Here is a 53,742-nt window from a genome sequence, read left to right as displayed (position 1 = left end):
ACCTCGACGTCCCTGATCCGGACGACGAGCGCGTCGCCGGGTTCGGCGTTCTCGACCCGGATGGGACGGGTCACTTCGTGGCCCCCGCGGAACTCGGGGGTGATCATCGGCCCCCAACACGCCGGCGGGGTGTGGGTGCGTACCGTCCCGCCGTCGGCGACCGTCCCCGCCCACTCCTGGTCCGGGCCGACGAGGCCGAGCGTGAATCGGTCCACGTCGAGTTCTTGCTGAATCTGCTGGGACATACGGTGAACCGTTGTCGTGAGTATCAATAACAGTTGTCACGAAACGGGGTGACACGGGGGGTCCGGGATTGACCTCCTCCCGCGCCTGAAGACGCGGGAATCCCGCCACGGGATTTCAGGCCGAGCGCAACGGCCCTGTGGTTTCAAGACGCATCTGTTCCAAGCGTCGACTGCTGGGTTTCAGCATCGGCTTGACTGTCTTGTGGCGCGGTCAAACGCGCCCCATCCTCAGCCGAGTCATCGTCGTTCGGGTGTTCTCTGGAACGACTCTCTCCGCTGAGGTAGCGGTCTGCGATGTTTATTGCCCCGTTCACGTCTGCTTGGTACTCGCCCATCCAGCAGTCGTCGTTCGTACACCTGAACGTCGCCTGCTTCGGGCGATACCCGACTTCACCGCACGCGTGGCACTCCTTCGACGTGTTGCGTGGGTTCACCGTCTCGACGGGAATCCCCTTCTCGACGGCCTTGTACCGTATCTGCGCGTGGAGTTTGGCGAATCCCCATCCGTGGAGACGGCGGTTCATGTACTCGCCGTAGTCCATCGACTCCCGAATGTACGTCAGGTCTTCCAGAACCAGAACGGGATTCTCGACGGATTCGGCGTATTCTACGACTTCGCGGGTGACACGGTGCAACACGTCGTCTATTTGATTCCACAGGTCGTCACCGAACGACTCAACGAGACGGTCGCTTCCGCGTTCCTGAAGCCGTCGCGTAGCGCTGAAGTAGGTCTTGCGGAGCCGACGAACGGTCTTCCCTTCATCGGCCCACAGTTCGGGGCGGATCGGAGACCCGTGGTCGTCGCGGTGACACACCGTGACGAGTGACGCTTCCCCGATGTCCACTCCGACAGGCGTCCGTTCGTCGTCGGACGCCTCGGAACTGTCCTCCACGTCGCGGGTGGCGGTGACGTGGAGATACCACGTCCCGTCCCGCTGGAACAGCCGACTCTCACCCATCTCCGCGTCACCGGCGTTCAACGCTTCCAACCAGTCCCGTTGGTCGGGGTTCGGCTGTGCTGGCATCCAGAGGTGGTAGTCCTCGTGGTGCGGGATTTTGACGTACCACTCGATAGCGTTCTCGGGCTGGTGGTCGAGGCGTAGCCCCTCGGTGGTGAACCGAACGGGGTGGTCATCGTGAAGGTCGCCCGCGTTGTACGTCGTCGTCAACTGCGGGACGTACTTCTTGAGGGCGTTCTTCGCGTACCCCGACAGGTCGTAGGTGACTACCACGTCGTTCGCTTCGGTCTGGGTTGTGCAACCAGCGTCGAACGCATCTCGAAGGGCCTGCTGGTAGACCTCCCGCGTCTCGCAGAGTTTCCGCCGTTTGTGTGCGTTCGGGTCTACCAGTTTCAGTTCCAGCGTCTTGGTGAGTTCGGTCATGGGTCACCTTCCTCGTGACGTCCCGAGAAATGCGGTGCGTTTCTCTTGTGCCAAACAGAACTCATGAGTTCTGTTGACGCTGAATGTAGTCTTGCACCGTTTCGCTGGAAACGTGGCCCGCCGTTCCTGCGTAGTAGCCCCGTGCCCATCGAATCTTCTCGCCCTCGTTGTCGGCGTAGCGGTGGTTGTATTTCCGCGAGGAGATACCCTTGAACCAGTTAGCGAGAAGGGAGGGGGCGTGTTTCGGAGGGCTACTGACGAACAGGTGGATGTGGTCGGGTTGAACGGTCAGGTCGATTATCTCTAATCCCTTGTCGTCGGCGATTTCCTGGAGGATGGTTCGCACACGGTCGGCGACCTCGTTGACGAGTACCGACTGGCGGTACTTCGGCAACCACACTATGTGGTAGTTGAGGTTGTAGGTCGCGTGCCGTGTGGTCTTCATCCGTGTTACACACTATATTCGTCAGCGTCTTAATTCCCTCGGTGAAGCGTGGGAAATCCAGTAAGAGCGGGGGCTCGTGGATTGACGCACTATGCCTATCGCTTGACCTCCGCCTGAAGACGGAGGTATGCGCTATCGGCCTGTGTCACCGAACTGCTCGAACACCAGCGGCGGGTCGACGTGTACAACCGGGTGATGCGGCACAACCTCCGCAACAAACTCACCATCATCGACGGCCTGACGAGTGAAATCCGGCGACTCGCGACCGACGACCGGATCGAGGAGTTCGCCGACGGCGTGTTGGCGGCGAGCGAACGCATCGACGACATCGTCGAACGGGTTCGTGAGTTCGACCACCTGCGGGAGCAAGATCGGACGGAGACGGTCGCGGTCGCCGAGCTTCTCGAACGGATCGCACGCGAGGTGGCCGAGGCCGACGACGCGCCAGAAGTTCGGACGGCGCTCGATCCGGTGACTGTCGACACCAACCGGGCGCTGCTCCGGTTGGTGATCGAGCAGTTGGTCGAGAACGCACTCGAACACGGCGCCTCGCCGGTGTGTCTGACGACGACGGAGACTGCGGACGGGGGCGTCGACATCGCGGTTCACGACGCCGGCCCCGGCATCCCGCGCGACGAGTTCGAGCCGGTGATCGAGGGGACCGCGACACAGCTCGAACACACGACTGGCATCGGGCTGCTGATCGCCAAGTGGGGCGTGGACGAACTCGGCGGCGAGATAGCGTTCGAGAGCGACGACGAAGGGACGACGGTCACCGTCCGGATTCCGGTCGGGCTCTGACGGCTCGGATTACCCCGTCACGGCGCTCCGGAACCCCCGCTGTATCGTCATCGCGTGGGCGTAGTCGGCCTCCGAGAGCACGCCGAGGAGTTCGCCGTCCCGCTGGACGATGGCGTCGAGGCCGCCCGCACCCTGTAACTCCACGAGCGTGTCGAAGGCGTCGGCGTCCGGATCGACCCGCGGCACGTCCCGGACGATGTCGCCGACGGTCGCGTCGCGGTCCGCACGCCGTGCCCGCTTCAGGTCGTCGAGCGTCACGACGCCGACGGGTGTCCCCGATTCGTCGACGACGAGATGGATCGGCTGGCGGTCCCGGAGCATCTGCGAACCGAACGCGTCGACGGTCGTCGACGCGGCGACGGTCGCCGGCTCCCGCGTCATGATGTCGTTCACCGTGATCCCTTCGAGGAGTTCGTCCAGCAGGACCGCCTTCGACTCGGTCGTCGCGGCGCCGTAGATGAAGAAGGCGAGCAGGAGGAGGATAATCTGGAAGTTGAGCACGGCGACGATGGCAAAGAGGAAAGCGAAGAGAACGCCCACGCGGGCGGCGAGACGTGTCGCGACCCCGTATGGGCGGGTGCGCGCGAGGAGCGCACGCAGGATGCGGCCGCCGTCCATCGGGAAGGCGGGGAGGAGGTTGAAGCCCGCGAGGACGAGATTCGTGATCGCGAGCCAGCCGAGGACGAACCGCGGCACCTGCAGCGAGTTCGGGGCGACGAGAACGGCGCCGTAACAGCCGACCGCGACGAGGACGCTCGTGATCGGCCCGGCGATGGCGATCCAGAACTCCCGGTTCCACTCCTTCGGGAACGTCTTCAGCGCCGCCAGCCCACCGAGGATCCAGAGCGTGATCGACTCGATTTCGAGGCCGTAGCGCATCGCCACCCACGAGTGGCCGAGTTCGTGGATCGTGACGCTGACGAACAGGCCGACCGCCGCCAGCAACCCGACGAGCCACGGCGTCGATCCGGCCCGGAGCACGGCGAGATCGAAGTCGGCGCCCGTCAGGCCGCCGATGAGTCCCGCGTACAGTTCGATCTGCTGACCGCTGCCGATCAGCCACGCGAGAATCGGGAGGAAGATCAGAAGAGAGGTGTTGACTCGAATGGGGATGTCCCAGATCTCGGTGATCGTGTAGCTTCGCATACCAGACAGTCCGCCGGGAGACCCTTAATTCATCGCGAAGGCGCCGTCGCGGCGGCAGGACTACCTCGATCCGACCCCACAGCACCGGTATGGACCGACACGAGATTCGGCGGGCGTGGGACGCCATCTCGGAGACGTACGCCCGCCGGCGCGACCCGACCGGCTCCGACGCCGCACTGATCGACGACCTGCTCGCCGAGCTACCGGCCGAGCCGACGGTCCTCGACGCCGGCTGTGGCGACGGGGCGCGGACGCTCGCGAACCTGCCGGCGGGGAGCGTCGGCCTCGACGTGTCGCGGCGCGGGCTGGAACTCGCCCGGGAGACGGTGCCGGACGCGCGGCTGGTACAGGCCGACATGACCGCCATCCCGCTGGCCGACGGGAGCGTCGACGCCGTGACCGCCTACCACGCCGTCTTTCACGTCCCCCGCGAGTCCCACCCCGAGGTGTACCGGGAGTTCGCCCGCGTCCTCCGGCCGGACGGCCGGCTCCTGATGACCCTGCCGGGCGGGCGGTTCGAAACCGTCCGCGAGGGGTGGATGGGTGGGCGGATGTTCTTCTCGGCGCCGGGACGGGAGCGGACGCTGGCCCAGCTCCGCGAGGCGGGCTTTACCGGCCTCCGGACGGAGACGGCGAGCGATCCTCTCGGCAGCAGCACGGAGTTCGTGTTCGCGACGCGCTAAGCTCGCGCCATCGGCGCCGAACACCGCAGACAGAGCGTCCGCCCGGCGATCCAGTTCACGTCAGTCGAATCACAGTCCGGACACCGGAAACTGTCGTTGCCGTACTCGGTGGTGCCGCGGGGGGCCGCGAGGCGACCGGCGTCGACGACGCGGTCGAGCAGCGACGGGAACCGCTGGCGTTTGTACGTCGCCCGTCGGGCGAGGAAGGCGCCGGGATCGGACGGGTCGGAACCGTGGAGGTCGTCCCACTCGACCGCGATCTCGCCGTTTGCCGGGCCCCGCGCGACCTGCTCGATCGGCGCGGCCGCGGCGCGGAACAGGGGGCTCGTCGCCAGTCGGTGCGGGTCGTCGACCGCGTCGCCGGCCTCGCGGTAGGCGTCCGCGGCGGTGCGGTAGGCCGCGTCGGCGTCGTCCATCCCGGCCGCGACGCGGAAGTCGGCGACGAACTCGTCGAGGCAGGCCCGCTGTGCGGGGTGGGAGCGCGTCGTTTGCAGGTCGCGCGCGACGGCGATGCCCTCGACGCCCCGTCGCGAGGCGCGGGCCTCGCGGCCGGCGACGCGGTAGGAAACGGCGGCGACGACGAGCCACCGGAGCCCCTCGCCGACCCAGCCCCGGTCCTCGTCGGCGAACGGCGACAGCTCCTCGTCGGAGCGCGGGTCGGCGAGCGACAGCCAGGCCGCCCGCGTGAACTCGTCGCCCGCACGCTCCGTGCTCCGCTCCGACAGGGCGGTGACGCCCGCCGCGACGCGGGCGTCGGCGTCGGTGTCCATACCACGCCACAGGACCGGATCGACACAAGCCCGTCGCCCCCGGGGAACGGTTATCCGGGCGGCCGTGCTACGTGTCGGCGATACAGTATGTCCGGGATCGTCCCCGAGCGCGTCACCGCACGGGTCGACGGCGAGTTCGTCGTCTTCCTGATCGGGATGCGCATCAACTCGTGGTGGAAGGTGCACAAGTGGCTCCCCGTCTTCCTCGCCATGCCGCGGATGCTCCGCGAACTCGACGCTGACTCCGAGCGCGGTCTGCTCGAAACCCGGACGTGGCTCGGCCTCCGTGCGCCCCTGCTGGTCCAGTATTGGGAGTCCTTCGAGGCGCTGGAGTCGTACGCCCGCGACACGGAGGGCGAACACCTGCCGGCGTGGAAGGCGTTCAACCGCCGGGTCGGCGAGGGCGGCGACGTGGGCATCTGGCACGAGACGTTCCTCGTCAGGGACGGCGAGTACGAGGCCGTCTACAACAACATGCCGCCGACGGGACTGGGGGAGGTCGGCGAGGTGGTCCCCGCGTCCGGGCGGGCCGAGACGGCAGGGGGACGGCTGGGCCGGAGCGCGGGCGACGACGCGCCCGTCGACGCGGACGGCTGACCGGCCGCGGCGTTTTTGAGCCGCGACACGTAGCCGTGGTCGATGTGGCACCGACGGACGCTACTGGCGGCGGCCGCGTCGGCAGCCGGACTCGGTGGATGCGCCGGCTCGCCGGCGTCGACGACCACCGAGGGACCGACTGGGACGCCGGCGCCGCCCCCACGGGGAGCGCGATACGCGTTCACGCACCTCCAATCCGGCGGGAACCGCGTCGTCGGCGGTGCCGGCGCCGTCGACGACGCGCGCCCGGTTGACCTCGGCGTCGACGGCCGACCGGCGTGGGTCCTCGCGTTCCGTGGCCCGGGTGCGACGAGTTACTGGACGGTCGTGACGGCGGCGGAGCGGGCGACGACCCACCGGGTCGGCGACGGGACCAGCGAGACGGTCGCGACCCACGGTCGCGTCTCGACGCCGCCGCTGGCGTACGCGGCCGACGGGGCGTTCGGCGTCGTCGACGCGCCGACCGACTGCGCCGCTCACACGCATCCGGTCGTGGTCGACGGGGGCGTGCTGTACGTGGCCACGAACGGCGACATCGTCGTCCGGCGGGACGGGACGCCGACCCGACTCGACGCCGACGCCCCGACGGACGGTCGTCTTGTGCGGGTCGCGGACGGTCGCTACGCCCTCTACGGCGGGCGGACGACCCGCTACGCCCACGGCGCGCTGGGGGACACCGTCGAGGGGAGTCGGTTGCTCCTGATCGACGCCGTGGACGGTCGGATCGAGGCGGCGGTGACGCTCGACGCGCCGACGGTCTTCGAGGGGCTGTCGCCGCTGGTGGCCGACCTCGACGGCGACGGCGACGACGAGATCGTGACCACCGTCGCGGATTCGGCCGACGGCGCGCGCATCAGGGTGTACGACGCCGAGGGCACCGAACTCGCGACCGGTCCCGTCTACGGTCCCGGCTGGCGCCATCAGCTCTGTGTCGCGCCGTTCGGGCCGGACGGACGGCCGGAACTGGCCGTCGTCAGGAAGCCACACGTCGACCGGACGGTGGAGTTCTACCGCCTCGACGACGGCCTGAGCGTGACGGCGACCCACGAGGGGTACGCCAGCCACACGTACGGCTCGCGGAACGTGGACGGGGGGTTGGCCGCGGATCTGGACGGGGACGGGCGGCCGGAACTGCTGGTGCCGACGGCCGACCGCCGGACGCTGGCGGCGGTGCGGCGGACGGGGCGGGATGCCGAGCGAGCCTGGACGCTCCCGCTCGGTGGCGAACTCCGGACGAACGTGGCCGGCGTCGCACTCGACGACGGTCGGCTCGCGGTGGGCGCTGGGACGGCCGACGGCGTCCGGGTCTGGCAGGGGTAGCGCCATCCAGCCCCCGTGACGGTCGTCGCCGTCGACACCAGACCCGACGGAAGAGGCTACGGCGCGACCGTCGAAAAATAGCTGACCGAGCGCCGGGACGTGGTCTCGGCGCGAACTACGCGTCGCCGTCGTCGCCGTCACCGCCGTCGGTGACGAGTTCCACCTCGACGTCGCGTTCCTCCTCGAACCCCTCGGGCGTCCAGTCGTCGTCCGCGGCGTCGACCGGTTCGTCGTCCTCGACTCGTTCGGTCCACCAAGACGTGCGCTCGTGATGATGACACATGGTCACGTCACCCATATGTCGCTGAGGACTGGACGCTTGACATCCTCCCCGCCCTGAAGGGCGAGGATTCCCGACCGCCGTTGGGATATTGTGGTTTACGACGTGGCCTGTTCTCGCGGTGCAAAGCATCCGCTCTCTGAATCGAACAGGTACGTCGATGGCTGTGCCAACCAGCCGTTACTCCTATCTCCCCCATCACAAGCGAGACTCGGAGATACTTTCTGCCGAATGTTCTCAGCACCGTTCACGTCTGCATTCGCAACCGTCCCACACTCGTCACAGACGTACAACCCGCGTTCGACACGGTTCGCCTTGCGCTTGCGACCGCAGTATGAACACGACTTCGACGTATCACGCTCGGACACCTGCTTGACCGTGATGCCTTCCATCTCGGCCTTGTATTCAAGCAAGTCGGTGAAGCGGTCGAACGCCCACGAGTGTAAGTCGAGATTGCCGTGCGTGTCCCAGTTTTTCGACTCGTCGTTCTCCTCGTCCTCACGGATGCCGGAAAGGTCGCCCACCACGATCGTCCCAACCCCTTCGTCCACACACCGTTCAACGATGTGCTTGGAAAGCGCGTGGAAGTAGTGGGTGCGCCGCCGCGATCGCTTCTGGTTCAACCGCGTGGCGTGCTCGGAATCAGAGTCATCACAGCGAGCAATGTGCTTGCTGAAGTAGTAGTCATCCTGTTTCAGGCAGTTGAGCGGATACAACTCGGCGTGGCCGTCTTCGTAGGCGAGCGCGGCGAAGTTGTTGATACCGAGGTCAATACCCACGGTCTTCTCACCGGGGGCTTCAGCAACCTCGATTTCGACCTTGCAGACGAAGTGTAGTTCCCACTCGTCACCAGTCCAGACCGCCCGAATCTGTTGGACGTTCTCCACAGTGGAGAGATCAACATCAGGCCGGGTCTGATACTCGCAGAGGATGAAGTCCGACCAATACTCTTTCAGGTTCGAGCCTTTCGAGAGTCGGACTCTCTCGTACTCGGTGTCGAGTTTGAACCCAGCGGCTTTGAACGTGACCGTACTTCGTGGGTGGTCGTCGCCGTGTTTGCGGTACTTCGGTGGGTTTGCTCTCGTGTCTCCGTTGCGTCGTTTGCCGTACCAGCCGGTGAACGCTTCAGCGAGTTCTTGAAGGACGCGCTGACTTGACTGAGAATGCAGGTCATCGTAGCGTTCGTGCGACTTCAGGTACGTGGTGAGTTCGTTGTGACCGGGGATGTGGCCAATCTCTGACCACACTCGGTCGCAAACCCACCGTCCGACGTTCCAGAGTTTCGACGCTGAGAACCCGAGCGAATCGAGGTCGTCAGACACCTGTTGCTGGTTCCGTATGGAAGCAGTGTAGGTGCGAGTGACGACCTGTTTCGCCATACGTAAACTATGTAGTCAAAATTACTTGAAGGTATGGATTCGAGCGTGGAATATCCTGCCGTGCAATCGAACGGTTGGTAGTCGGATTCATCCCCGCCCTGAAGGGCGGGGCTTTCTCCTCGTACTTCCGTAAAACCATTCCGCGAGTGTCACGACCGACCCGAGTGCCGGCGACCGGTCGAGTCAACGGACGGTTCGGCCGGATATCGCGAATAAAATAGACTGTATATGGTGTTTTTCGCCCCCAGAATTGAAAAGGATAATAAAATAGTATCGATTGAGGCACATATTTGTGCGTTCGGAATCAACGACGGCGGTATGCACAGTTCACTGCTCGTGCGCGGACTCGGCGTACCGCTACAGACGCAGGCCGATGCCCTGTCGGCGGTGCAAAACGACCCGCTGCTCAGTTCGTCGCTGTGGGTCAACGTCGCACTGGCCGGCCTCTCGATTCTCCTCTTCGTCTACATGGGTCGGAACGTGACGAGCGAGCGCGCGAAGCTCGTCTGGGGAGCGACGCTGATGATCCCGCTGGTCTCCATCTCGAGTTACCTCGCCTTGCTCTCCGGCCTGACGGTCGGGTTCGTCGAGATGCCTGCGGGGCACGCCCTCGCCGGCGAGGAAGTGATGAGCCAGTGGGGCCGGTATCTGACGTGGACGCTGTCGACGCCGATGATCCTCCTCGCGCTCGGCCTCGTCGCCGACGTCGATGCCGGGAGCCTGCTCACCGTCATCGCCGCGGACATCGCGATGTGTGTGACGGGGCTCGCCGCGGCGCTGACTACCTCGTCGTACCTGTTCCGCTGGGCATTCTACGCCGTCAGCTGTACGTTCTTCCTGGTCGTCCTCTACGCGCTGCTGACCGAGTGGGCGGCGTCGGCGACGGCCGCCGGCACCGACGACATTTTCGATACGCTCCGGGCGCTAACCGTCGTGCTCTGGCTCGGCTACCCGATCATCTGGGCCGTCGGCGTCGAGGGGCTGGCGCTCGTCGGGTCGGTCGGGATCACCTCGTGGGGCTATTCGATCCTCGACGTGTTCGCGAAGTACGTGTTCTCGTTCCTGCTCCTGCGATGGGTGGCAGACAACGAGGGCGTTGTGGCGACGGCACGGGGGGCGTTCGGTGGGGCCGCGCCGGGCGACGACTGAGCATCAGTCGTCCCCCGCCGTCTCGCTTCGTGCCCGTTCGACCGTCGCCGCCTCGTCGGTGCGCAGATCCGAGACGAACGCGAACAGGTCGTCGAAGTCGGAGACGCCCTCCTGCACCAGATACTGCACGTACCGGTGTTTCCGGTGGAACTCCTCCTCGACGACCTCGACGTCGCGGTCGGTGGCGTCGGCGAGGCGGTGAAAGAGCCGGAAACCGAGGGCGCGGTGGCCGTCGTCGAGGTGGGGGTGGGCGTAGTCGAGGCTGAACGCTCCGTCGGTGTCGCGGCGGGCGACGACGTTCCAGTAGAGGGTCCGACCGCCCTTCTCGACGCTCCCCGAGGGGAGCGTGCCGGGGTCGAGGGCCTCGTACTCGGACTCGCTCAGGAGTTCGACCGCCTCCGCGACGTACCGGTCGCCGTCGACGTGGTGGGGGAAGACCACGAGGTCGATCTCCCGCAGGAGGTAGGTCGGGAGTCCCTGTTCGACGACGCGGTTGATGAGCGTCTCCACGTTCTCGGCGTGGGTGGTGCCGATGACACCGTGGCCGGTGTTGAGCGTCTCGCCGAACGTCTCGAAGGAGGCGGGCGTGTTGATCTCCGCGATGACCTCCACGTCGGGGTTCAAATAATTCGTCTCGGTCATCAGCCGCGCCATCGTCACGCGCTTGTACTCGTTCTCGTGGTCCCGCGTCGTCAGGGAGATGCCCGTCTCGTGGGGGAGTCGCACTTCGCGGCTCCCCTCGTCGATGGAGACGGGGCGGTCGTCGTAGGGGACGAAGGGCATGTGGGCGTTCATGAGCGTCGTCTTCCCCACCCCCGTCGGCCCGGAGAAGAGGACGACGCCGTGGCGCTCGTACAGCATCCAGAGCAGGGTGACGAGCTCCGTCGAGATGGCGTCGCGGTCGATCAGGTCGACGGGCGTCATGGCGTCGGCGGCCTGCTTGCGGATGGAGACGTGGGGTCCGTCCTCGGAGATGACGGGGAGGGCAACGGCACAGCGGATGGTCTCCGCGACGCCCGGCGGGTCGAGGTTCACCTTCGCGCTCGGCCGACTCGCGCTGAGTTCCGTCCCGTCGCTCGCGGCGAGTTGGGTGACGACGTTGACGAAGGCCGTCTCGTCGTCGAACGCGAGGTTCGTGGGGACGCGGCCGACGGGGAGTTCGTCGGCCCGCGGGATCACCTTCACGCGTTCGTCGACGCGGTTGGCCTCCACGTCCTCCAGATGCGAGTCACGGATCGGAATCGTGAGGACGCCGTGGCCCACGTAGTCCCGGAGGACGTAGTAGACCAGGTCGTCGAGGCGGTCGGTGGCGTAGCGGCTGTCGACCGGCGGGACCGCGAGGCCGTACTCCGCGAGCGCGGTCAGCAGGCGGTACTTCGTCGCCGCGACCCACGCGCGGGTGTTGCGGGCGGTGAGGCGTCGGGAGAGAAAGCCCCGAGCACGCTCGCGGACGAAGGCGTGTCGGTCCTCCACCACGTCCTCGACGTTGGCCTCCCAGACCCGCTCCTTGCACTCCTCGATGAGTTGCTCGTCGCCGGGGAGCAGGTCCGGTTCGAGGACGGCGTACTTCGTCGAGAACTGGTCGCTCCCCAGCAGGTGTTCCCGATAGATCACCACGTCGACGTCGAAACCCGCGAAATCGACGGTGTAGCGTCGGAGGCGCTCGCCGGCCACGCGGTCGACGAAGCGCGCGTCGGCGTCGAAGTCGGTGCGGGCGGGCGCGTAGTTCTCGGTGTGGACGACCACCCGGTCGTCGTCGCGGCCCACGTCGACCACCTCGATCCGGTCGTCGAGCGCGAGCGGCGTCGGCGCCCCCAGCAGGCGAAGCTCACAGAGCGCGTGGTAGGTGAGACGGCGCCACGCGGCGGGCGAGGCGTCGATCAGGCGGTCGAGCGCCCGGCGGTACTTCGGCTCGAAGCCCGCGGCGGCGCGTTCGGCCGTCCCCTCCCGCGTCAGCGGTCGGCGACGGTTGACGACCTGGAAGTGGTCGCGGATGCGATCCATCGCCTCGCAGTCCCGCGGCCCGAGCCCGGGTTCACGGATCGAGTAGGCGAACTCGTCGGTCTCGGTGTCCCGAATCGTCGCCACGACGCCCGGCGACACCTCGTACTGGGCGACCACGCCGGGCGCGTACCACGCGTCGGCGTCGCCCGGCGCCCGAGGCGTCGGAACGGGGCCGTCGTCGGTCCGCGAGTCACTGCCGCCGACCGAGAGCGTCGGTCCGTCACTCATCTCGGCTTCGTCTCCCCCCGGGAGCGACATAGCCGTTGGTGCCGCGCTATCACCTATAATACTCGGGGGGCGAGCGCGGCCGGGAACGCTCTCCGGGTCGGAGAAACGTGTGCATTGCTAAGATGCCACGTGACCTACTATCCGGCTCGGTGCGGACACGAGGAGGCACACGCATGGGAATTACCGAAGGGGAGATCCAGGAAGCGCTGTTGAACGTCTTTCCGCGCGTCTGGCGCGGCTGCCCCGACGACCAACAGTTCGACCGCCAGTCGACGGCCAGCGCGACCGACGCCACCCGCGGCGCGGCCTACCGGCGGGCGAACGCGATGGCCATCGAGGACGTGAACGTTCTGTTGGCGGCGTTCCGGCGGGCGGCGGGAGACTGTCCGGACGGGTGCGAGCCAACGCCGCGCGAGAGCAGACGACTCGTCTGGTCGAGCCCACCGGGGACGTCCTGTACGTGGCGCTGGCGCGACTGGGTGCTATCGAAGATTCCCGGCAGCGGCGTCGGGGGCGGGTACACCTGCACCGTGACCCACCGGAAGATCATCGACTTCGAGTGCGAACCGGTCGCGGAGACGCCGCCCGAGGAAACGGAGTGATCGACACGTCCCGACAACCAGCCAATATATACCCGCGCGGGAGAGAATGCCTACCATGAGCGACGACGACGACGAGGACCCGTTCACCGAGGCCGAGGTGACCGACCCCCCGGACGAGGAGGCGTTACGGGAGGAGCGGCGGGCGCTGGATCAGCGGGAGCGGGGGCTGTCCGACTTCGCCGACGAACTCGACGAGCGGGAAACCGAACTCGACGACCAGGCGAAAGAGCTCCGACGGGAGCGCAAGGAACTCGACGAGCGGAAAGCCGAACTCGACAGCCGTGAGAACCGAATCGCGGACCGGGAGGCCGAACTCGACGACCGGGAGACGGCCATCGCGGAGCGCGAACGCGAACTCGACGAACGGGCGGCCGAACTCGACGAGACGGAGGCGACGCTGCAGGAGTACGTCAACGACGGCGTGCGCGGGACGGTCCGGGAGGCGGTGGCTGCGGAACTGTCCGCGAGCGACGGCGCGGGGCGGTTCGGCCGGATCGGCAGCATCGTGCTCGCCCTGGTCGGCGTGACGCTGATCGGCGGCGGCGTCCTCAACGGCTTCGCGGCGGACATCGGGCAGGTGCCGGTCGTGTTCGGCAGCGAGACGGCGAACCTCGCCGTGACGGTACTTCTGCTGTTCAGCGGCCTCGCTGCGAACCTCGCCGCCGTCGCCGACTGAGAGGGAGTCCCGGAAGTCAGCAGCGAGTCTCGCCGGGACGGACCGGCGAGACTCTCTGGACAGTTACGAGAACCCCTATGAGCGGCCGGTACGTCGCCGGTCGAGTGGCCGTGGCGAGGGTCGGCCGATCAGTCGGCCCGGGCGGCCCGGGTGTCGGACGCCGCCGCCTCGGGCGCCGTTTCGAGCGTGAACTCGTCGAGCAGGTCGATGAGCGTCTCGGCCTGGTCGGCCAACTCGTGGACGTTCGTGGCCGTCGCGTCCAGCGAGTCGGCCTGCGTCGTCGCGGCGTCCGCGAGGTCGGTGGCCGCCTCGGCCGTCTCCCGACTCGTCTCCTCGATGTGCTCGATGGTCGCGACGGTTTCCTCGGTCGAGGCGGCCTGCTGGTCGGTCGCGTCCGTGATCTCTCGGACCCCCTCGTTCGTCTCGTGAGCGAGTTCGGCGATCTGATCGAGCGAGTCGATGGTGGCCTCCACCGTCTCCACCGCGTCGGACACCTCCTCGGTCGTTCGGGACATCCCCTCGACGGCCGTCTCGGTCTGGGCCTGTACGCTCTCGATGATCTCCTGGACGTCCGTCGCTTCGGCCCCCGCCTCCTCCGCGAGGCTCTTTACCTCGTCGGCGACGACGGCGAAGCCGTCGGCCCCCTCACCGGAGTGGGCCGCCTCGATGGAGGCGTTGAGCGCGAGGAGGTTCGTCCGCTCGGCGATGTCGGAGATGGTGGCGACGATGTCGCCCATGCGGTCCATCCGGTCGTCGAGTTCGCGGAGTTGGGCCATCGTCTCGGTCGCCCGCGATTCGATGGCGTCCATCTTCTCGACTGCCTCGACGGCCGCTCGCTGGCCCTCGTCACTCCGGTCGGCGGTGCGGCCGGCCACCTCGGCGACGCTGTCGGCGGAGGCCGCGATCTCCTCGACGGTGGCCGAGAGGTCGCTCATCTCGGCGACGATCCGCTGGAGCTGGTCCCGCTGGGTCTCGGCGTCGGCGGCGATGTCGGCGGTGGCGTCGCTCGTCTCCTCGCTCGCCCGCGCCACCGCGTCCAGATCGGTGGCGGCGTCGACGGTACGCTCCGAGACGGTGTCGGCGAAGGCGGACACCTCGCCGACCGTCCCCTCCAAGTCGTCGAGCATCTCGTTGAACGAGCGGGCGATGGCGGCCATCGCCGGACTCTCGTCGTCGGGGTCCATCCGGACCGAGAGGTCCTTCTCGGCGGCGGCGGCCATCACGTCGCCGTAGTCGTCGGCGGTGCGTTCGAGGCGCTCGGTCAGCGCCTCCAGTTCCCGGGTGTTCTCGCGGAGGTTGTCCGTCATCCGGTCGAGGTCGTCGCCGAACGAACCGGGCACCGCCTCGTCGAGGACGGGGGCGTCGAACGCCCCCGCGGCGAGCGCGTCCGCCTGCGCGGACACCGTCTCCAGCGAGGCGCGCATCTCGTCGAACGCACGGACGAGGCTCCCGATTTCGTCGGCCTGGTCCGCGACGGTGACCTCGGCGGCGTCGAGTTCCCCGGCGGCGATGGTCGTCGCCGCCGCCTCCAGCTCCCGGATCGGCGTCACGAAGTCCCGACGGGCGATCAACAGGGAGTTACCGAGGGCCACGGCGGCACCGCCGAGCAGCGCCGCGGTCACGACGGCCCGAACCACGCCGGTCAGCGCGAACGGCAGGAGGGCGAGCAGCACCGCGACGGCGAACTGAATCAACACGCCAGCGACGAACTTCCGTTCGACCGATTCCGTCACGCCGAGATACTCCATCGTCCCCCAGAGGGCTCGTCGGTAGCGGTCCAGTATCGCGTCCATATCCGCCCGGTCACGGTGGAGGCGAACAAATCCCGCGCCCGATTATCAGATCGTAGGAACGATGACGCGGGGACGTCCAGCGTTCGAGGGCGCGAGTATCACGACCGAGTTCGTCGGCCCTCGCAACCGGGGAGCCGGGAGTCGACTCGCCGGCGGGGGCAGGCTTTTGTCGACCAAACCGTAACCCCGTTCGATGTTCCCACGCAAGAAACGAAACCACGCGAAAAACGGGGCGGCGGCGGGCGCGGCCGTCGGCGCGGCCATCGGCAGTCCACTCGGGCCGGTCGGGGCAGGCATCGGCGCCGGCTTCGGCGGTGCGAGCGGGTTCATCGCGGGGACGGTGCGCGAGCGCGTCGAGTCGAAGTGCTGTCCCTGCAATAAGTAATCGTAACCGTCACGCCTCCTGAAGCGCGTCTAGTTCCGCGAGCAGGTCGTCGACCGAGGGGCGGTCGAACGTCGACCGCCCCTGGTGGACGTAGGCTATCGACGGCGGGTCGGCCCGTCTGTCGAGGATCACCACCTCGGGCATCCGCCCGAGGAAGTCGCTGAACCGCCCGAGCAGGCCGAACCGCACGGGCTGATCGTACGCGTCCGACACCTCGGCGTCCGGATCGGCCAGGAGCGGGTAGGGGAGGTCGTACCGGTCCTGCCACTCCGCGGCCCGGTCGACCGGTTCGGGGAGGATCGAGACGGGCGTCGCGTCGCGGGCACGGAAGTCGTCGATCCGCTCGGCCACGGTCTGCACCTGGCTCCGGCAGTTGGTACAGTAGTAATCGCGCTGGAAGAGGAGGACGACGAAGGCCACGTCGTCGGGGAGCGCGTTGAACGTGAACGGATCGGGACCGGGGCCGACGTTGGGCAGCGAGAACTCCTGGGCGTCGGGCATGCGTCCCCTCGGTGACGCGGACGCAATACAGTTCCGAACGGGACGGGACGGGACGCTGACGACCTACTCGGCGCGGGCGACGACGGAGACGTAACCGATACGCCCGTCGTCCACGGCGGCCTCGACGTCCTCGACGGCGGTTCGAATCCGCTCCCCGCGCTCGCCCAGCAACCCGAGCAGCGCGTCGTAGTCGACGCGTTCCTGCACTCGGTCGCGCATCGCCACCAGTTCGTCGTGGTGGTCGTGGGTCGCCCGGACGGCGAACCCCGCTTCGTCGAGCGCCGCGGTCAGGTCGCCCCGGCTCCGCGCCCCGGTGAGACAGAGCGCCGCCGCGACCCGGTCGGGGATCGCAGGCCCGTCGCCCTCGATGACCACGTCGGAGACGGCGAGTCGCCCGCCCGGACGGAGGACTCGCCGGCATTCGGCGAGCGCCGCCGGCAGGTCGGTCAGACAGAGGACACACTCGGCGAGGACGACGTCGACGGCGTCGTCGCGGACGGGAAGCGCCGTCGCGCCGCCGCGGATCGTTCGACTCGCGGCGGCATCGCTGGCCGGATCGGGGTCGAGGCCCACGGCGTCGGCGCCGCGGTCCCGCGCCAGCGAGAGGGCGTCGCCGGCGCCACAGCCCACCTCCAGCAGCCGGGTGTCGGTGCCCACGTCGGCGCGGTCGAGCAGTCGCTCGGTGGCCGCCCGTCCGCCCGGGTGGAGCGGTCCGTCGAGCAGGGTGTCGAGCGTCCGCCACGGGTCGGCGAGCGCGGCGTCGAGGAGGCCCTTCATCGGGACGCCCCGCCGTCCGTGGTCGGCTCCGTGGCTCGACCGCCGTCGACCGTCTCGCGGCCGCCCCAGCCGTTGCGGTTCCGGAGCGCGTAGTCGCCGTCCGTCGTCGTCATGTTGTAGCCACAGAAAGGGACGAGGTCGCCGTCCGTCGTCGGCACGGAGATACAGCAGTTGCTCAGGCGGTTCACGTCCGCGGCGTCGGCGTCCATGAAGCCGGTGAAGGAGACGGCCACCACCTCGTCGAACAGGTCGGCGACGCCGCCCGCGTCGACGCCACAGCAGCTGGCTGTCTTGCAGGCCCACTTCTGTCCGGCCGCCGTCCCGGCGAGCAGTTCCATGTAGTCGCCCTCGTCGACCAGGCCGGAGAGGGTGTCCCACAGGCGGTCGTCGACGAACTGGGTGAGGGGGACGAAGGGGAAGTCGTCGCCGTCGGCTCCACGGCCGTCGTCGCTATCCTCGCCAACGTCGGCCTCCCGTGGCACGAACGCGGTCCCGATCTGACAGTACGCCGAACAGCAGGGCGCGGGGAGCATGTCGCGGGGGTCGAGCGATTCGATCTGCTCGGCTAGCTGTCGCGTGGCGTCGTCGATGGCGTACCGCCCCTCGTGCTGGTCGTAGCGGCCGAAGTGGGCCACCGGCTGGAAGTTGACCGAGCGGATCACGTCGCGGTTGTCGAGCGCGAACCGGACGATATCGCCCATTTCGTCGTCGTTGACGCCGGGGACGACGGTCGGGACGAGGACCACAGGGAGGTCGGCCGCCCGGCAGGCGTCGATGGCGTCCCGCTTCTCGTCGACGAGGTCGACCCCGCGGATGCGCTCGTAAGTGTCGACGGTCAGGCCGTCGAACTGGAGGTAGATCGCGGTCACGCCGGCGTCGGCGAGCGTCCGCGCGTAGCCGTCCTCGGTCGCCAGCCGAGTCCCGTTGGTGTTGACCTCGACGTGGTCGATGCCCCGGTCCCGGGCGCGGGTGACGAGTTCGGGGAGGTCGTCACGGACCGTCGGCTCGCCGCCGGAGAACTGGATGGGACGACCGCCCGCCTCGACCACGGTGTCGAGGAGGGCGTCGATTTCGGCCGTCGACCGGCCCTCGCCGCCGGGGCCGGAACTCGCGAAGCAGAACGAACACGAGAGGTTGCAGTCGTCGGTCACCTCGACGACTGCGAGGCAGGCGTGGTCGGGATCGACGGTCAGGTCGCCGCCGTCGTGTTCCGGGTCGGGGCCGAACTCCGCGGCCCACTCCCAGTGGTCGAACGATCCCCAGACCTGACGGCTGACGCTCCCGTGATCGGGGCACTCGCGCGTGAGGAAGACCCCCTCCGCTCGCCGTTCGTATCGTCCCGGCACGGGCTCCAGACAGTCGGGACAGAGACTCGTCGTCGTGGCGAGTTCGTCGGATGACACGTTCGGTGTGAGCACACCACACGCAAAAGGGTGTCGTGGCTGTGCGCGACCGCCGATGGACGGGCCGCGTGCCGAAGCGCCAAACGCTTTTTCCCGGCCGGCGCGGAGCGGGAGCCATGGATGCGGCCGGGGTGGGGACGGACGTTGGCGACGACTCGCCGACGGCACTCGCACGGGGGCTACTCCTCGCCTGCAAGCGGGGGGAGCCGACGGAGCGGTATCTCGCGGCGCTCGCGGCCCTCGACGACGACGACCTGCGGCGGGTGCGGACGGATCGAGCGACCGCCCTCGCGTTCTGGCTGAACTGTTACAACGCGGGCACTCAGTTGCTCCTCGACGAACAGCCGGAGCGATACGAGAGCCCGCTGCGGTTCGTCAGGTTCTTCGGCCGACCGGCGCTCACGGTCGCCGGAGCCCGGCTCTCGCTCGACCGCATCGAGAACGGAGTGCTCCGCGGCGGCCGTTCGAAGTACGGACTGGGCTATCTCCCGAAACTCCTCGTCACGTCGTTCGAGCGCCGCTACCGGCTCCCGGCCTGTGACCCCAGAATACATTTCGCGTTGAACTGCGGGGCCGAGAGCTGTCCGGCGATCAGGGCGTACGACCCCGCGTCCGTCGACGACCAGCTTGACCTGTCGACCCGGACGTATCTCGACGCCACCGTCACCTACGACGCCGACCGGGACGTCGTCCGCGTCCCGCGGGTGTGCCTGTGGTTCCGCGGCGACTTCGGTGGCGGGACGGGGATCAGGCGGCTCCTCCGGACCCACGGGGTGGTCCCCGAGGACGCGACGCCGTCGCTCCGGTACCGGGCGTGGGACTGGTCGAAGGCGCCCGGGAAGTTCGTGGACTGATTGGCCGCGTCGGTCCGGACGCCGACGGGACTCGTCCGGGCGCAGTCGACCGGTTTCGAACGCCAACGAATCCGATCAACGGCTGATTGAACGTCGAAGCCGGCCAATCGAACGGAGTTCAGTTACGGATTGGGACCGGGTAAAGAGATTAATACAAAGGGAAATACGAGGGCACGAATCCCCAATGTCGACGCAGGGGACCGACGCGACGGCGGGAGCACTCTCGTCGCCGCCGACGGTCCGTCTCATCACCGCGGCCGGCACGTAATCGGGGCGTCGCCGCCAACGATCCTTTCGGAGGCGTCGGGCCACCTCCAAGGGCGAGACCCGGACGCTTATTCACCCGACGCCCCTTGGACGGGTATGGACGGCGAAATTTCGGTCGAGGAGGTCGAAGCGCTGCTGGACGACGAGGACCGCCCACGCATCGTCGACATCCGGTCGCCGGGCGAGTTCGCCCGCGGGCACATCCCCGGCAGCGAGAACGTGCCGTTCGGCGAACTGCCGAATCGCGTCGAGGAGTTCGCCGACGCCGACCACATCGTCACCGTCTGTCCGCACGGCAAGGCGAGCGTCCAAGCCGCCCGACTCATCGGCTCCTACGAGGGGACGAAGGACGCACGCGTCGAGAGCATGGCTGGCGGACTGGACGCGTGGGGTGGCGACCTCGAAGCCGAAGCCGAAGACGACGGCGAGGCTCCGGAGTCGCCGTTCTAAAAAAATCGCTCGACGAGCGGGTGGCTAGATCACGCGACGTTGAACCCTTTATCGCGGAGGAAATCCTCCACGCGGCCGAGGTGGTTCCCCTGGAGTTCGATCGAGCCGTCCTCGACGGTTCCGCCGCAGGCGAACTTCGACTTCAGGTCCGACGACAGGCTGTCCATGTCGACGTCTTTCGGATCGAACCCTTCGATGATCGTTACCTCCTTCCCGTAACGGCGCTCGTCGATGCGGATGTTGATCTCCTGAGACTCCTTGGCCACGTCCTCGCAGACGCAGAGTTCCTCAGGGAGCCCGCACGTCGAGCAGACTTCCGACATTACAGCGTAAAGCTACTGGATGGGGCTATTAAACAGTGTCGGGATGCCGGGCGGGGTGCGGTTCGGACGGATCGTCGTCGGTCAGTACTGGCGGTCGCCAGGGCAGTCGTCGGCGACGGTCGGTGAACAGTGGCGACGGTCCGTCTCACCCGACGAACGGCCGCGTCGGCAGGGTCCGTTCCCGAACCAGTTCGCCGACGGCGTCGGCCGCGTCGTCGGCGGCCACCCGATCCACCCCGTCGCCGTACCGGGCGCGTTCGTACGTGGCGAGGACGCGGGCCGCGCGGCCGTCGTCGGTCACGCTCCGGACGAACGCCCGCGGCGTCTCGCCGGGGCGGCGCGGGCGCTCCTGCCGTTCGAGCAGGTAGACGAGACGCTCGAACGCCCGCACGGCGTCGGCGTCGGGGTCCCGTCGCGGCCCACGCCGGCGGAGCCACACCGCCCGAACCACGCGGCCGCCGGCGCCGGTGCGACGGACGGCGGCCCCGACGCCGACGAGGACGATACCCCAGAACGCGAGCGTCTCGGTCGACGGGAGTTCGTACCCGTCGTCGATCGTCGTCCGCTGCGGGACCGTGCCGCCGACGGCGCCCGAATCGCCGGTGCCGAACGACACGTTCCCCGTGGGCGCCTGTGCCGTGTCGGTGACGGCCGTCCCGTCGCCGCCGGTCGGCGTCGGCGTCGGCGTCGACGACCCGGAGTTCTCGGTGTCGACGCCGGGTTCGCCGCTCTGTCGGGCCTCGGAGAGGCGGGCGCGCTCCGCGGACTCCCGGGGACTGGCGGGCGTCGGATCGAAGCGGACCCAGCCCTCGTCGGGGACGTACACCTGCACCCACGCGTGGGAGTCGAGACCGCGGACGACGAACTCGCCGTCGACGCGTTCGCCGGGCGTGTAGCCGGTGACGAACCGTGCGGGGACGCCCTCGGCGCGGAGCATCGTCACCATCGTCGTCGCGAAGTAGGTGCAGTAGCCGGCGTCCATCTCGAAGAGGAAGGCATCGGCCACGTCGCCTTCGGGTCGCTCGACGGTCAGCGAGTAGCGCTTGCTCGACTCCAGATGCGCCTCGATAGCGAGCGCCTTCTCGTACGGCGTCTCGGCGTCCGCGGCGGCCGTCACGTTCGCCGCCCGTGCCCCGACCCGGTCCGGCGTCGACGCGGGGAGTTGCGTGTACCGCTCGACGACCCCCTCCGGGTAGTCGGTGCCGGCGGACCGGAGTTCCTCCGGCGGGGCGTCGACGACGCGACTCGTCACCGTGTACGACTCGCCGGGGTCGAGGGTCGTCGTCGGGCGGACGCTCCCCTGGGACGTGACGCGGATGCGGTTGGCCAGGAGTCCCTCGACCCGGACCGGACGCCACGCCGCCGGCATCGCCCCGAGTTCCGTCTCGGCGGTGACGGTCTGCCCGAGTGCCCGCCCGCCGCCCGGTGGGCCGCGTAACCGCCCGACGTACGGGTCGGTGTCGCCGGAGCGCACCCACCCCGAGCCGGTGTAGCGGTCGTACGTCGCCGTCGTCCAGTACGACTCCGTGGGACTCTGGACCGTGAACTGCACCTGCGGCGAGAGGCGGATGGTGCCGACGACCCGAACGTTGTCGCCGGAGTCGACGAAACTCGCCACGCCGGTCGGCGAGGTGCGGTCCGGCAGGACCGGTCCCGTCCGCGTCGTCGGCGCGATGGAGAGCGTCGCCGCGACCACCACCATCGCCACGAGGAGGATGACGAGCGTGTCCACCTGCGCGCCCGTTCCCCCGTAGCGGTCGAGCGTCCCGAAGCCGACGACGCCGGCGGCGCCGACGACCCCCGCGAGCGTCGTGTACGTCCCGGCGTCGCCGGTCAGAACGAGGAACCCGAGCGCCGCGCCGCCGACGACGACGCTCCCGACGTAGCGCCGGCGGACCGCCAGATACCACGAGAGGAAGACGGGGGCGGGCGCAATCGACAGCGCCCAGACGTTCGCCTGCGTCAGCCGAAGCACCGACAGCCCGGTGAGCAGGGCGACCGTATCGGAGAGCAGTCGAGGCGGTGAGATGAGCGCCCGCTGGCTCGCGGGCACCGAGAGGAAATAGACCGTCACGCCGCCGCCGAGGAGCAGGAGCGTCAGAAACACCGCCGTCCGCACCCGGAGCACCCGACCGACGACGACGGCGAGCGTCGCCGATCCGAGAAGCACCGCCAGCATGAGTCGCGCGCCGCCGACCACGTCCGTCACGTGATAGAGGACCCGACCGTAGGAGACGGTGAGGGCGGCGAGAGCGGCGAACGTGACGAGTCGGAACTCCGCGGTGAGGGTGACCGGCAAGAGGCGGGACCGCTCGGTGTCGGCGCTCACGCGACCACCTCCAGCGTGGCGTCGGCCGCGCGGGCGTGACCGTCGCTCTCGTCGTCACCGTCCAACCCCAGCGACCGACGCCGCCCGGGATCGAACGCCAGCGTCTCACCGTCGATACGGAGCGTCGTCCGGGCGTCGCCAGCCGAGCGCTCCTCGTCCGGGACACCCGCGTGGACGACGACGTCGGCGTCGCGGTCGGTCACGTGACCGGCGCCGACGCGGGCGAGGTGGGTGAGCAGGCGGTCGGTCTCACCCGGCGTCAGCGTCACCCGGCCGGTAGGCGTGACGAGGGCGACGGACGCCCCCTCGGCGAGGAGGGCGTAGCCGACGGTGGCGGCCGCCTCGGCCATCCGGTCGGCGTGCCCCGAGTCGGCGCTCGCTGCCACCGTCACCGTCGGCACGTCGCCGTCGTCGACGAACTCCTGGACGACGAGGTCGTCGCGCTTCGCGCTCGACTTCCAGTGGACGTCGCGAAGCGAGTCGCTCCGAGTGTACTCACGGAGGTGGTCGAAGGCACCGCGTTCGGCGGCGGCGGCGGGGGTCGACAGCGCCCGCAACCGTTCGGCGACGGGCGTCGAGGGGTGGTAGACGCGGGGGTAGACGAGCACCGACGCTCGGCCCTCGGTCACGAAGGTGCGCCGCGCGAGGCCGAGGACGTCCCGCGCGTGGACGACCGCCGGGCCAAGTTCGTGGACCCCACGGTCCCGGTAGGTCACCGCGTAAGTGAGGGGGTCGCCGCCGACGAGGACGGTCCCCCGCGCGTCGCCGTCGAGACCCGGCGGGAGGCGGTCCTCGACCGTGGCGGTGGTGGGCGTCTCGGCCGTCAGGGCGAGCGAGACGGTGCCCGTCGATCCGGGGTCGCCGGGGGGCGGCGTGGTGCGGTGGACCTGCGGCGAATCGAGAACGGCGAGTTGGACGCCCGCGGCGACGACGGCGACGGCGACGGGCAAGACGACGGCATCGAGCGACCGCGGCCCGAAGGTGTGGCTCATGGCGACGGCGACGGCCGCGACGGCGACGGCGGCGAGACCGCGTCGCGTCGGTCGAATCCCGCGCATCTCACTCGACCGGGACCGCCCCCAGCGCGGCCTCGACGACGACCGAGCCGGCGCGGTCCGCGTCGATGCGGTGGCTCCAGACGCTCGGTGCCTCGGTCTGGACGTCGTCGGGAATCACGTAGTCGCGGCCGTCGAGGACGGCCCGCGCCTGCCCGGCGCGGACGAGGGCGATGGCGCCCCGCGGGCTGACGCCGAGGGCCGCGTTCTCGCGAGTGTGGGCCGCCAGCCGCGAGACGTATCGGCGGACGGGTTCGCTCAGCGTGACGTTCGCCACCGTCGCGCGGGCGCCGCGCAGGTCGTCGAGAGTCGCGACCGGCTCCAGCGAGTCGATGGGGTGTTCGCCCGCCACCCGCTGGAGCAGCGCCGTCTCCTCGTCCTCGCTCGGGTAGCCGAGGCGGAGTTTCTTCATGAAGCGGTCGATCTCCGCCATCGGCAGATCGTAGGTGCGGCCGGGCTCCACGTCGTTCTGCGTCGCGATGACGGTGAAGGGGTTCGGGAGGGCACGCGTCTCGCCGTCGACGGTCACCTGCTCTTCGGCCATCGCCTCTAGCAGGGCGGCCTGGGTCTTCGGCGGCGCACGGTTGATCTCGTCGCCGAGGACGACGTTCGCGAAGAGGGGGCCGGAACGGAACTCGAACTCCCGGGTCTTCTGGTTGAACACGTTGACGCCCGTCACGTCCGAGGGGAGGAGGTCGGGCGTGAACTGGACGCGCTTGAACGAGCAGTCGACGGAGGTGGCGACGGCCCGGCCCAGCACCGTCTTGCCGACGCCGGGCACGTCTTCGAGGAGGAGGTGGCCGCGGGCGAGCATCGCGACGAGGATGTGCTCGACGGCGTCGTGTTGGCCGACGATCACCTCCTCGACGTTCTCGATGATGCGGTCGGTGAGCGTCGCGGCCGCCGACACCGACAGCGGGGCGTGGCCGTCCGTCGCCTCGATGTCGTCGGATTCCGGTTGCGGGGTCCCTGCGTCCGTCATGGATTGAGTCGAGCCGACGGCGTCAGGACGGCTGGCCGGCGGCGAGTTGGTGCCTCTAACGCCCCGACGCACCTATACTTTCGGCCGACCGGCGACGGCGACGCACACGAACGGGACGGCCCCACGGCCTAGTCGAGATCGGCCGGCTGGGTCCCCACGCCCGCCGGCCACCCCGTGGGCGCGGCGGCCGACGGCTCGGCGGCCGCCCGCTTCAGCACCATCGGCGTCCGCTCCAGCGAGAGGACGAGTTCATCGTCCTGGTTGTACGCGCGCAGTTCGGTGGTGACGATGCCGACGTGGTCGCGGGAGTCGCTCTCGCGTTTGTCGAGCACCTCGCTCTCGGCGAAGATGGTGTCGCCGTGGAACACCGGCGCGTGGTGGCGTACGTCGTCGTAGCCGAGGTTGGCCGTCGCGTTCGCGGAGATATCGACGACGCTCATCCCGACGGCGAGCGCGATGACGAACGTACCGTCGACGAGACGCTCGCCGAACTCCGTCCCGGCGGCGTACGCCTCGTTGAAGTGCATCGGATTGACGTTCATCGTCAGGTTCGTGAACCAGACGTTGTCCGTCTCGGTGACCGTCCGGCCGTAGGGGTGCTTGTAGATGTCGCCGACGGCGAAATCCTCGAAAAAGCGCCCCTGCCAGCCGCTGACCAGTCGTCGCTCCGGGCTGTCGTCCGAATTCGCCGTGGTGTCGTCGGTCATCGTGGTGACGGGTGGTAGTAGCGTACGCTATAGTAGCGTTTGGGCCCGGGGTCGCCAATCGCACGACTCCGGGGCGTCCACCGACGGACAGCCCACAATACGTCCGGAGACTCTTCCGGTGGGACGCCGAGCGGCTGGACGCCCCCCGATTTTTACTGTGGGATCACGTACGTCGTTACGTGGCACGGGACCGATACGGAGACGATATCGGATGACCGACGACGGAGAGGCACCAGCCGAGCCCGAGGGGCGCGACAGACCGTCGCCGGGTCGCGTCGCCAACGTGACCAACCGGTTCATCCACGCGGCCGAACTCGTCGCCGCCGCGGTGTTCGCGCTCCTGTTCGCCATCGGCGTCGTCGACCTCATCATCCAGATCGTGGGAGCAGTCCAGAGCGGTCGGATCACCGACCCGCTCGTCGTCATCGGCTTCATCGACACCGGCCTCCTCCTGCTCATCATCGTCGAGGTGTACGAGACGGTCATCGCGTACACCGAAGAGAGCGAGACGCGACGGATCGTCCGGCTAGTCATCTACACCGGCGTCATCGCGATGGTGCGAAAGACGATCATCTTCCGGACCGGCGAGTACGCGACCACACAGGACGCCCTGTTGGCCGCATTGGCGTACACCACCCTCATCCTCGGACTGGTCGGACTGCTCCTCGTCGAACGGGGCCACGGGCAGAAACTCATGAGCTGAGACGAGTTGCTGTTAGTCGGTACCGGTGGGTCACCGGAACGGGTCGGCGAACCACCGGGACACAGGTACAGCAATCCGTACGACGCCGGCCTATTTTGTGATCGCGGCCGTACCTCCGGACGTGTCCACCGACCCCGCCCGCCCCCGTCCGTCCGAAGGCGCGTCGACCGTCGTCGAGACGAACGGCGTCCGTCTGCACGTCGTCAGCCTCGGTCCCGAAGACGGCCCGCCGGTCGTCTGCCTCCACGGCTTCCCCGAGTTCTGGTACGGCTGGCTCCCCGTCGCGCGCCGCCTCGCCGACGCGGGCTATCGCGTGCTCGTCCCGGATCAGCGCGGCTACAACGAGAGCGAAAAGCCGTCGGGCGTCGCCGCCTACCGCCTACCGACGCTCGCGGCCGACATCGCGGGGTTGATCGACGCGGTCGGCGAGGACGCCGCGCACGTCGTCGGCCACGACTGGGGCGCCGCCGTGGCGTGGTGGCTGGCGCTCGACGAACCGGAGCGGGTCGAGACGCTGACGGCCGTGAACGTCCCGCATCCGACGGTCATGACCCGGACGCTCCGCCGGTCGTGGGACCAGCGCCGGCGGAGCTGGTATATGGGGTTCTTTCAGGTGCCCCGCCTGCCCGAATTCGTCGCTCGCGCCGGCAACTGGCGGCTCTTCGAGCGGACGATGCGCGCGTCGAGTCGGCCGGGGACGTTCGACGCCGCGGACTTCGAGCGCTACCGGGCGGCGTGGGGGAAGCCGGGCGCGGCCACGGCGATGGTGAACTGGTACCGGGCGGCCGCGCGCCACCCGCTCCCGGAGCGCACCGATCCGGTCGAGCCGCCGACGCTCGTGCTGTGGGGGACGGGCGACGACTTCCTCCGGACCGAGATGGCGCGGGAGAGCGTCGCGTACTGCCGTAACGGGCGGGCCGTCCTCGTCGACGACGCGACCCACTGGATACACCACGAGCGGCCGGACCGCGTCGTCGAGGGCCTGCGAGAGGGGTTCGCGCGCGGGTCGACGCCGTAGAAGGGAAGCCTCAAATCCGGCCGCCGTTTGCGGGGGACGTGGGCCTCGCAACGAGACTCGTCGGCGACGACGCGGACGTGGTGGCCGACCCGCGATTTCGGGTGATCCTCCTCGGCAGCGTCGTCTCCCCGATGGGCGCGTCGCTCGTCTCGCCGCTGCTCGACTCGCTCGTCGGCGTCTACGGCGTGAGCGAGGCGCGTATCGGCCTCGTGATGGCGGCGTTCACCGCGCCGGCCATCGTCGCCATCCCGCTCGTGGGGCTGGTGTCGGATCGCTACGGGCGCAAGCCCGTCCTCACCGCAGGGCTGGCGACGTTCGGCGCGGCCGGTGCTGCGCTCGCGTTCACGGCCGACTTCCGGACGGTCCTCGCACTCCGACTCCTGCAGGGTATCGGCTTCACGGGCATCGCGCCCGTCCTCATCGCCGCCACGGGCGACCTCTTCACCGGCGACCGGGAGGCGACGGCACAGGGCGTTCGCTTCACCACCGTCGGCCTCTCGCTCGCCCTCGTGCCCGTCCTCGCGGGCCTGCTCGTCGCGCTCGCGTGGCAGTACCCCTTCACACTCTTCGCGCTCGGCTTGCCGGCGGCCGCCGTCGTCCACGTCTACTTCGAGGAGCCGGCGACGGCGACGAACGGCGGGGACTCCGCCCGGAACGTTCGCCGGCTTGGGGCCGCGCTCCGCCGGCCGCGGCTGGGGCTCGTCCTCCTCGGCCGGACCGTCCCCTCGGTGCTCTGGTTCGGCTTCCTGACGTACAACTCGATCGTCGTCGTCCGGTTTCTGGACGGCTCGCCCGGCGCGGCGGGCGCGCTCGTCGGCGTCGCCAGCGTGGCGAGTTCGATCGGTGGCACGCAGGTCGGACGGCTCACGGCCGCCTTCGAGACGCGGCGCGTGCCGCTCCTCGCGGGCACGGCCGCCTCGGGACTCGGCCTCGCGGGCGTCGCGCTCGCGCCGTCGCTCCCCGTCGCCGGCGTCGGCGCCGTCGTCGTCGGGGCGGGCTTCGGCGTCGTCCTGACACTCTATCGAAGCACCATCTCGACGCTCGCGCCCGACGACCTCCGGGGGTCGCTGGTCAGCCTCGGCGAGTCCGCCGGCCGACTCGGCAGCACGCTCACGCCCGTCGCCATGGGCGGCGCCGTCGCGCTCGCGACCCCCCGCTACGGCTTCGAGGCCGCGGTCCGGGGGACGCTCCTCGGCGTCGTCGGCTGTGGCGTCGCCGTCGGCGTCGTCGCCGTCGTGCTGGCCGACCGACACGCCGACCTCACGGCCGACTAACGCTACGCCTTTACTCTGTCGGGAGCGAGCGACGGTATGCCCGATCTCGGCAAGATCGACCGCGAGTTCTTCGAGACGCACGTCCGCCCGCGGCTGGGCGCCGACCGCGACGACGTGCGCCTCGGCCCGACGCCGGGCGTCGACTTCGGCTGCCTCGATATCGGCGGCCGCGCCGTCGCCATCGCGACCGATCCCGTCTCGATCCTGCCCCCACTCGGCTTCGAACGCGCCGGCCGGTTCGCCCTCGACGTGGTGCTCGCGGACGTGGCCGTCAGCGGTCTCTCCCCCTCCCACCTCGCCGTCTCCTTCTCGCTCCCGCCCGGGATGGCCGACGACGAGTTCGCGGCGGTGTGGGAGGGGATGCACGCCGAGGCGGCCGACCTCGGCGTGAGCGTCGTCACCGGCCACACCGCCCGGTACGAGGGCTGTTCGTTCCCGTGGGTGGGCGGGGCGACGGCGCTCGCCGTCGGGAATCGGGAGGACGTGATCCGCCCCGACGGCGCCCGCCCCGGCGACGACCTGGTGGTGACGAACGGCCCGGCCGTCGAGACGACCGGGTTGTTGACGACGCTCTTTCCCGATCGGATCGACCTCGATCCGGACACCCTGCGGACGGCGCAGGCCCGCCTCGACGAGGCGAGTTGCGTCCGCGACGCGATGACTGTGGCCGCGGCGGGACCGGTGACGGCGATGCACGACGCCACCGAGGGCGGCCTCCACGGCGCGTTCGTCGAGATGGCGACCGGCGCGGGCGTCCGGTTCGAAATCGAGCGCGACCGGGTGCCGATCCGGCCGGGCGTCGCGGAAACCTGTGCCGCCCTCGATATCGACCCCTGGACCGCCACGGCGTCGGGGTCGCTCGTCCTGACGGTCGATCCCGAGGGAACCGAGACGGTGCTCGCGGCGCTCTCCGACCGAGGTACGCCCGCGGCGCGCGTCGGGCGCGTGACCGACGGCGAGGGCGTCCACGTCGACGGCGAAGAGATCACGGCGCCGTCGGTGGACGCGTCGTGGGCGGCTTACTCGGAACTCTCGACGGGGAGTTCGACGAATCCGTCGTCGACGTAGCGGTAGGCACGGATCGAATCGGGCGGCGAGACGATGCAGTAGACGTAGCCGGACCACGTCGCCCGCGCCCGGTCCGTGGCACTGGGAACGGCCTCGCTCTCGGGGTGGGAGTGATAGAAGCCGATGGCGTCGTCGCCGCGGTCCTCGACCCGGTCGATGGCCGCCATCGTCGCCGCGGGGTCGAGTTCGTACTCGGTGCGCGGGTGGGCGGCGACGTTCGGGACGCGCCGGGTCGCCGTCACGCGGTCCGGGGGGCCGCGCTCGCCGGCGAGGACGCCACAGATTTCGGCCGGCGGGTCGCGGTCGGCCCCCTCGCGGGCGTGGTCGAGGAGAGCGTCCCGGACGCCGGGGGCGAGGACGAGGGCGTCGTCGGAGTCGGCGGCGGCCACGATCAGTCGAAGTCGCGGCGCATCGCGATTTCGAACCACGGGCAGAGGCGGAGCTGCCGGTACGACTGCGGGTTCTCGTGGAGGTGGTCGTAGTGGACCCAGAGCCGGCCGGCGATCTCCTCCGGGTTGGGGTCGAGCGTCGCGTCGTCGAGTGTCACCTTCAGGACGGCACACACCTCCCACTCCAGTCCCGCGTTCTCGTAGTAGCGTTTGTACTCGAACTTGTCCGTGACGCGGAGGTCGCTGTACTGGTCGGACGTGACGCCGAGTTCGTCGACCAGGCGCTGGCGACAGGCCTCCTTCTGGGTCTGTCCCGGTCGGGGGTGGGAGGCGACGGTCCCGTCCCAGTGGGTGTCCCAGAGTCGTTTGTTCGGCGCCCGCTGGCCGAGCAGGATCCGCCCCTCGCCGTCGAAGACGAGCGCGGTGAACGCGCGGTGGCGAACCCCGTCGCCCGTGTGGGCGTCGAGGCGGTTGACGGTGCCCTGCTCCTGGTCGTCGGCGTCGACGGCGATGACCTCCTGTGCGGCGTTGGGGTGACTGCCGGCGTCGCCGCCCTCGTTCGGGCTCATGTCCGACCCGTCGGCGGGAGGGCTAATGGTGTCTTCGATGCGGGCGCCGTCGAGCGGGGTCGAACCCACTAAACGTCAGCCCGTCGAACGCCCGGTGATGAGCGACGACCGACGGGCGTTCGACCTCTCGACCGTCCGCAGGCGGGCCGAGGAACGAACGGAGACCGACGTGGACAGGGTGCTGACGGCCATCGAGGACCGTGCCGACGACGGCCGAATCACGGCCGACGCCTTCGCGGACTGGCACCGCGCGTGTCGGGACCACTACCGGTCGACGGCCGCGGACGTGGACGACGCCGAGTCGCGGTTCGAGGCACTTCTGGACTCGATCCGGCCGGCCGAGCGCGAGACCAATCAGGTCCGCGCGCGGATCGAGGAGTACGAGTCGCAGATCGACGCGATGCGGTCGGCGCTCTCGACGACCGCCGACCGACTGGACGCCACGCCGGAGCGGCCGGACTCGCCCGCCGCGGCGTTCGAGGCGGCCGCGCAACTGCGCCGAGCCGGGCGGGTCGTCCACGAAGTCGCCCACAGCCACCACCACGTCGAGGAGGGGCTCGACGCGTTCGAGACGTGGCTCGACGACCCCGCGACGCGCATCGACGACTTCGGCGACGAAATCGGCGGGTTCGAGCGGTATCTCGACAACACGGAGGGACTCCTCGACCGACTCGAATCGGACGATTCCGACGGGTTCGAGCCGTTCGACGCGTGGCTCTCCGCCTACCACCTCCAGCGGATGATGGCGCTCGTCTTCGACGAACTCCGCGCCGACATGGCGGAACTCGAAACCTGGCTGGAGCGACAGGACGGGCACTACGACGACGACCTGTCGGCGCTCCGGGACCGCCTCGACGCCTTAGAGACGCGCCACGAGACGTGTTCGGAGCGCCTCGACGCCGCCGCGGCGGACATCGAGGAGTTCGAGTCGAAACGCGCCGCAGTCGCCGACTCGCTCGACCGCTTCGAGGCGGCGCTCGACGAGCACGAACCCCCGGTCGACTGGGAGGCGGTGGAGGAGTTGGTGCAGTCGCAGTTCGACGAGCTAGGGATTCAGGGACGGTAGGGTTCCGTCCCGCGTCGACCCATCCCCGTCGTCCGGATGCGCTTCGGCGAGGGGTCGGCCCATCCCCGTCGTCCGGATGCGCTTCGGCGAGGGGTCAGCCCATCCCCGTCGCCGACAGATACTGCGCGCCGAACAGCACGGTGTTGTAGAGACCGTGAACGACGGCCGGAACGACGAGGTTCCGGCTCCGCTCGTAGAGGTAGCCGAGGACGAGACCGAGCGTCGCGGCCACGGTGACGTAGGGGATTCGCGAGCCGCCACCGCCGGTGAGCGCGATCCAGTGAACGAGACCGAAGAGGACGCTCGCGACGACGATGGCGACCGAGGGGCCCCACGTCCGCCGGAGGATGCCCTGGACGCCACCGCGGAAGACGAGTTCCTCGAAGGGACCGACCAGCAGGATGGCGACGGGGATCATATAGAGGAAGTAGCGGGGGTCCTGCTGGCCGGTGACGACGACCTGGTTCTGGGCGACCGAGATGCCGAGGACGGTCAGCAGGCGGGCGATGGCGATCTGGGCGAGGACGAGGGCGACGACGCCGACGGCGATCAGGCCGACGGTCCGGAGCGTCGGGACGCGAACCTCGACGAGGTCCCAGTCGCGGGTGACGAGGAGGTAGCCGCCGACGCCGACGCCGAAGCCGAGAAACTGGAGGACGGCGGCGACGACCCGAAATTCGAGGGTGTCGCGAACGACGACGCCCGCGGCGACGAGGGCGTTCGCGCCGAGGCCGACGACGGCCGTCGCACAGAGGAAGGCGCCGACGATCAGGAGGACGCCCTTGAACAGGTCGCGGGTACGCGCCCCGATGGGCGCCCGGACCCGGGTCGCGTCGGCCGGCAGCTCGCCGATCCGCTCCCGGACGGCGTAGTAGCCGACGGCGCCGAGGACGCCGAGAACGAGCGTGCCGGCGGCGAGGGCGAGCGGCCGGTGGTGGCCCCGGAGCGACGCGTCCTGATGGACGAGCGTCGCGAGCACCAGCCCGCCGAGCAGGTGGAGCATCGCCGCGGGGGCGAGGATGTCGCTGACCATGGAGGGAAGAGTCGCCCCGGAAGTAAGAATCAGTCGGATCGGTGACCGGCTACTCCACGAGCAGCCGTCGCTTCTCGCCGACCGCCTCGGCCTCCGGGAAGTCGCCGCCGCCGAGGAGGCCGCGGGCGGCGCGTTTCCCCCACTCCACCGCCGGCTGGGTGAACGTCTCGACGCCGGCGAGTTCGCCGTAGCACACGCAGGCCGCCTCCATCCCGTAGAGCAGTTCGCCGACGCCGCGCTCGTCGATCCGATCCACCTCGATCCGGATATTCGGGCAGCGCGCGGCGGCGAGACTGGCCTCCGTCGCCTCGAACTCCGCGTCCAGCAGGGCGGCGAGGCTCCCGCCGCCCAGATACGAGAGCCCGTCGAGGTCCGTCTCCGGAATGGGCACGTCGGGGCGCTCGCGCGGCCGGACGAGCGTGACGAGCTTGTCCCGGGGGCCGGCGCGGTACAGCTGGAGCTGGGAGTGTTGATCCGTCGCGCCGAGGGCACGGGCGGGGGTCTGCCCGACGGCGTCCTTGCCCAGACTCTCGGCCCACAGCTGTGCGAACCACTCCGCGAAGAACTCCAGGGATTCGGCGTAGGGCATCACGGCGTTGACGCCGGCACCGCGACGTTCGAGCGCGTAGCAGGCGGCGCCGTAGGCGTAGGCAGGGGCGTCGAACAGCGACCCAGATAGCCGGTCGGCCTCGGCGCGGGCGCCGGCCAACAGTTCGTCGAGGTCGGCCCCCCCGAGCGCGGCGACGGGGAGGGCGACGGTCGACAGCGCCGAGAACCGGCCGGGGACGCCCGCGGGCACGTCGAGGGCGGGCAGGTCGTGGCGGTCGGCGAGGCGCCGGAGGTTGCCGTCTTCGCCCGTCGTGACCAGCGTGCGGTCGGTCCAGTCGACGCCGGCCCGATCCATGGCCTCGCGGACGACGAGGAAGTTCGCCAGCGTCTCCGCGGTGGTGCCAGACCGGGAGACGACGTGGACCACGGTGTCGGCGAGCGGGAGGGAATCGAGGAGCGAGCGGACGTGCGCGGGGTCGACGTTGTCGAGGATGTAGTGAGCCAAGTCGGCGCCCAGCGCCTCGGCGAGCGTCGCGGCGCCGAGGGCGCTCCCGCCGATGCCGACGGTCAGGACGGCCGCGGGGTCGTCGAAGTCGGCGACGGAAGCCCGAATCGCGTCCGGATCGACGGTGTCGGGGAGGTTCAGGGCCGCGTAGCCGTGGTCGGCGTGCTCGCGGCCGCGGGCGATGCGGTCGTGGGCGTCGGCGACGCGCTCGTCGAGTCGGTCGAGCGCCTCACGGGTCAGGCGTGGTTCGGCGTCGAGCGCGTTGCCGAGGTCGACGTACATGGGGAGAGCGGGGATGCGCGCCGGCAAAACGGTTTCCCGTTCGTCGCGGGGGGCGGCTTCCGGGCGCGAAGCAGTGCCCGGGGTTTAACGGGGACGCCGCGGGTCGGGTCGCGTATGCAGATCAGCGGGCCCTCCGGGCGACTCGGCATCGCCCTCACGCTGGTGCTCGGTCTCGCGTCGGTCGGCTTCGGCGCGTACAGCTACACCACGCAGTCGACGGCACTGGACTCGGCGGCGACGGTCGAGGGCACGATCACGTCCACGACCATCGAGACACACTCGAACGACGGCGTCTCCTACACCCCACGGGCGACGTTCGACTACACCTATCGGGGGGAGAACTACACCTCGTCGAAGGTCTATCCGGGACCGCTCGCGCGGGACTTCGACACCGAACGCGCCGCCAGAGCCGAACTGGCGGGGTACGAACCGGGCACCGCGGTGACGGTGTACGTCCCGACCGGCTCCCCGGAGCAGGGGTATCTCGAACGAAAGCGGTCCAACAAGCCACTCATTTTGATCGGTGTCGGCGTACTGTTCGTCCTAGGCGCGGGACGGTCGGCGCTCACCTGAGGCCGCCTCACGCCGCCGGCCACCGCAGGTAGACCATCACCACGACGATGGCCAGTTGAAAGAGGCCCTGCAGGCCACTCAGGCGGGCGTTGCGCATCCCGATTCGGCTGATCACGTCCGGGTCGGGATTCCCCGACGCCAGCTGACGGTAGATGCGTACCTCGCCGGGGAGCAGGACGCCGAAGCCGAGGACGGAGAGGACGGTGACGATAGCGAGCGCGAGGATGACCGTGGGCGAGGTCATGCCGAAGGCGTCGGCGGTGACGGCGAGGTAGGCGCCGCCGCCGAGGAGGGCCACGGCGAAGGCGGCGAGCCACCGCGGATCGTCGAAGGCGTCGAACTGCCAGCCGATCAGGAGGAGCGCGGGGACGGTCGTCGCGAGCGTCAGGAGGGCGATCCACGGCCCTGCGTGGGGGAAAACGCCGAGGCGATCGGCGAGCGTGACGCCGCCGACGATGGTGACGAGGGCGAGCGACGGCATGAGGAAGGTCATCTTCGGCGTGAAGCGCTCGAAGACGCTCGCGCGGGCCTCGACGGACAGGCCGCCGAGGACGGGACCGAGGACGAGGGCCATGAAGAGGTCGATACCCGTCCACAGGACGCCGGCCATCACGTGGACGTAGATGTGGTGGACGACGGGCGCGACGGTGAGCGCGTAGGCGAGCGCGACGGCCGGAACGGCGACGGCGCCGACGGCGAAGGCCGGATTGGCTCGATGCCCCATACCCCTGATCGCCCCGCGAACGGTGGCTGTCGACATGGGAGGGACGACCGAGCGAACGGGCAAAAGCGTTCAGGGGTCAGAAGACGGCGCCGCTCCGCAGGATCGTGATCAGGACGGTCAACACGGGGACGCTCGCGACGGTCGTGACGAAGATGGTCATGGTGAGATACTCCGACGCCGACAGTCCGTCGCGCGCTTGCACGTCGCTGTACGAGAGGGTGAGCGCGAGGGGGATGAGCGCGACGGGCGTCGCACAGAGCAGGACGAACACCCGGGCGACGGCGGGGTCGCCGAACGCGCCGAGGGCGACGGCGACGCCGAGACCGACGACCGGCGCGAGGACGAGTTTGACGAGCGACGGGCGGATCACCCGGCTGACGCTTCCGTATTCGAGGCCGGAAAGCTGGATGCCGACGATGACGAGCATCAGGGGGATGGAGGCGTCGCCGACGAGGCTGGTCGTCGTCATGAACGTGCCGTCGGTGGGGGGCGCGACGCCGAGGGCGCGGACGACGCCCGCGGCGGCGATGGCGTAGACCAGCGGGAGGCGAAAGATTTCCTTGATCGCGCCGATGCCCGCCTCGCCGCCGCCGCGGGAGGCGACGTAGACGCCGAGGGTGTACATCAGAAACGCCTGCGCAGTGATGTAGATAACCGCCGTCGTGCGGCCGACGGCGCCGAAGGCGAACTCGGCGAGCGGGATGCCGTAGAAGCCGGCGTTGGGGAGTGATCCGGCGAGGACGTCCGCGCTCCGGTAGGGTTCGGGTACGCCGAGCAGCCGATCGACGAGTTCGGTGACGCCCATCGTGCCGACGACGAAGAGGCCGACGCCGGCGAAGATGCGGGCGACCGTCGCGCCGGAGAGCGTCGTCGTGACGATGCTGTAGAAGATGAGGGCGGGGAGGAAGAGATAGAGGGCGACGGAGTTGAGCGGATCGACCTCGACGTCGAGGACCGAGGCGAGGAGGTAGCCCAGCCCCATCACCGAGACGATGGGGAGAATAGCGGAGGTGAACGCGGAGACGAGCGACATGATCGGTCGGTCGACGGCGGGGCGTCTCAACCTCCGCGTGGGAGCAAGGGCTTCCGCTTCCGAAAGGACAGGTTTCAAGCGCGGCGGGCGCCGACGACGCGTCATGTACGACCGACTCAAGGGGTTCCGCGACTTCTACCCCGAGGAGATGGCGGCTCGGCGGGCCGTCGCCGACGCGCTGGAGGAGACGGCTCGACGGTACGGGTTCCGCGAAATCGGCACCCCGGCGCTGGAGGCCGTCGACCTCTATACGGACAAGAGCGGCGACGAAATCGTCGAGGAACTGTACGCCTTCGAGGACAAGGGCGGCCGACACGTCGCGCTCACCCCGGAACTGACGCCGACGGTGGCGCGGATGGTGGTGGCGAAGGGTCAGGAGCTCCAGAAGCCGATCAAGTGGATGTCGACGCGGCCGTTCTGGCGGTACGAACAGGTCCAGCAGGGGCGCTTTCGCGAGTTCTACCAGACCAACGTCGACGTCTTCGGCTCCGCCGAACCCGAGGCGGACGCCGAAATCCTCGCGTACGCGGCGGACGCGCTGACGACGCTCGGCCTCGAACGTACCGACTTCGAGTTCCGCGTCTCCCATCGGGACATCCTCGGGGGGCTCCTGCGGGCGTTCGACGCCGACGTGAGTGTGAGAGAAGCGATCCGCGCCGTCGACAAGTCCGCGAAGATCGAACCCGCGGAGTATTACGATTTGCTCCACGAAGCCGGCCTCTCCTACGATCAGGCCCAGCAGTTCGACGACCTGCTGGCGACCGACGATCTGAGCGAACTGACCGACTTCGCGGGCATCGACGAGGTGGCCGACGCGGTGAGGAACCTCCAGAACGTCCTCGACGCCGCCGACGACTTCGGCGTCCGCGACCACTGCACCGTCTCGCTGGAGACGGCGCGGGGGCTGGACTACTACACCGGCACCGTCTTCGAGTGTTTCGACACGCAGGGCGAGGTGTCCCGCGCCGTCTTCGGCGGCGGGCGCTACGACGACCTGATCGAGAGCTACGGCGGCCAGCCGACGCCGGCGGTGGGCGTCGCGCCCGGCCACGCCACGCTCTCGCTCCTCCTCCAGCGGGCGGGTGTCTGGCCCGAGGAGGCGCTGTCGACGGACTACTACGTCCTCTCGGTGGGCGACACCCGATCCACGGCGGCACGGGTGGCGCGTGACCTGCGTGAGCGGGGCCACGTCGTCGAGACGGACCTCGCGGGGCGGAGTTTCGGCGCCCAGATGTCCTACGCCGACGGCGTCAACGCCGAGACGGTCGTCATCGTCGGCGAGCGCGACCTGGCAAACGGCGAGGTGACGGTCAAGGAGATGACGAGTGGCGACCAGACCACCGCACCGGTCGACGAGTTCCCCGGCGACCTGGAGCGGCCGACGTACGACGACTTCGCGTGACTTCCGTGACGGCGTAGCGACCTGATCGACCTCCTCGCGGTGCACACCTTCACCGGCCATCGGTCTCGGCCTCAAAACAACTATACTTGTTCTATCTAAAATTCGTTGGTAAGATTTAAGTAGCGTCCATCGGTCACCAGATATTGCGGTCGGACATCGTCACCCCCTACATGTGGGGTTAAGCGTCTGGAGGTTCGAACAGTGACAACTATGGACTGCCCCGACTGCGGCCACGGCCGGACCAACGTCGTCGATACCGGTGCGACCGATTCGATGACGGTTCGGCGACGGCGGGAGTGCCAGCGCTGTTCGTTTCGGTTCACCACGTACGAACGGCCCGAGTGGGAGACGCTGCAGGTGAAAAAGCGGGACGGGAGCATCGAACCCTACGACCGAGACAAACTGCGCGCGGGGATCGAGCGGGCGGTCGAGAAGCGGCCGGTCGACGACGGCACCGTCACGGCACTCGTCGACCGCGTCGAGGACGCCCTCCGGGAGCGCGAGACCCGAATCGTCTCGACGACGCTCGTGGGCGACCTCGTCTCCGAGGAACTGCGCGCGGTCGACAAGGTCGCCTACATCCGGTTCGTCTCCGTCTACGAAGCCTTCTCCGACCCCGAGGAGTTCCTGCGCGAACTCGACGCCGTCCTCGACCGGAACGGGGGACCATCAGACGGCGAGTCCACCGCGACCCAATCGAACCATGAGTCATCCCGAATCGACGACGATCCGTGATACCATCCGATCCGTACTGCATCGAGCGCGCCCCGACGACGGGGCGAGACTGGACGACGCCACCGTCGATGAACTGGTCGACGAGGCCGAGCGATCCCTCTACAGCGGCGCCACCGAGGAGGAACTGTACGACGCCGTTATCCAGGTCCTGACCGCCCGCATCGAGCGTGACCCCGCGTACAAACGGATCGCCGCGGGCGTGTTCCGCCAGCGGTACTACCGCGAGGTCATCGGCGAGGACCTCGACGGCTTCGACCTCGACTGCGCCTACCGTGAGACGTTCGTCGAGAACGTCCGACGCGGCGTCGAACGCGACATTCTCGACGAGCGACTGGTCGAGCGGTTCGACCTCGATGCGCTCGCGAAGTCGCTCGTCCCCGACCGGGACGAACGCTTCGAGTACATGGCGCTCGATACGCTCTATCAGCGCTATTTCCTCAAGACAGCCGACGACGAACGCCTCGAACTTCCACAGGCCTTCTGGATGCGCGTCGCGATGGGTCTCGCGCTCGACGAGGACGATCCGCAGGCCCGCGCCACGGAGTTCTACGAGGTCCTGTCGAAACTCGAGTTCACGCCGTCGTCGCCGACGCTGTTTCACAGCGGCACCACGCATCCACAGCTCTCCTCCTGTTATCTGACGACGATCCCCGACGACCTCGAAGGGATCTTCGAGGCCTACAAGTCCCACGCACAGCTCTCGAAGTGGAGCGGCGGACTGGGCAACGACTGGACGAACGTCCGCGCCGCGGGGTCGCTCATCTCCTCGACGGGCGTCGAGTCGACCGGCACCGTCCCCTTCCTCCGCATCTCCAACGACGTGACCGCCGCGATCAACCGGTCGGGGAAGCGACGCGGGGCCGCCTGTGGCTATCTCGAACCTTGGCATCTCGACTTCCCCGAGTTCCTCGACCTGAAGCGCAACACCGGCGACGAGCGGCGGCGCACGCCCGATATGAACACCGCGGCGTGGATACCGGACCTGTTCGTGAAACGCGTCCGCGAGGGCGGCGAGTGGACGCTCTTCTCGCCCGACGAGGTGCCGGAACTGCACGAAACCTACGGCCAGGAGTTCGAGGAGACGTACCGCGAGTACGAACGGCGGGCAGACGCGGGCGAACTCCGCCAGTACGAGCGGGTGGACGCCGCGGACCTCTGGCGCAAGACGCTCACCCGTCTGTTCGAGACCGGCCATCCCTGGATCACGTTCAAGGACCCGTGTAACGTCCGCTCGCCACAGGATCACGAGGGCGTCGTTCACTCCTCGAACCTCTGTACCGAGATCACGCTCAACACCAGTCAGGACGAGCACGCGGTCTGTAACCTCGGGAGCGTGAACCTCGCGACCCACGTCGTCGACGGGGAACTCGACCGCGAGTATCTCGCCGACACGGTCGAGACGGCGATGCGGATGCTCGACAACGTCGTCGACCTGTGTTTCTACCCCACCGACGAGGCGGAAGCCTCCAACCTGTGCCACCGACCGGTCGGTCTCGGGACGATGGGCTTCCACGAAGCGCTCATCGAGGTGGACGTACCGATGGCGAGCGAGCGGGCCGTCGAACTCGCGAACCGCTGGCAGGAGTTCGTCTCGTATCACGCCATCCTGCACTCCTCGAAACTCGCGAAGGAACGCGGCGCCTACCCATCCTACGAGGGATCGAAGTGGGACCGCGGCCTCCTCCCACAGGACACCGTCGACCTGCTGGAGGCGGAGCGCGGCGTCGAGATTCCGACCGACCGCGAGGAGACGCTCGACTGGTTCGTCGTCCGCGAACACGTCGACGAACACGGGATGCGGAACTCGAACACGATGGCCATCGCGCCGACGGCGACCATCTCGACCATCAACGGGACGACACCCTCCATCGAGCCGCTGTACTCGAACCTCTACGTCAAGTCGAACATGAGCGGCGACTTCACTGTCATCAACGACCACCTCGTCGACGACCTTCGGGAGCGCGACCTCTGGGACGACGAGATGGTCGACCGCATCAAGTACCACGACGGCTCGATTCAGGCCATCGACGCCATCCCCGAGGAGATTCGGGAGCGACACCGGAGCGCGTTCGAAATCGACCCCCGACACCAGCTTCGCCTGACTGCGGCACGGGGAACGTGGATCGACCAGTCGGTCTCGCACAACGTGTTCTTCCCGAGTACGGACGGATCGCTCCTCGACGACGTCTACCGGACCGCGTGGAAACTCGGCCTGAAGACGACCTACTACCTGCGGACGCTCGGCGCATCACAGGTCGAGAAATCGACCCTCGACATGGCGGAGTACGGCAAGACCCAGCATCGAGAGGCGGCGACCGACGGAGGCGATCGAGACGACCTGTGCCGCGTCGAGGACCCCACCTGCGACGCCTGTCAGTAACGGATCACCGACGAACACACACACATCCATGCCACTAGTCAACGCCGACGATCAACACGACCCGAACAAAATCTTGCCCATCGACTACGACTGGGCACGCGAGTACTACGAGGCCGGCGTCGCGAACAACTGGGTGCCGGCCGAGATTCCGATGCAGGACGACGTGCAACAGTGGAACGGCGACGCGCTCACCGACGGGGAACGCCAACTCGTCGAGTGGAACCTCGGCTTCTTCTCCACCGCCGAGTCGCTGACCGCCAACAACGTCGTCCTCGCGCTCTACGAGTACGTGACTGCACCCGAGTGCCGCCAGTATCTCCTCCGACAGGCGTACGAGGAGGCGATCCACACGGACACCTTCATCTACTGCTGTGACTCCCTGGGGTTCGACCCCGAGTACCTGTACGGGATGTACGATCGGATTCCGTCCATCGCGGAGAAGGACGCGTTCGTCGTCGATCTGACCCGCACCGTCGACCGGGACGGGTTCACCATCGAGACGGACGCGGACATGCGCGAGTTCCTCCGGGATCTCGTGGGGTTCTACGTCATCATGGAGGGTATCTTCTTCTACGCCGGCTTCGCCATGATGCTCGGGCTGAAACGGCGGAACAAGATGGTCGGCATCGGCCAACAGTTCGAGTACATCATGCGCGACGAGTCGCTCCACGTCGGGTTCGGCGTCGACCTGATCGATCAGATCCGCGCCGAGAACCCCGGCGTCTGGACCGAGGCGTTCGAGGCGGAGGTGATCGATCTGGTGACCGACGCCGTCGAACTCGAACAGCTCTACGCCCACGAGGCGTGCCCGGACGACGTGCTGGGAATGAGCGCCGACCAGTTCGCGGAGTACGTCGAACACGTCGCGGACCGGCGGCTCGGACAGTTGGACCTCCCCACCCAGTACGAAACGGAGAATCCCTTCCCGTGGATGTCCGAACAGGTCGACCTGAACAAGGAGAAAAACTTCTTCGAGACGCAGGTGACGGAGTACCAGAGCGGCGGCTCGCTGGACTGGTGACGGTGCGGCGATAGCCGTCCCGGCCGACGTGTCGCTTAACTACCGTGCGATCCGAGTCCCGTCGATGCCGACCCTCGCCTTCCGCGTCGCCTACGACGGCCGCCCCTACTCGGGCTTCCAGCGCCAGCCCGACGTGCCGACCGTCGAGGACGCGCTGCTCGACGCCCTGCGTGCCCTCGGGGTGTTGGACGGCGACGACGTACCACCCGGCTACGCCGCCGCCGGCCGCACCGACGCGGCCGTCTCGGCGCTGGCCCAGACCGTCGCCTTCGAGGCGCCGGACTGGCTCACGCCCGCGGCGTTCAACGCCGAGCTGCCGGGGACGGTCCGAGCGTGGGCGTCCGCCGACGCCCCCGACGACTTCCACGCGACCCACGACGCGACGCGGCGGACCTACCGCTATCATCTGTACGGGCCGACCCTCGACGACGCCCGGGTGCGTGCGGCGCTCGACCGACTGGCCGGCGAGGGTGATTTCCACAACCTCACGACCGACGACGAGGGGACGGTCCGGACCCTCGAAACCGACTGCGCCCGCGACGGCGACTTCCTCGTCCTGACCGTCGCGGCGGACGGCTTCGCCCGGCACATGGTCCGCCGCATCGTCGGACTGGTGCGGGCCGTGGGAAGCGGTGAGAGCAGCCTCGAACGGGTGGAGCGCGTCCTCGCCCCGGAGCCGCTGGACGGGCCGGCGGGCGTCCCGACGGCCCCGGCGACGCCGCTCGTCCTCGCGGACGTGACCTACCCCAGACTCGCGTTCGACCCCGACCCCGCGGCCGTCGAGAGCGCGCGCGACGTCTTCGGGGAGCGGCGTGTCGAGGCGCTGACCGCCGCCCGCGTTACCGACGATCTGTGTAACGGGATCGAGTGACTTTGGGGCGGTGCGGAACGGTCCAGCACGAGCGACCGCGACGAGCGGCGAGCGAGTCGCGGCGGTTTTTGGTCCAGCTTTTTGCGAGGAGCGGTCGCGCGAAGCGCGACCCGACGAAGTAAAAAGGTGGGCGTCACCCGACGAAGTAAAAAGGTGGATGCTGTAGCTGGGGTCATGTCCGAGCGTACTGCCGTCGTGCTCGCCGGCGGCCGGTCGACGCGGTTCGGCGACGAGGACAAGGCAGTGGCCGACCTCGCGGGGGCACCGATGATCCGGCGGGTGGTCGACCGCGTGGCGCCGGCCGTCGACGCCGTCGTGATCAACTGCCGCGCCGCCCAGCGCGCGGCGATAGCCGAGGCCCTCGACGGCGCCGCCGTTCCCGTCTCCTTCGCGGAGGACGACTACCCCGACGAGGGGCCGATGGCGGGGATGGCGACGGGGCTCCGCGCCGTCGAGAGCGAGTACGCCTTCGTCGTCGCCTGCGACATGCCGTTCGTCGATCCGGGCTTCGTCGACTACCTGTTCGAGCGCGCGGCGGGTCACGACGCCGCGGTCCCCCGGCCGGAGCAGTGGTTCGAGACTACCCACGCCGTCTACCGCGCCGCGGCGATGGCCGACGCCTGCGAGGCGGCGCTGGCGGAGGGTGAAGAACGTATCGTCGCGCCGCTGTTCGAGCTCGATTTCGTCGTCGTCGACGCCGACGAAGTGCGCGACCACGGCGTCCCCCACACCTTCGAGAACTGCAACACACGGGCGGACTTCGAGGACGCGGCGCGGCGGTTGGAGGAGCGTTCGTAGCCCATCGAAGGACCGCTCGCCCGCCAACGGGCGAGTGGTCCGAAACCGGCTCCGAACGCGACGGGTGGAGGAGCGTTCGTAAGCCACTGCCGGACCGATCGCACACCCACGTGCGATCGGGCCGCGAACGGTTCCGAACGCGACGGGTAGAGGAGCGTTCGTAAGCCACTGCCGGGCCGCTCGCACACCCACGTGCGATCGGGCCGCGAACGGTTCCGAACGCGACGGGTAGAGGAGCGTTCGTAAGCCACTGCCGGACCGATCGCACACCCACGTGCGATCGGGCCGCGAACGGTTCCGAACGCGACGGGTGGAGGAGCGTTCGTGAGGGCGACGGACGCCGGCTACTCGATCACGTCCACCACCTCGGCGTCGAGCATCCGCGCGAGCACCACGCGCGGCACGTCGGCGCGGTCGTGGACGGCCGCGGCGATCTCCCGGCCCGTCTCGGCCAACTCGTCGTCGTCGACCATGTTGATCAGCGGGACGACCGTCGCGCTCGGCGGGACGCGCTTGCGCCCGCCCAGCCGATGTGCGAGGACGGTGCCCACGTCCTCGGGGCCGATTGGGTCGCCGAGGTCGAGGCCGGTCAGGTCGGCGACGCGCTCCGGGCGGTGGACGTGGGCGTCCGAGAGCGGTTTGCCGACGACCTGGGCGCTGGCGACGGGGATGACGGTGTCGGCCGTCGCGGGGATCTGCGGTTCGCGCTCGTCGGGGGCCTTCAGGAGGCGAGTGCGGGCGCCGTCGGCTTTCACCAGCACCGGCCCGTGACCGGGCGTCGCGCGGATGGCCGTGACCGTCTCGCGGTCGTAGCCGAGATAGCGGTCGTCGCGCTCCCGTTCGGGGACGAGACCGAGCGGCCACGCGTCGGCGGCCGCGTCGCGGAGCGCCCCCACGGGGTCGCGGGTGACACGCACCGCGGCGACCTGCTCGTCGAAGATGGGGATGCGAACCGTCGCGGTGACGACGGCGCGGTCCAACTGGTTCGCGAGCGTGTACAGCGTCGTCTTCTTGCCGCCGGCGCCGACGACACAGACGAGGTCGGTGTCGGCCGACAGCGCCTCGATGAGGTCCATAGCGCGGCTTTCGCGCGCAGTCACTTCGGCGTATCGACGGCACGGCGAGAACGGGACCGTCCCGGGGTGGTCGTTATCGCCGACGGATGTCGAAGCTGTTGTCGGGGGTGAGCTCCTTTAGCAGCTTGCGCATCTGGTCCTCGTCGATGCGGTCCTGAATACGGCCGCTGCGGGCGAGCGCGACGATCTGCTGTTCGACCTGCTCGGCCACCTCGGGTTTCGACATCTGGACGGCGTTGAGTCGCTGGCGGGCGCCGTCGGTGAGGTTCTGTTTCAGGAGCGCCTGCTTCTGGGCCTCGGCCTGCTGTTGGGCGGCCTGCTGGGCCTCCGCACGCTCGCCGCCACCTTCCTGGGCCTGTTCTTTCAGTTCCTGCATCTTCTGTTGTCGAAGCTCCTCGATTCGTTCGTCGTCGGGGTTCCCACTCATGGGTATGAATTTCGTCGAAACGGTGAAAACGATTTCGGAGGTGCCACCGGTCGGTCACGACCGGGGTGCGACGGGCGGAGCTACGCGTACTTCTCGAGTTCGGGGCGGTCGAGGTCCTCGAGCACCTCGGCGGCCACCTCGTCGAGGAGGCTCTGACCGGCGGGCGTGGCGACGCGGCCCTCGCCCTGTGCGGTGGAGACGAGGCCCTCGTCTTCGAGTTGCTGGAGCGCGGTCCGGATGATCTTCTTGCTGCCGGCGTCGGCGTGCGCGGCGGCGACGCGGTAGCGCGTCGAGCCCTGGTTGTGATCGCCGTAGGCCGTCGAGAGGCGGTCGACGCCGACGGGGCCGTCGACGGCGACTTTCCGCAGGAGGCTGGCCGCACGGGTCGCCCAGAAGTCGTCCTGCTGGGGCGGGAGCTCCTTGCTGACGCCGGTCTTGGCGTAGTTGATCCAGTCGGGGGCCTCGATGCGGTCCTCGAGTCGGTCGGCGAGCGCATCGATGAGCGCGTCCGCCGGCACGTCGTAGAGGGTTACCATTGGCGCAGGATTCCCGCGGACGGCGTTTAAACCCATCGTATTAGGTGCGCGACCCCCGCGACCGGAGCCCGACGATGCCGGTCACGAGGCCGCCGAGCACCGTCGGCGTCCAGTAGACGGCGCCGCGGAAGACGACGACGGCGGCGAGGGCGACGGCTTCGGTGACGCCGGGGAGCGGCGCGGCGACGAGGAGGACGACGAGGACGCTCTCGATGCCACCCGCCCCGCCGGGCAGAGGCGTCACGCCCGCGATGGCGCCGATGGGGACGACGAAGAGCGCGACGGAGAGCGGGATGGGGTTGCCGATGGCCTGAAAGGCGAGCCAGAGCCCGAGCATCTGGCAGAACCAGCCGACTGCGGAGAGCGCGAGCGCGAGCGCGAGGCCACGGGGGTTGGTCGCGACCCGCTCGATGGCGCGGAAGAAGCCGTTGATCCGGCGCTCGATGCCGCCGACGGTCGGGACGGGCACGCGGGGGAGCCGACGCGCGACCCGCCGGATGATCGGCGTGAGGACGCCGACGACCCGCGATTCGAGCTGGTATCGGCGTTGCCAGCCGAGGTAGACGAGCGCGGGGACGCCGACGGCGAGGACCCCCACCGCGGCCAAGGCGAGTTCGAGGCGGCGGTTCGTGCCGAGCGCGACTTCGGTGACGAAGTAGCCCACACCGACGAGGGCGATGGTGATGGAGGGGACGAAGTTCAGCGTGTCGACGCTGGCGATGGCGGCCAATCCCTTCTCGTACTCCGTGTCGGCCACGCGCGAGATGAGCAGGGCGGTGATCGGCTCGCCGCCCGCCTGCCCGAACGGCGTGACGTTGTTCGCGAACATCGCGCCGGTGAACACGAGGAAGGCCTGCGGGACGGACAGCGAGACGCCGAGAACGTCGAGGACGACCCGGAGGGAGAACCCCCACGCCGCCAGCCAACCGAGCGTGGCGAGGAGGACGAGCGCCACCAGTCGTCGGTCGGCGCCCGCGAGCGTCGAGAGCAAGTCGTCGACGCCGGCGACCGAAAACAGGACGGCGAAGACGGCGAGTGCGCCGGCGAACCCGAGTATCGTCGCTCGAATTCGTCCGCCGGCCATGCGTTCGAGGTGGGGGAGGCGACGCATTAACCCACCGGATCGGCGTGTCTTTTTACCCTCGGCCGCGAACGCCGGCTATGGACGAACGGAGCGCGTTGGGACTGCTCGCCGGGCGGATCGACGCGGCCGGCGACGACGCCGCGGTGATCGACGGACTGGTGATCACGACCGACATGCTCCACGAGCGGACGGACTTCCCCGAGGGCACGACCCGCTACACGGCGGGGTGGCGAACGGTCGGCGCGTCGCTGTCGGACGTGGCGGCGATGGGCGGGGCGGCGACGGCCGCCGTCGCCGCCTACGGCGCGCCGGCGTTCGATCCCGCGGAGATCGAGGCGTTCGTCGACGGCGCGAGCGACGTCTGCGAACTGGTCGACGCCGCGTACGTGGGCGGCGACCTCGACAGCCACGACGAGTTCACGGTCGCCGGGGCGGTCGTCGGCCGGACCGACGACCCGGTCTTCCGCCACGGCGCGGAGCCCGGCGACGCCGTCTACGTGACGGGGACGCTCGGGCGGACGGGCGCGGCGATCCGCGAGTTCGAGCGGGGGAACGTCGACCGGGGCAACGAACTCTTCCGGTTCGAGCCACGGGTCGCGGCCGGGCGGCAACTGGCCGGCGTCGCCAGCGCGATGATGGACTCCTCGGACGGCCTCGCGCGCTCGCTCCACCAGCTCGCCGCGGCGAGCGACTGCGGGTTCGACGTCGAGTGGGACCGACTCCCGGTCGACCGGGCCGTCGACGCCGTCGCCGACGGGGAGGCCGAACGCCGCGAGCTCTCGACGTTTTTCGGTGAGGACTTCGAACTCGTCTTCACGGGGCCGCGGGCTGTCGTCGAGGCGAACCGTGAGTGGCTCGACACCCCGATCACTCGGATCGGACGGGTGACGAAAGGTGGCGTCCTCGCCGACGGCGACCCGCTCCCGGACCGTGGCTACAGCCACTAGCCGAGCAGTTGGATGGGGACGAGCAGGAAACAGAGCGCGCCGAGCGCGAAGGTGAGGAGGCCAACGAGCTGACGCTTCCAGCCGAGCGGCGTCTCGTCCGCCGGGTGGGCGGGACCGTTGTAGGCGATGACGGTGGCGAACAGGCCCCAGAAGGCCCAGAGACCGACCGACTCGTTGAACGAGAGGTTGCGGACGAAGTAGAGGTAGGCCGCGAGGCCGAAGAGCGCGAGGGGGACGAGCGACGCGACCGTCTCCTGGCGTCGGCCGAGCATCGCCCGGACCATGTGCCCGCCGTCGAGTTGGCCGACCGGGAGCAGGTTGAGGACGGTGAAGAACATCCCCACCCAGCCGCCGATGATGACGGGGTGGACGGTCTTCGTCGGGTCGGCGTAGCTGGTCGGCTGGCCGAGCGCCGTCGCGATCAGGTCGAGAAGCGGCGGGTTGTTGAAGACGATGACCTGCGCCGAGGAGTCGAGGACGTCCGGCGGGATCGTCATCGGATCGAGCGAGAGGCCGATGGCGGTCACCACGACGGTGGCCACGAGGCCGGAAAGCGGCCCGGCGACGCCGATGTCGAACAGGGTCTTGCGGTCGGGCATCCGGCCGCGCATGCGGATGATCGCCCCGAGCGTCCCGAAGGGGACGACGAAGGGGATGAGGTAGGGGAGGGAGACGTCCACCCGGTGGTAGCGGCCGGCGAGGTAGTGGCCGAGTTCGTGGGCCGTGAGCACCCCGAGGACGGCGGCGGTGAACGGCCACGCCCGCAGGGCGAGTAGGGGGTTGGCGGCGATGTCGCCCGGCGGGATGTAGTACCACGCGACGGCCCCGACGAGCAGCGTCGAGAGGACTGTCGCGACGAACAGGGCGAGGTTGGTCCACGGAACGCCGTCGATGCGGCCGTCCGCGGGCGTCGCGACGACGACCGTCTCGTACGGTTCGCGTCCGGCTTCGAGGTCGACGCGGTAGCCGGCGCGACGGAACGGCTCGCTAAGTTCGTCGGCCAGCGAGCTACGGGGGACGAGCGGTTCGCCGTAGTAGCGAATCCGGTCCCCGTCGGTGTCGGTGTCGCGGACGTAGAACACGGGTTCCAGGGCGTCAGACGGCGGCCCATCGACTGCGTCCATCGATGCTGGATACGTCGCTCGGTCGTATAAAACCCGTGAAGTAAGGGGGGAGTGTCGTGTGACACGCCACGTGAGGCCCAGGTGCGCTGCGGGGACCGAGGCGGGGCCTACGCGGGTTCGATTCGCCACGTGGTCGCACTCGTGTACGACCACTTCTCGACGGACAGTTCCGTCGCGGAGTCGCGGAGCTTGACCATCAGGGCGCCGATCTCTTTGGGCGAGAGACCGACTTCGTCCGCGATGAACTTGCTCTTGAAGTAGAGTTCACCGTCCTGCGCCTTCGAGAGCAGGTACTCCTTCAGACGGTCCTCTTTGGACGCGCTGTCGTCGGTCTCGGTGGAGGGATCTGCGGTTGCGCTCATTTGTTGTCGCCTCGATCCATCGTATACCCCGGAGGATGTTATAAAGGAAGGAACGTTCGGAGCAGTTCGGTCAGTTTTATCGATTTATCGGGTTTCGTGAATTCTTCAGGACCTTTCACGAAGCCGTGAGACATTTTATGATGTCTTTTGAGAATTTGTTTCAGAATAAATATCTCGAAATAGAGTCGATTCGAAAAGCCGGTTTTCCGGCGTCAGGCCCGCTCGTGAATCCAGAATTCCTCCTCTTCGGTCGACTCCTTCTTGAAGATGGGCACCTCGTCTTTGAGGCGGTTGATGCCGTCCTCGACGGTTCGGAACGCCTCCTCGCGGTGGCCGGCGAGGACGACGACGAACACGATGTCCTCTCCCTCGCGGAGGACGCCGGTGCGGTGGTGCATCAGCACCTCGAAGACGCCGTCGCGGGCTTCGAGTTCCTCGCGGATGGTCCGCATCCGGTCGGCGGCGACGCCCTCGTACTTCTCGAACTCCAACTGCGTGGTTCGGGTGTCGTCGTCGGAGTCTTTCACGCGAACGCGGCCGGTGAACGTCGCGATGGCGCCCGAGCGTTCCGCGAGCGGCGACGCTTTCGCCCGCTCGACGAGCGATTCGAGGGTGACGCGGGGGTCGACGTGGGCGGCGGCATCGAGGACGGGGTCGAGGTCCGCCTCGGCGTCGGGGAGCGTCACGAGTGGGTCGTCCTCGGCGTCGCCGATGGCGACCGTCGGGAGGCGGGCGTCGTCGAAGCCGACCGTGAGCGCGTAGTCGAAGTCGGGGACGAGCGAGTCGAGCAGGTCCGGAAGCGTCTCGCCGTCGCCCGCGCCGATCCACGAGCCGTCAGTGGAGAGGCCGTAGGCGGCACCGGCGTCGGTGTCTCGGGCGGCCGTCTCGGGGAGCCGTTCGACGGTTGCGACCCGACCGTCGAGTCGGGGGACGAGTCGGTCGGCCAGGTCCACGGCACCGGGGCCGACGAGGTTGAGCGTCTTCATAGGCGAGAAAGCGGACGCGGACCCTTAACTGTGTCTCGACGTGGGACGGGGCACGCGGACACACCGCACGATACCCGCTTGACAACCCTTAAGCCGGCATCGCGGCAACGCGTGGCCAATGCGAGTGGTCATCTCCATCGGCGGGAGCGTCCTCGCCCCGGACCTCGACGCCGACCGCGTCGCGGGCCACGCGGCGGCGGTCGAGCGTCTCGTCGAGGCGGACTGCGAGGTCGGCGCGGTGGTCGGCGGCGGCGGCGTCGCCCGCGACTACATCGGGGCGGCGCGCCGCCTCGGCGCCAACGAGGTACAGCTGGACCAGATCGGCATCGACGTGACGCGGATCAACGCGCGCCTGCTGATCGCGGCGCTCGGCGACCGCGCCGCGCCGGCACCCGCCCACGAGTACGAAGGTGCGGGCGAGGCCCTCCGCCGCGGCGACGTGGCCGTCATGGGCGGCGTCATGCCCGGGCAGACGACCGACGCCGTCGCCGCGGCGCTCGCGGAGTACGTCGACGCCGACCTGCTGGTCTACGCCACGAGCGTCGACGGGGTGTTCAGCGCCGACCCCGACGCGGACCCCGACGCCGAACAGCACGCCCGACTCACCGGGACGGAACTCGTCGACCTCGTCGCCCCGATGAGCCGCGGCGCCGGCGCGTCGGCGCCGGTCGACCTCCTGGCGGCGAAACTCATCGAGCGCTCGAAGATGCGGACGGTCGTCCTCGATGGCACCGACCCCGAACGGATTCCATCGGCCGTCCTCCACGGCGACCACTCCGGAACCGACGTGGTTCCGGAGGGGAGCCGCGACCCGGAGCGGTGGGCATGAGCGACGGTCACAACGCGTTCTGGGCCGACGACATCGCGGACGAGATCGAGGCCCGGAACCCCGACGATCCCATCGTGATCAAGGGCGGGGTCTCCCCCTCCGGCGTCCCCCACCTCGGCCACTTCAACGAGATCATGCGCGGCTACTTCGTCGCGAGCGTCCTTCGCGAACGCGGCCACGAGGTCCGGCAGGTGTTCACGAGCGACGACCGCGACGCCCTCCGGAGCGTCCCCCGGACCCTCGCCGACGCGGACTGGACCCTCGTCGGCCTCGGCGACGTGGACGCCGGTGCCCTCGGGCGCAACCTCGGCGTTCCCTACACCGACATCCCCGACCCCTTCGGCGACCACGACTCCTACGGCGCCCACTTCACCGACCTACTGGCCCGGAGCGCCGAGGCCGTCGGCGTCGAAGTCGACCTCGTCTCGAACACCGACTACTACGAGTCCGGGGCGTTCGAGGCCGTCACGCGCGAAGTGCTGGAAAAACGTGACCTCGCCCGCGAGGTGCTCGCGGAGTATCAGGACGGCGTCGACGAGGACTACGTCCCCTTCATGCCCCAGTGTTCGGCGTGTGGAAAGCTGACACAGGACGTGCGGGGCGTGAATCTGGAGGCGGGAACGGTCGCGTACCGATGCTCCGGCCTCGACGCCGGCGGCGACCATATCGACGGCTGCGGCCACGAGGGAACCGCCACCTTCCGGGAGGGGAAACTCCCGTGGCGCTTCGAGTGGCCGGCCCAGTGGAAGGTCCTCGGCGTCGACTTCGAACCCTTCGGAAAGGACCACGCGGAGGGCTCGTGGCCGAGCGGCGAGGACATCGCCCGTCGGGTGCTGGACATCGAGCCACCCGTCCCGATGACCTACGAGTGGTTCACGCTCAACGGCGAACCGCTCTCGTCCTCGTCGGGCAACGTCGTCACCGTCGACGAGGTGCTCGCCCTGCTGGAACCCGAGGTGTTGCGCTACTTCTTCGTCCGCAACCCCAAGCGAGCGAAGGACTTCGACGTGGAGCGCATCGACCTGCTGGTCGACGAGTTCGACCGCTTCGAGCGCGTCTACTTCGGCGAGGAGGCGGACGCGGACCTCGGCCCAATCGCCGACCGGGCGTACCCCTTCCTCGTCGACGAGGTGCGCGAGGAGCGGGTCCGTCTCCCGTACACCTTCGCCGCGGTCCTCGGCATGACCGACGACCGTTCCCTCCGGGTGCGGATGGCGCGCAACCAGGGCTTTTTCAACGACGACACGCCGGAGTGGGCTGTCGAGGCCGCCCTCGAACGCGTCGAACGCGCACGCACGTGGGCCGAGCGCACGAACAACGCGTACGACTACCGCCTGCAGGCCGACCTCCCCGACACCGACTTCGACGACGACACCCTCGCGGCACTCGAAGCACTAGCGGACTTCGTGGCCGAGGGCCACGACGGCGAGGAGATTCAGGGACAGATGTACGAGATTCCGCGCGATCACGGCGTCGAGGTGGGCGACTTCTTCGCCGCGGGCTACCGGCTCTTCTTCGACGACACGGAAGGGCCGCGGCTTGGGGAGTTCCTCGGCGAACTCGACGAGTCGTTCGTGGTGAAACGACTCCGCCGCGAGGGGTAGCTACTCCTGCCAGTCGGGATCCGTCCGCGGCGGACTGAAGATGTCGACGCCCTCGAACGGTTCGTCGCCGCGGTTCTCGACCCGGTGGGGGTCGCCGCCGGGGATGACGTAGGAGTCACCGGCGGAGACGACGTGTTCCTCGCCGTCGACGATGAAGACGGCTTCACCGCGCCAGGCGTACCCCGCCTGTTCGTGGGGGTGGCTGTGTTCGGGCACCTCGGCGCCGGGGTCGATGACGTAGCCCTGGACGCTCGTCTTCTCGCCCGCGGCCAGTTGGGAGAGGAACACGTCCGGTACCGCTTCGGTCATCTCGGTCTCGTCGTACGAACGGATGTCCATACCGTCATCGGGACGCGGGAGGCTATAAATCTCCGTACCCGGTCATCCGTCTTCGACTCGGACGGTGTCCCCCGCACGAACGCCGTCGGCGGCGCCGGCGGGGAGTTCGATCACGACGTCGGCGGCGGCGCGTCCGAGCCCCGTCCACGCGGACAGACGGGCGACGCGTTCGACCCGCCCGCCGCGGAGCCAGACGGCGTCGATGTCGAAGGGCACACAGACCATGTGGAGGGTTCGGGGGGCGGCGCCGTCGAAGGGAAAGACGAGCGCCGAGCCGTCGGGGAAGGAGCGGCGGAACATGAGCCCGCGGGCCCTGGCGAGAAACGAGTCGGCGACGGTCACGTCCGTGGCGAGGACGCGGGCATCGGCGTCGTCGCCACCGCCGCCGTCGTGAACGATTCGTGGCATCCGGAAGTCGGGGGAGGTCAGAGCTGTCGGGAGGTGGTCGGGGACACCCGGTCGGTCCGGGAAGAGCCGCCGTTCGATCCGTCCATCGAGCCGGCGAGGGCGACGAACGCGGCGACGCCGGCCGCACAGGCGACGGCCGTGACGAGGACGCCGAGCGCGAGTTCGACGAGCGGCGGCAGGAGGGCGGTGAGGGTGGCGATAACCGCGAGCGAGAGGGGGACGGCGACGACGGCGAGGCCGACGGCGGCGACGCGGCCGCGGGAACCGCGGGCGCGCGTCCAGGTCCGTTCGACGGCCCGGCCGATGGGTTCCCCGTCGGCCGCGACGGCGACGAATACCAGCGGCAGGTGGACGAGGACGAGCAGTCCGGGGACGACGAGAAGCGCGAGGCCGACGGCCGCGGCGACGACGCCGCCGACGGCGACGACGACGGCGCGGGCGTAGGCGAGCGCCGTCCGGCCGACCGTCTCACTCGTCCCGAGCGCGTCGGACTC

The 53,742-nt window shown here is 69.0% G+C and carries 58 protein-coding genes (2 of these 58 running past the window's edge); 25 read left to right on the top strand and 33 right to left on the bottom strand.

Going from position 1 to position 53,742, the window contains the following annotated elements; all coding sequences use genetic code 11:
* The 3 genes from DU484_RS05420 to tnpA form a co-directional block, all read right to left on the bottom strand.
* Window positions 1-245 carry the beginning of an acetamidase/formamidase family protein gene (locus DU484_RS05420; protein ID WP_114605312.1) on the bottom strand. Its footprint begins 1,060 nt before the window's first position, so 245 of the gene's 1,305 nt are visible here — the first part of the coding sequence; it begins with the start codon at window positions 243-245; the stop codon falls past the left edge of the window.
* Window positions 246-388: 143 nt separating this feature from the next.
* Window positions 389-1,627 (bottom strand): RNA-guided endonuclease InsQ/TnpB family protein, encoded by a 1,239-nt coding sequence (locus DU484_RS05415; protein ID WP_114605311.1) that lies wholly within the window; start codon window positions 1,625-1,627, stop codon window positions 389-391.
* Window positions 1,628-1,688: 61 nt separating this feature from the next.
* The gene (gene tnpA, locus DU484_RS05410; RefSeq protein ID WP_114605310.1) at window positions 1,689-2,072 is read right to left on the bottom strand and encodes an IS200/IS605 family transposase; all 384 of its coding nucleotides are present in this window, start codon (window positions 2,070-2,072) and stop codon (window positions 1,689-1,691) included.
* Window positions 2,073-2,267: 195 nt separating this feature from the next.
* Between tnpA and DU484_RS05405 the strand changes: the two genes are divergently transcribed.
* Complete coding sequence (locus DU484_RS05405; RefSeq protein WP_114605309.1) at window positions 2,268-2,873, top strand: sensor histidine kinase; 606 nt, start codon at window positions 2,268-2,270, stop codon at window positions 2,871-2,873.
* 9 nt (window positions 2,874-2,882) lie between these two features.
* Here the strand turns inward: DU484_RS05405 and DU484_RS05400 are convergent, their stop codons facing one another.
* On the bottom strand, window positions 2,883-4,019 hold the full coding sequence (locus DU484_RS05400) for a site-2 protease family protein (RefSeq protein WP_114605308.1): 1,137 nt from the start codon (window positions 4,017-4,019) through the stop codon (window positions 2,883-2,885).
* Between the two features lie 89 nt (window positions 4,020-4,108).
* Between DU484_RS05400 and DU484_RS05395 the strand changes: the two genes are divergently transcribed.
* On the top strand, window positions 4,109-4,702 hold the full coding sequence (locus tag DU484_RS05395) for a class I SAM-dependent methyltransferase (protein WP_114605307.1): 594 nt from the start codon (window positions 4,109-4,111) through the stop codon (window positions 4,700-4,702).
* Here the strand turns inward: DU484_RS05395 and DU484_RS05390 are convergent.
* Window positions 4,699-5,472, bottom strand: coding sequence for a hypothetical protein (locus DU484_RS05390; RefSeq protein WP_114605306.1), 774 nt, complete (start codon window positions 5,470-5,472; stop codon window positions 4,699-4,701). The genes DU484_RS05395 and DU484_RS05390 overlap by 4 nt on opposite strands.
* Window positions 5,473-5,559: 87 nt before the next feature.
* On the opposite strand from DU484_RS05390, the gene DU484_RS05385 reads away from it, so the two are divergent.
* Together DU484_RS05385 and DU484_RS05375 are read left to right on the top strand one after the other, a co-directional pair.
* On the top strand, window positions 5,560-6,069 hold the full coding sequence (locus tag DU484_RS05385; RefSeq protein WP_114605305.1) for a DUF4188 domain-containing protein: 510 nt from the start codon (window positions 5,560-5,562) through the stop codon (window positions 6,067-6,069).
* A 42-nt stretch (window positions 6,070-6,111) separates the two neighbouring features.
* A complete protein-coding gene (locus DU484_RS05375) occupies window positions 6,112-7,389 on the top strand; it encodes a VCBS repeat-containing protein (RefSeq protein WP_157969501.1) in 1,278 nt (425 codons plus the stop codon).
* A 115-nt stretch (window positions 7,390-7,504) separates the two neighbouring features.
* Here the strand turns inward: DU484_RS05375 and DU484_RS05370 are convergent, their stop codons facing one another.
* Window positions 7,505-7,687, bottom strand: a complete 183-nt coding sequence (locus DU484_RS05370) for a hypothetical protein (RefSeq protein WP_114605302.1) — start codon at window positions 7,685-7,687, stop codon at window positions 7,505-7,507.
* A gap of 80 nt (window positions 7,688-7,767) precedes the next feature.
* Window positions 7,768-9,048, bottom strand: coding sequence for an RNA-guided endonuclease InsQ/TnpB family protein (locus DU484_RS05365; protein WP_114605301.1), 1,281 nt, complete (start codon window positions 9,046-9,048; stop codon window positions 7,768-7,770).
* Between the two features lie 318 nt (window positions 9,049-9,366).
* Here DU484_RS05365 and DU484_RS05360 point away from each other — a divergent pair, with 318 nt between their 5' ends.
* Window positions 9,367-10,197: a bacteriorhodopsin gene (locus tag DU484_RS05360; RefSeq protein WP_114605300.1), complete on the top strand. Its 831-nt coding sequence runs from the start codon at window positions 9,367-9,369 to the stop codon at window positions 10,195-10,197.
* A gap of 3 nt (window positions 10,198-10,200) precedes the next feature.
* On the opposite strand, the gene DU484_RS05355 is transcribed toward DU484_RS05360, so the two are convergent.
* Complete coding sequence (locus DU484_RS05355) at window positions 10,201-12,429, bottom strand: type II/IV secretion system ATPase subunit (protein WP_114606714.1); 2,229 nt, start codon at window positions 12,427-12,429, stop codon at window positions 10,201-10,203.
* A 173-nt stretch (window positions 12,430-12,602) separates the two neighbouring features.
* Between DU484_RS05355 and DU484_RS05350 the strand changes: the two genes are divergently transcribed.
* Both DU484_RS05350 and DU484_RS05345 read left to right on the top strand, forming a co-directional pair.
* Window positions 12,603-13,031: a hypothetical protein gene (locus DU484_RS05350; protein WP_114585140.1), complete on the top strand. Its 429-nt coding sequence runs from the start codon at window positions 12,603-12,605 to the stop codon at window positions 13,029-13,031.
* A 55-nt stretch (window positions 13,032-13,086) separates the two neighbouring features.
* The gene (locus DU484_RS05345) at window positions 13,087-13,707 is read left to right on the top strand and encodes a coiled-coil domain-containing protein (RefSeq protein WP_114605299.1); all 621 of its coding nucleotides are present in this window, start codon (window positions 13,087-13,089) and stop codon (window positions 13,705-13,707) included.
* A 128-nt stretch (window positions 13,708-13,835) separates the two neighbouring features.
* On the opposite strand, the gene DU484_RS05340 is transcribed toward DU484_RS05345, so the two are convergent.
* Window positions 13,836-15,500 (bottom strand): methyl-accepting chemotaxis protein, encoded by a 1,665-nt coding sequence (locus tag DU484_RS05340; protein ID WP_114605298.1) that lies wholly within the window; start codon window positions 15,498-15,500, stop codon window positions 13,836-13,838.
* A gap of 193 nt (window positions 15,501-15,693) precedes the next feature.
* Here DU484_RS05340 and DU484_RS05335 point away from each other — a divergent pair, with 193 nt between their 5' ends.
* Window positions 15,694-15,885: a hypothetical protein gene (locus tag DU484_RS05335; RefSeq protein WP_114605297.1), complete on the top strand. Its 192-nt coding sequence runs from the start codon at window positions 15,694-15,696 to the stop codon at window positions 15,883-15,885.
* Between the two features lie 9 nt (window positions 15,886-15,894).
* Here the strand turns inward: DU484_RS05335 and DU484_RS05330 are convergent, their stop codons facing one another.
* The 3 genes from DU484_RS05330 to DU484_RS05320 all read right to left on the bottom strand — a co-directional run bounded on the left by DU484_RS05330 (window position 15,895) and on the right by DU484_RS05320 (window position 18,566).
* Window positions 15,895-16,386 (bottom strand): peroxiredoxin family protein, encoded by a 492-nt coding sequence (locus DU484_RS05330; protein WP_114605296.1) that lies wholly within the window; start codon window positions 16,384-16,386, stop codon window positions 15,895-15,897.
* A 63-nt stretch (window positions 16,387-16,449) separates the two neighbouring features.
* Window positions 16,450-17,163, bottom strand: coding sequence for a class I SAM-dependent methyltransferase (locus DU484_RS05325; RefSeq protein ID WP_114605295.1), 714 nt, complete (start codon window positions 17,161-17,163; stop codon window positions 16,450-16,452).
* Entirely contained in the window at window positions 17,160-18,566 is a 1,407-nt protein-coding gene (locus DU484_RS05320; protein WP_114605294.1) for a radical SAM protein, read from the bottom strand. Before DU484_RS05320 ends, DU484_RS05325 begins: the two co-directional genes overlap by 4 nt.
* 116 nt (window positions 18,567-18,682) lie before the next feature.
* Between DU484_RS05320 and DU484_RS05315 the strand changes: the two genes are divergently transcribed.
* Window positions 18,683-19,420 (top strand): DUF547 domain-containing protein, encoded by a 738-nt coding sequence (locus DU484_RS05315; RefSeq protein WP_114605293.1) that lies wholly within the window; start codon window positions 18,683-18,685, stop codon window positions 19,418-19,420.
* Window positions 19,421-19,783: 363 nt separating this feature from the next.
* Window positions 19,784-20,137 (top strand): rhodanese-like domain-containing protein, encoded by a 354-nt coding sequence (locus DU484_RS05310; RefSeq protein WP_114585131.1) that lies wholly within the window; start codon window positions 19,784-19,786, stop codon window positions 20,135-20,137.
* 29 nt (window positions 20,138-20,166) lie between these two features.
* On the opposite strand, the gene yciH is transcribed toward DU484_RS05310, so the two are convergent.
* The 5 genes from yciH to DU484_RS05285 form a co-directional block, all read right to left on the bottom strand.
* Complete coding sequence (gene yciH, locus DU484_RS05305; protein ID WP_049935096.1) at window positions 20,167-20,460, bottom strand: stress response translation initiation inhibitor YciH; 294 nt, start codon at window positions 20,458-20,460, stop codon at window positions 20,167-20,169.
* Window positions 20,461-20,605: 145 nt separating this feature from the next.
* Window positions 20,606-22,789 (bottom strand): transglutaminase TgpA family protein, encoded by a 2,184-nt coding sequence (locus DU484_RS05300; RefSeq protein ID WP_114605292.1) that lies wholly within the window; start codon window positions 22,787-22,789, stop codon window positions 20,606-20,608.
* Window positions 22,786-23,847, bottom strand: coding sequence for a DUF58 domain-containing protein (locus tag DU484_RS05295; RefSeq protein WP_114585129.1), 1,062 nt, complete (start codon window positions 23,845-23,847; stop codon window positions 22,786-22,788). Before DU484_RS05295 ends, DU484_RS05300 begins: the two co-directional genes overlap by 4 nt.
* 1 nt (window position 23,848) lies before the next feature.
* Window positions 23,849-24,826, bottom strand: coding sequence for an AAA family ATPase (locus DU484_RS05290; RefSeq protein WP_114585128.1), 978 nt, complete (start codon window positions 24,824-24,826; stop codon window positions 23,849-23,851).
* Between the two features lie 128 nt (window positions 24,827-24,954).
* Window positions 24,955-25,533 carry a MaoC family dehydratase gene (locus DU484_RS05285; RefSeq protein WP_114585127.1) on the bottom strand — a complete coding sequence of 193 codons (579 nt, stop codon included), beginning with the start codon at window positions 25,531-25,533 and terminating at the stop codon, window positions 24,955-24,957.
* Between the two features lie 211 nt (window positions 25,534-25,744).
* On the opposite strand from DU484_RS05285, the gene DU484_RS05280 reads away from it, so the two are divergent.
* From DU484_RS05280 to DU484_RS05265, 4 genes are all read left to right on the top strand, one after another.
* A complete protein-coding gene (locus DU484_RS05280; RefSeq protein ID WP_114585126.1) occupies window positions 25,745-26,236 on the top strand; it encodes a phosphate-starvation-inducible PsiE family protein in 492 nt (163 codons plus the stop codon).
* Between the two features lie 121 nt (window positions 26,237-26,357).
* Window positions 26,358-27,254 carry an alpha/beta fold hydrolase gene (locus DU484_RS05275; RefSeq protein ID WP_245957288.1) on the top strand — a complete coding sequence of 299 codons (897 nt, stop codon included), beginning with the start codon at window positions 26,358-26,360 and terminating at the stop codon, window positions 27,252-27,254.
* A 38-nt stretch (window positions 27,255-27,292) separates the two neighbouring features.
* The gene (locus DU484_RS05270; protein ID WP_114585125.1) at window positions 27,293-28,528 is read left to right on the top strand and encodes an MFS transporter; all 1,236 of its coding nucleotides are present in this window, start codon (window positions 27,293-27,295) and stop codon (window positions 28,526-28,528) included.
* 36 nt (window positions 28,529-28,564) lie between these two features.
* Window positions 28,565-29,596, top strand: a complete 1,032-nt coding sequence (locus DU484_RS05265) for an AIR synthase family protein (RefSeq protein ID WP_114585124.1) — start codon at window positions 28,565-28,567, stop codon at window positions 29,594-29,596.
* Here the strand turns inward: DU484_RS05265 and DU484_RS05260 are convergent.
* Window positions 29,548-29,985, bottom strand: coding sequence for a desampylase (locus DU484_RS05260; protein WP_114585123.1), 438 nt, complete (start codon window positions 29,983-29,985; stop codon window positions 29,548-29,550). The genes DU484_RS05265 and DU484_RS05260 overlap by 49 nt on opposite strands.
* 2 nt (window positions 29,986-29,987) lie before the next feature.
* Window positions 29,988-30,554, bottom strand: a complete 567-nt coding sequence (locus DU484_RS05255; protein ID WP_114587167.1) for an NUDIX hydrolase — start codon at window positions 30,552-30,554, stop codon at window positions 29,988-29,990.
* 97 nt (window positions 30,555-30,651) lie between these two features.
* Here DU484_RS05255 and DU484_RS05250 point away from each other — a divergent pair, with 97 nt between their 5' ends.
* The gene (locus DU484_RS05250) at window positions 30,652-31,620 is read left to right on the top strand and encodes a hypothetical protein (protein WP_114605291.1); all 969 of its coding nucleotides are present in this window, start codon (window positions 30,652-30,654) and stop codon (window positions 31,618-31,620) included.
* A gap of 94 nt (window positions 31,621-31,714) precedes the next feature.
* Here the strand turns inward: DU484_RS05250 and DU484_RS05245 are convergent, their stop codons facing one another.
* Both DU484_RS05245 and DU484_RS05240 read right to left on the bottom strand, forming a co-directional pair.
* On the bottom strand, window positions 31,715-32,653 hold the full coding sequence (locus DU484_RS05245; protein WP_114585121.1) for a CPBP family intramembrane glutamic endopeptidase: 939 nt from the start codon (window positions 32,651-32,653) through the stop codon (window positions 31,715-31,717).
* Between the two features lie 49 nt (window positions 32,654-32,702).
* Window positions 32,703-33,989 (bottom strand): glucose-6-phosphate isomerase, encoded by a 1,287-nt coding sequence (locus DU484_RS05240; RefSeq protein WP_114585120.1) that lies wholly within the window; start codon window positions 33,987-33,989, stop codon window positions 32,703-32,705.
* Between the two features lie 114 nt (window positions 33,990-34,103).
* Between DU484_RS05240 and DU484_RS05235 the strand changes: the two genes are divergently transcribed.
* Window positions 34,104-34,562, top strand: a complete 459-nt coding sequence (locus tag DU484_RS05235) for a DUF3592 domain-containing protein (RefSeq protein ID WP_114605290.1) — start codon at window positions 34,104-34,106, stop codon at window positions 34,560-34,562.
* 7 nt (window positions 34,563-34,569) lie between these two features.
* On the opposite strand, the gene DU484_RS05230 is transcribed toward DU484_RS05235, so the two are convergent.
* Together DU484_RS05230 and DU484_RS05225 are read right to left on the bottom strand one after the other, a co-directional pair.
* Window positions 34,570-35,286 (bottom strand): hypothetical protein, encoded by a 717-nt coding sequence (locus tag DU484_RS05230; RefSeq protein ID WP_114585118.1) that lies wholly within the window; start codon window positions 35,284-35,286, stop codon window positions 34,570-34,572.
* A gap of 76 nt (window positions 35,287-35,362) precedes the next feature.
* Complete coding sequence (locus DU484_RS05225) at window positions 35,363-36,319, bottom strand: AEC family transporter (protein ID WP_114585117.1); 957 nt, start codon at window positions 36,317-36,319, stop codon at window positions 35,363-35,365.
* Between the two features lie 103 nt (window positions 36,320-36,422).
* Between DU484_RS05225 and hisS the strand changes: the two genes are divergently transcribed.
* From hisS to mobA, 6 genes are all read left to right on the top strand, one after another.
* Window positions 36,423-37,721 carry a histidine--tRNA ligase gene (hisS, locus tag DU484_RS05220; protein ID WP_114605289.1) on the top strand — a complete coding sequence of 433 codons (1,299 nt, stop codon included), beginning with the start codon at window positions 36,423-36,425 and terminating at the stop codon, window positions 37,719-37,721.
* Window positions 37,722-37,931: 210 nt separating this feature from the next.
* A complete protein-coding gene (gene nrdR / locus DU484_RS05215; protein ID WP_114605288.1) occupies window positions 37,932-38,456 on the top strand; it encodes a transcriptional regulator NrdR in 525 nt (174 codons plus the stop codon).
* Complete coding sequence (locus DU484_RS05210) at window positions 38,425-40,836, top strand: ribonucleoside-diphosphate reductase subunit alpha (protein WP_114605287.1); 2,412 nt, start codon at window positions 38,425-38,427, stop codon at window positions 40,834-40,836. The genes nrdR and DU484_RS05210 overlap by 32 nt, the downstream gene beginning before the upstream one ends.
* A 28-nt stretch (window positions 40,837-40,864) precedes the next feature.
* On the top strand, window positions 40,865-41,857 hold the full coding sequence (locus tag DU484_RS05205; protein WP_114605286.1) for a ribonucleotide-diphosphate reductase subunit beta: 993 nt from the start codon (window positions 40,865-40,867) through the stop codon (window positions 41,855-41,857).
* Window positions 41,858-41,921: 64 nt separating this feature from the next.
* On the top strand, window positions 41,922-42,728 hold the full coding sequence (truA, locus tag DU484_RS05200) for a tRNA pseudouridine(38-40) synthase TruA (protein ID WP_114605285.1): 807 nt from the start codon (window positions 41,922-41,924) through the stop codon (window positions 42,726-42,728).
* A 174-nt stretch (window positions 42,729-42,902) separates the two neighbouring features.
* Window positions 42,903-43,526 carry a molybdenum cofactor guanylyltransferase gene (gene mobA, locus DU484_RS05195; RefSeq protein ID WP_114605284.1) on the top strand — a complete coding sequence of 208 codons (624 nt, stop codon included), beginning with the start codon at window positions 42,903-42,905 and terminating at the stop codon, window positions 43,524-43,526.
* A gap of 344 nt (window positions 43,527-43,870) precedes the next feature.
* Here mobA and yqeC read toward each other — a convergent pair whose 3' ends face one another.
* From yqeC to DU484_RS05175, 4 genes are all read right to left on the bottom strand, one after another.
* Window positions 43,871-44,602, bottom strand: coding sequence for a selenium cofactor biosynthesis protein YqeC (gene yqeC / locus DU484_RS05190; protein ID WP_114585110.1), 732 nt, complete (start codon window positions 44,600-44,602; stop codon window positions 43,871-43,873).
* 73 nt (window positions 44,603-44,675) lie between these two features.
* Window positions 44,676-45,029: a DNA-binding protein gene (locus DU484_RS05185; RefSeq protein WP_114605283.1), complete on the bottom strand. Its 354-nt coding sequence runs from the start codon at window positions 45,027-45,029 to the stop codon at window positions 44,676-44,678.
* 80 nt (window positions 45,030-45,109) lie between these two features.
* Window positions 45,110-45,565: a 30S ribosomal protein S19e gene (locus DU484_RS05180; protein WP_114605282.1), complete on the bottom strand. Its 456-nt coding sequence runs from the start codon at window positions 45,563-45,565 to the stop codon at window positions 45,110-45,112.
* A 40-nt stretch (window positions 45,566-45,605) separates the two neighbouring features.
* Window positions 45,606-46,649, bottom strand: a complete 1,044-nt coding sequence (locus tag DU484_RS05175) for a lysylphosphatidylglycerol synthase transmembrane domain-containing protein (RefSeq protein ID WP_114605281.1) — start codon at window positions 46,647-46,649, stop codon at window positions 45,606-45,608.
* A 77-nt stretch (window positions 46,650-46,726) separates the two neighbouring features.
* On the opposite strand from DU484_RS05175, the gene thiL reads away from it, so the two are divergent.
* Window positions 46,727-47,596, top strand: coding sequence for a thiamine-phosphate kinase (thiL, locus tag DU484_RS05170; protein ID WP_114605280.1), 870 nt, complete (start codon window positions 46,727-46,729; stop codon window positions 47,594-47,596).
* Here the strand turns inward: thiL and DU484_RS05165 are convergent.
* The 3 genes from DU484_RS05165 to DU484_RS05155 form a co-directional block, all read right to left on the bottom strand.
* The gene (locus DU484_RS05165) at window positions 47,593-48,720 is read right to left on the bottom strand and encodes a site-2 protease family protein (RefSeq protein ID WP_114605279.1); all 1,128 of its coding nucleotides are present in this window, start codon (window positions 48,718-48,720) and stop codon (window positions 47,593-47,595) included. The two genes, thiL and DU484_RS05165, sit on opposite strands and share 4 nt — an antisense overlap.
* Before the next feature lie 107 nt (window positions 48,721-48,827).
* Window positions 48,828-49,082 carry a DUF7123 family protein gene (locus DU484_RS05160; protein WP_114585104.1) on the bottom strand — a complete coding sequence of 85 codons (255 nt, stop codon included), beginning with the start codon at window positions 49,080-49,082 and terminating at the stop codon, window positions 48,828-48,830.
* 212 nt (window positions 49,083-49,294) lie between these two features.
* Complete coding sequence (locus DU484_RS05155) at window positions 49,295-50,068, bottom strand: molybdopterin synthase (RefSeq protein ID WP_114605278.1); 774 nt, start codon at window positions 50,066-50,068, stop codon at window positions 49,295-49,297.
* 118 nt (window positions 50,069-50,186) lie between these two features.
* On the opposite strand from DU484_RS05155, the gene pyrH reads away from it, so the two are divergent.
* Window positions 50,187-50,897 carry a UMP kinase gene (gene pyrH / locus DU484_RS05150; RefSeq protein WP_114585102.1) on the top strand — a complete coding sequence of 237 codons (711 nt, stop codon included), beginning with the start codon at window positions 50,187-50,189 and terminating at the stop codon, window positions 50,895-50,897.
* Complete coding sequence (gene lysS, locus DU484_RS05145; RefSeq protein ID WP_114587166.1) at window positions 50,894-52,501, top strand: lysine--tRNA ligase; 1,608 nt, start codon at window positions 50,894-50,896, stop codon at window positions 52,499-52,501. Before pyrH ends, lysS begins: the two co-directional genes overlap by 4 nt.
* Here lysS and DU484_RS05140 read toward each other — a convergent pair whose 3' ends face one another.
* The 3 genes in view from DU484_RS05140 to DU484_RS05130 are tightly spaced (at most 42 nt apart) and all read right to left on the bottom strand, a layout consistent with a single transcriptional unit that may run on beyond the window.
* Window positions 52,502-52,840 (bottom strand): cupin domain-containing protein, encoded by a 339-nt coding sequence (locus tag DU484_RS05140; RefSeq protein WP_114585101.1) that lies wholly within the window; start codon window positions 52,838-52,840, stop codon window positions 52,502-52,504.
* Window positions 52,841-52,882: 42 nt separating this feature from the next.
* On the bottom strand, window positions 52,883-53,248 hold the full coding sequence (locus DU484_RS05135; protein WP_114585100.1) for a DUF192 domain-containing protein: 366 nt from the start codon (window positions 53,246-53,248) through the stop codon (window positions 52,883-52,885).
* Between the two features lie 17 nt (window positions 53,249-53,265).
* On the bottom strand, window positions 53,266-53,742 hold the 3' portion of the coding sequence (locus tag DU484_RS05130; protein WP_114605277.1) for a hypothetical protein. 252 nt of this gene lie beyond the right edge of the window; the window shows 477 of its 729 coding nt (coding positions 253-729); its start codon lies beyond the right edge, outside the window; the stop codon is at window positions 53,266-53,268.

It is taken from the genome of Haloplanus rubicundus (genome assembly GCF_003342675.1).
Classification (GTDB): Archaea; Halobacteriota; Halobacteria; order Halobacteriales; family Haloferacaceae; genus Haloplanus; species Haloplanus rubicundus.
The sequence above is the reverse complement of the archived record's forward strand: the minus strand, read 5'-3'. Positions and strand labels throughout refer to the sequence as shown.

What these genes read in the sequence shown, in the direction of transcription:
- DU484_RS05385 (WP_114605305.1), top strand. Translation starts at nt 5,560, where the DNA reads ATGTCCGGGATCGTCCCCGAGCGCGTCACCGCACGGGTCGACGGCGAG.
- DU484_RS05160 (WP_114585104.1), bottom strand. Translation starts at nt 49,082, where the DNA reads ATGAGCGCAACCGCAGATCCCTCCACCGAGACCGACGACAGCGCGTCC.
- mobA (WP_114605284.1), top strand. Translation starts at nt 42,903, where the DNA reads ATGTCCGAGCGTACTGCCGTCGTGCTCGCCGGCGGCCGGTCGACGCGG.
- yqeC (WP_114585110.1), bottom strand. Translation starts at nt 44,602, where the DNA reads ATGGACCTCATCGAGGCGCTGTCGGCCGACACCGACCTCGTCTGTGTC.
- DU484_RS05255 (WP_114587167.1), bottom strand. Translation starts at nt 30,554, where the DNA reads ATGAGCCCGAACGAGGGCGGCGACGCCGGCAGTCACCCCAACGCCGCA.
- DU484_RS05360 (WP_114605300.1), top strand. Translation starts at nt 9,367, where the DNA reads ATGCACAGTTCACTGCTCGTGCGCGGACTCGGCGTACCGCTACAGACG.
- truA (WP_114605285.1), top strand. Translation starts at nt 41,922, where the DNA reads ATGCCGACCCTCGCCTTCCGCGTCGCCTACGACGGCCGCCCCTACTCG.
- DU484_RS05310 (WP_114585131.1), top strand. Translation starts at nt 19,784, where the DNA reads ATGGACGGCGAAATTTCGGTCGAGGAGGTCGAAGCGCTGCTGGACGAC.
- DU484_RS05140 (WP_114585101.1), bottom strand. Translation starts at nt 52,840, where the DNA reads ATGGACATCCGTTCGTACGACGAGACCGAGATGACCGAAGCGGTACCG.
- DU484_RS05165 (WP_114605279.1), bottom strand. Translation starts at nt 48,720, where the DNA reads ATGGACGCAGTCGATGGGCCGCCGTCTGACGCCCTGGAACCCGTGTTC.
- yciH (WP_049935096.1), bottom strand. Translation starts at nt 20,460, where the DNA reads ATGTCGGAAGTCTGCTCGACGTGCGGGCTCCCTGAGGAACTCTGCGTC.
- DU484_RS05350 (WP_114585140.1), top strand. Translation starts at nt 12,603, where the DNA reads ATGGGAATTACCGAAGGGGAGATCCAGGAAGCGCTGTTGAACGTCTTT.
- pyrH (WP_114585102.1), top strand. Translation starts at nt 50,187, where the DNA reads ATGCGAGTGGTCATCTCCATCGGCGGGAGCGTCCTCGCCCCGGACCTC.
- DU484_RS05280 (WP_114585126.1), top strand. Translation starts at nt 25,745, where the DNA reads ATGACCGACGACGGAGAGGCACCAGCCGAGCCCGAGGGGCGCGACAGA.
- DU484_RS05290 (WP_114585128.1), bottom strand. Translation starts at nt 24,826, where the DNA reads ATGACGGACGCAGGGACCCCGCAACCGGAATCCGACGACATCGAGGCG.
- hisS (WP_114605289.1), top strand. Translation starts at nt 36,423, where the DNA reads ATGTACGACCGACTCAAGGGGTTCCGCGACTTCTACCCCGAGGAGATG.
- DU484_RS05185 (WP_114605283.1), bottom strand. Translation starts at nt 45,029, where the DNA reads ATGAGTGGGAACCCCGACGACGAACGAATCGAGGAGCTTCGACAACAG.
- DU484_RS05235 (WP_114605290.1), top strand. Translation starts at nt 34,104, where the DNA reads ATGCAGATCAGCGGGCCCTCCGGGCGACTCGGCATCGCCCTCACGCTG.
- DU484_RS05155 (WP_114605278.1), bottom strand. Translation starts at nt 50,068, where the DNA reads ATGAAGACGCTCAACCTCGTCGGCCCCGGTGCCGTGGACCTGGCCGAC.
- DU484_RS05265 (WP_114585124.1), top strand. Translation starts at nt 28,565, where the DNA reads ATGCCCGATCTCGGCAAGATCGACCGCGAGTTCTTCGAGACGCACGTC.
- tnpA (WP_114605310.1), bottom strand. Translation starts at nt 2,072, where the DNA reads ATGAAGACCACACGGCACGCGACCTACAACCTCAACTACCACATAGTG.
- DU484_RS05285 (WP_114585127.1), bottom strand. Translation starts at nt 25,533, where the DNA reads ATGACCGACGACACCACGGCGAATTCGGACGACAGCCCGGAGCGACGA.
- DU484_RS05210 (WP_114605287.1), top strand. Translation starts at nt 38,425, where the DNA reads ATGAGTCATCCCGAATCGACGACGATCCGTGATACCATCCGATCCGTA.
- DU484_RS05245 (WP_114585121.1), bottom strand. Translation starts at nt 32,653, where the DNA reads ATGGTCAGCGACATCCTCGCCCCCGCGGCGATGCTCCACCTGCTCGGC.
- lysS (WP_114587166.1), top strand. Translation starts at nt 50,894, where the DNA reads ATGAGCGACGGTCACAACGCGTTCTGGGCCGACGACATCGCGGACGAG.
- DU484_RS05340 (WP_114605298.1), bottom strand. Translation starts at nt 15,500, where the DNA reads ATGGACGCGATACTGGACCGCTACCGACGAGCCCTCTGGGGGACGATG.
- DU484_RS05355 (WP_114606714.1), bottom strand. Translation starts at nt 12,429, where the DNA reads ATGAGTGACGGACCGACGCTCTCGGTCGGCGGCAGTGACTCGCGGACC.
- DU484_RS05365 (WP_114605301.1), bottom strand. Translation starts at nt 9,048, where the DNA reads ATGGCGAAACAGGTCGTCACTCGCACCTACACTGCTTCCATACGGAAC.
- DU484_RS05330 (WP_114605296.1), bottom strand. Translation starts at nt 16,386, where the DNA reads ATGCCCGACGCCCAGGAGTTCTCGCTGCCCAACGTCGGCCCCGGTCCC.
- DU484_RS05230 (WP_114585118.1), bottom strand. Translation starts at nt 35,286, where the DNA reads ATGGGGCATCGAGCCAATCCGGCCTTCGCCGTCGGCGCCGTCGCCGTT.
- DU484_RS05335 (WP_114605297.1), top strand. Translation starts at nt 15,694, where the DNA reads ATGTTCCCACGCAAGAAACGAAACCACGCGAAAAACGGGGCGGCGGCG.
- DU484_RS05325 (WP_114605295.1), bottom strand. Translation starts at nt 17,163, where the DNA reads ATGAAGGGCCTCCTCGACGCCGCGCTCGCCGACCCGTGGCGGACGCTC.
- thiL (WP_114605280.1), top strand. Translation starts at nt 46,727, where the DNA reads ATGGACGAACGGAGCGCGTTGGGACTGCTCGCCGGGCGGATCGACGCG.
- DU484_RS05415 (WP_114605311.1), bottom strand. Translation starts at nt 1,627, where the DNA reads ATGACCGAACTCACCAAGACGCTGGAACTGAAACTGGTAGACCCGAAC.
- DU484_RS05225 (WP_114585117.1), bottom strand. Translation starts at nt 36,319, where the DNA reads ATGTCGCTCGTCTCCGCGTTCACCTCCGCTATTCTCCCCATCGTCTCG.
- DU484_RS05240 (WP_114585120.1), bottom strand. Translation starts at nt 33,989, where the DNA reads ATGTACGTCGACCTCGGCAACGCGCTCGACGCCGAACCACGCCTGACC.
- DU484_RS05315 (WP_114605293.1), top strand. Translation starts at nt 18,683, where the DNA reads ATGGATGCGGCCGGGGTGGGGACGGACGTTGGCGACGACTCGCCGACG.
- DU484_RS05180 (WP_114605282.1), bottom strand. Translation starts at nt 45,565, where the DNA reads ATGGTAACCCTCTACGACGTGCCGGCGGACGCGCTCATCGATGCGCTC.
- DU484_RS05295 (WP_114585129.1), bottom strand. Translation starts at nt 23,847, where the DNA reads ATGCGCGGGATTCGACCGACGCGACGCGGTCTCGCCGCCGTCGCCGTC.
- DU484_RS05400 (WP_114605308.1), bottom strand. Translation starts at nt 4,019, where the DNA reads ATGCGAAGCTACACGATCACCGAGATCTGGGACATCCCCATTCGAGTC.
- DU484_RS05345 (WP_114605299.1), top strand. Translation starts at nt 13,087, where the DNA reads ATGAGCGACGACGACGACGAGGACCCGTTCACCGAGGCCGAGGTGACC.
- nrdR (WP_114605288.1), top strand. Translation starts at nt 37,932, where the DNA reads ATGGACTGCCCCGACTGCGGCCACGGCCGGACCAACGTCGTCGATACC.
- DU484_RS05375 (WP_157969501.1), top strand. Translation starts at nt 6,112, where the DNA reads ATGTGGCACCGACGGACGCTACTGGCGGCGGCCGCGTCGGCAGCCGGA.
- DU484_RS05135 (WP_114585100.1), bottom strand. Translation starts at nt 53,248, where the DNA reads ATGCCACGAATCGTTCACGACGGCGGCGGTGGCGACGACGCCGATGCC.
- DU484_RS05390 (WP_114605306.1), bottom strand. Translation starts at nt 5,472, where the DNA reads ATGGACACCGACGCCGACGCCCGCGTCGCGGCGGGCGTCACCGCCCTG.
- DU484_RS05370 (WP_114605302.1), bottom strand. Translation starts at nt 7,687, where the DNA reads ATGGGTGACGTGACCATGTGTCATCATCACGAGCGCACGTCTTGGTGG.
- DU484_RS05395 (WP_114605307.1), top strand. Translation starts at nt 4,109, where the DNA reads ATGGACCGACACGAGATTCGGCGGGCGTGGGACGCCATCTCGGAGACG.
- DU484_RS05405 (WP_114605309.1), top strand. Translation starts at nt 2,268, where the DNA reads ATGCGGCACAACCTCCGCAACAAACTCACCATCATCGACGGCCTGACG.
- DU484_RS05175 (WP_114605281.1), bottom strand. Translation starts at nt 46,649, where the DNA reads ATGGCCGGCGGACGAATTCGAGCGACGATACTCGGGTTCGCCGGCGCA.
- DU484_RS05250 (WP_114605291.1), top strand. Translation starts at nt 30,652, where the DNA reads ATGAGCGACGACCGACGGGCGTTCGACCTCTCGACCGTCCGCAGGCGG.
- DU484_RS05205 (WP_114605286.1), top strand. Translation starts at nt 40,865, where the DNA reads ATGCCACTAGTCAACGCCGACGATCAACACGACCCGAACAAAATCTTG.